The sequence below is a fragment of the Arthrospira sp. PCC 9901 genome, from assembly GCF_059013425.1.
In genome coordinates this window covers 519,043-576,713 of record NZ_CP102296.1, presented here as the reverse complement: position 1 = coordinate 576,713, position 57,671 = coordinate 519,043, and the positions used below count along the sequence as shown (strand labels likewise).

The 57,671-nt window shown below is 44.2% G+C and carries 46 protein-coding genes, 1 other RNA gene and 1 pseudogene (1 of these 48 running past the window's edge); 35 read left to right on the top strand and 13 right to left on the bottom strand.

Annotated features, from left to right (window positions below; all coding sequences use genetic code 11):
• Positions 1-5: 5 nt before the first annotated feature.
• Entirely contained in the window at positions 6-572 is a 567-nt protein-coding gene (locus NLZ44_RS02675) for a 1,2-dihydroxy-3-keto-5-methylthiopentene dioxygenase (RefSeq protein WP_273247508.1), read from the bottom strand.
• A 72-nt stretch (positions 573-644) separates the two neighbouring features.
• On the opposite strand from NLZ44_RS02675, the gene NLZ44_RS02670 reads away from it, so the two are divergent.
• Positions 645-848 (top strand): hypothetical protein, encoded by a 204-nt coding sequence (locus NLZ44_RS02670; protein ID WP_006623454.1) that lies wholly within the window; start codon positions 645-647, stop codon positions 846-848.
• Between the two features lie 48 nt (positions 849-896).
• Here NLZ44_RS02670 and rnpB read toward each other — a convergent pair.
• An RNA gene (gene rnpB, locus NLZ44_RS02665) (RNase P RNA component class A) lies at positions 897-1,279 on the bottom strand.
• Between the two features lie 113 nt (positions 1,280-1,392).
• On the opposite strand from rnpB, the gene NLZ44_RS02660 reads away from it, so the two are divergent.
• On the top strand, positions 1,393-3,327 hold the full coding sequence (locus tag NLZ44_RS02660; protein WP_493751772.1) for a CHASE2 domain-containing protein: 1,935 nt from the start codon (positions 1,393-1,395) through the stop codon (positions 3,325-3,327).
• On the opposite strand, the gene NLZ44_RS02655 is transcribed toward NLZ44_RS02660, so the two are convergent.
• Both NLZ44_RS02655 and NLZ44_RS02650 read right to left on the bottom strand, forming a co-directional pair.
• The gene (locus tag NLZ44_RS02655; protein WP_008054861.1) at positions 3,318-3,767 is read right to left on the bottom strand and encodes a response regulator; all 450 of its coding nucleotides are present in this window, start codon (positions 3,765-3,767) and stop codon (positions 3,318-3,320) included. The two genes, NLZ44_RS02660 and NLZ44_RS02655, sit on opposite strands and share 10 nt — an antisense overlap.
• A gap of 374 nt (positions 3,768-4,141) precedes the next feature.
• Positions 4,142-4,852, bottom strand: coding sequence for a response regulator (locus NLZ44_RS02650; RefSeq protein WP_493751771.1), 711 nt, complete (start codon positions 4,850-4,852; stop codon positions 4,142-4,144).
• Positions 4,853-5,155: 303 nt separating this feature from the next.
• On the opposite strand from NLZ44_RS02650, the gene NLZ44_RS02645 reads away from it, so the two are divergent.
• Positions 5,156-6,274 carry an ATP-binding response regulator gene (locus NLZ44_RS02645; RefSeq protein WP_493751770.1) on the top strand — a complete coding sequence of 373 codons (1,119 nt, stop codon included), beginning with the start codon at positions 5,156-5,158 and terminating at the stop codon, positions 6,272-6,274.
• A gap of 87 nt (positions 6,275-6,361) precedes the next feature.
• Positions 6,362-8,155: an aspartate--tRNA ligase gene (gene aspS / locus NLZ44_RS02640; RefSeq protein WP_493751769.1), complete on the top strand. Its 1,794-nt coding sequence runs from the start codon at positions 6,362-6,364 to the stop codon at positions 8,153-8,155.
• A gap of 17 nt (positions 8,156-8,172) precedes the next feature.
• Here the strand turns inward: aspS and NLZ44_RS02635 are convergent, their stop codons facing one another.
• Complete coding sequence (locus tag NLZ44_RS02635) at positions 8,173-8,565, bottom strand: Fur family transcriptional regulator (RefSeq protein WP_493751768.1); 393 nt, start codon at positions 8,563-8,565, stop codon at positions 8,173-8,175.
• Positions 8,566-8,650: 85 nt separating this feature from the next.
• Here NLZ44_RS02635 and NLZ44_RS02630 point away from each other — a divergent pair, with 85 nt between their 5' ends.
• From NLZ44_RS02630 to NLZ44_RS02515, 24 genes and pseudogenes are all read left to right on the top strand, one after another.
• Positions 8,651-8,923: a DUF4007 family protein gene (locus NLZ44_RS02630; RefSeq protein WP_008054236.1), complete on the top strand. Its 273-nt coding sequence runs from the start codon at positions 8,651-8,653 to the stop codon at positions 8,921-8,923.
• Positions 8,924-9,204: 281 nt separating this feature from the next.
• Positions 9,205-9,459 (top strand): hypothetical protein, encoded by a 255-nt coding sequence (locus tag NLZ44_RS02625; protein WP_006618799.1) that lies wholly within the window; start codon positions 9,205-9,207, stop codon positions 9,457-9,459.
• Positions 9,456-9,608, top strand: a complete 153-nt coding sequence (locus NLZ44_RS02620; RefSeq protein ID WP_006623462.1) for a hypothetical protein — start codon at positions 9,456-9,458, stop codon at positions 9,606-9,608. The genes NLZ44_RS02625 and NLZ44_RS02620 overlap by 4 nt, the downstream gene beginning before the upstream one ends.
• 321 nt (positions 9,609-9,929) lie before the next feature.
• A complete protein-coding gene (locus NLZ44_RS02615; RefSeq protein ID WP_006623463.1) occupies positions 9,930-10,856 on the top strand; it encodes a DUF4007 family protein in 927 nt (308 codons plus the stop codon).
• 4 nt (positions 10,857-10,860) lie between these two features.
• Complete coding sequence (locus tag NLZ44_RS02610) at positions 10,861-14,376, top strand: hypothetical protein (RefSeq protein WP_493751767.1); 3,516 nt, start codon at positions 10,861-10,863, stop codon at positions 14,374-14,376.
• A gap of 23 nt (positions 14,377-14,399) precedes the next feature.
• Positions 14,400-15,008, top strand: coding sequence for a Uma2 family endonuclease (locus NLZ44_RS02605; protein ID WP_315639340.1), 609 nt, complete (start codon positions 14,400-14,402; stop codon positions 15,006-15,008).
• Between the two features lie 67 nt (positions 15,009-15,075).
• Complete coding sequence (locus NLZ44_RS02600) at positions 15,076-15,399, top strand: phosphoadenosine phosphosulfate reductase family protein (RefSeq protein WP_493751766.1); 324 nt, start codon at positions 15,076-15,078, stop codon at positions 15,397-15,399.
• Positions 15,400-15,456: 57 nt separating this feature from the next.
• Positions 15,457-16,584, top strand: a complete 1,128-nt coding sequence (locus NLZ44_RS02595; protein WP_493751765.1) for an HNH endonuclease domain-containing protein — start codon at positions 15,457-15,459, stop codon at positions 16,582-16,584.
• Between the two features lie 179 nt (positions 16,585-16,763).
• A complete protein-coding gene (locus NLZ44_RS02590; RefSeq protein ID WP_493751764.1) occupies positions 16,764-18,095 on the top strand; it encodes a DNA sulfur modification protein DndB in 1,332 nt (443 codons plus the stop codon).
• Between the two features lie 110 nt (positions 18,096-18,205).
• Entirely contained in the window at positions 18,206-18,532 is a 327-nt protein-coding gene (locus NLZ44_RS02585; protein WP_493751763.1) for a DUF433 domain-containing protein, read from the top strand.
• A gap of 167 nt (positions 18,533-18,699) precedes the next feature.
• Complete coding sequence (locus tag NLZ44_RS02580) at positions 18,700-18,939, top strand: DUF2281 domain-containing protein (protein WP_493751762.1); 240 nt, start codon at positions 18,700-18,702, stop codon at positions 18,937-18,939.
• 29 nt (positions 18,940-18,968) lie between these two features.
• A complete protein-coding gene (locus NLZ44_RS02575; protein ID WP_321195562.1) occupies positions 18,969-19,355 on the top strand; it encodes a PIN domain-containing protein in 387 nt (128 codons plus the stop codon).
• Positions 19,356-19,631: 276 nt separating this feature from the next.
• Positions 19,632-19,910 carry a hypothetical protein gene (locus NLZ44_RS02570; RefSeq protein WP_006623473.1) on the top strand — a complete coding sequence of 93 codons (279 nt, stop codon included), beginning with the start codon at positions 19,632-19,634 and terminating at the stop codon, positions 19,908-19,910.
• A gap of 122 nt (positions 19,911-20,032) precedes the next feature.
• A complete protein-coding gene (locus NLZ44_RS02565) occupies positions 20,033-20,230 on the top strand; it encodes a DUF2283 domain-containing protein (protein ID WP_006623474.1) in 198 nt (65 codons plus the stop codon).
• Positions 20,231-20,310: 80 nt separating this feature from the next.
• Entirely contained in the window at positions 20,311-20,586 is a 276-nt protein-coding gene (locus NLZ44_RS02560; RefSeq protein WP_228116406.1) for a hypothetical protein, read from the top strand.
• A gap of 157 nt (positions 20,587-20,743) precedes the next feature.
• Positions 20,744-21,370 carry a type II toxin-antitoxin system toxin DNA ADP-ribosyl transferase DarT gene (gene darT / locus NLZ44_RS02555; protein ID WP_493751761.1) on the top strand — a complete coding sequence of 209 codons (627 nt, stop codon included), beginning with the start codon at positions 20,744-20,746 and terminating at the stop codon, positions 21,368-21,370.
• Positions 21,371-21,405: 35 nt separating this feature from the next.
• Positions 21,406-22,461 (top strand): type II toxin-antitoxin system antitoxin DNA ADP-ribosyl glycohydrolase DarG, encoded by a 1,056-nt coding sequence (gene darG / locus NLZ44_RS02550; RefSeq protein WP_008055033.1) that lies wholly within the window; start codon positions 21,406-21,408, stop codon positions 22,459-22,461.
• Positions 22,462-22,641: 180 nt separating this feature from the next.
• Entirely contained in the window at positions 22,642-22,983 is a 342-nt protein-coding gene (locus NLZ44_RS02545) for a DUF433 domain-containing protein (RefSeq protein WP_493751760.1), read from the top strand.
• Positions 22,973-23,335, top strand: a complete 363-nt coding sequence (locus NLZ44_RS02540) for a DUF5615 family PIN-like protein (protein ID WP_493751759.1) — start codon at positions 22,973-22,975, stop codon at positions 23,333-23,335. Before NLZ44_RS02545 ends, NLZ44_RS02540 begins: the two co-directional genes overlap by 11 nt.
• Positions 23,336-23,355: 20 nt before the next feature.
• Positions 23,356-23,487, top strand: a pseudogene (locus tag NLZ44_RS02535) (aminotransferase); the annotation flags it as partial.
• A gap of 116 nt (positions 23,488-23,603) precedes the next feature.
• Complete coding sequence (locus tag NLZ44_RS02530; protein ID WP_006623482.1) at positions 23,604-23,954, top strand: hypothetical protein; 351 nt, start codon at positions 23,604-23,606, stop codon at positions 23,952-23,954.
• On the top strand, positions 23,947-24,360 hold the full coding sequence (locus NLZ44_RS02525) for an HNH endonuclease (protein ID WP_493751758.1): 414 nt from the start codon (positions 23,947-23,949) through the stop codon (positions 24,358-24,360). Before NLZ44_RS02530 ends, NLZ44_RS02525 begins: the two co-directional genes overlap by 8 nt.
• A 10-nt stretch (positions 24,361-24,370) precedes the next feature.
• Positions 24,371-25,537: a cysteine desulfurase family protein gene (locus NLZ44_RS02520; protein ID WP_493751757.1), complete on the top strand. Its 1,167-nt coding sequence runs from the start codon at positions 24,371-24,373 to the stop codon at positions 25,535-25,537.
• 399 nt (positions 25,538-25,936) lie between these two features.
• The gene (locus tag NLZ44_RS02515) at positions 25,937-30,064 is read left to right on the top strand and encodes a PAS domain-containing protein (protein WP_493751756.1); all 4,128 of its coding nucleotides are present in this window, start codon (positions 25,937-25,939) and stop codon (positions 30,062-30,064) included.
• A gap of 159 nt (positions 30,065-30,223) precedes the next feature.
• Here the strand turns inward: NLZ44_RS02515 and NLZ44_RS02510 are convergent, their stop codons facing one another.
• Positions 30,224-30,748 carry a hypothetical protein gene (locus tag NLZ44_RS02510; RefSeq protein WP_493751755.1) on the bottom strand — a complete coding sequence of 175 codons (525 nt, stop codon included), beginning with the start codon at positions 30,746-30,748 and terminating at the stop codon, positions 30,224-30,226.
• A gap of 279 nt (positions 30,749-31,027) precedes the next feature.
• Between NLZ44_RS02510 and queC the strand changes: the two genes are divergently transcribed.
• Positions 31,028-31,708: a 7-cyano-7-deazaguanine synthase QueC gene (gene queC / locus NLZ44_RS02505; RefSeq protein WP_006623486.1), complete on the top strand. Its 681-nt coding sequence runs from the start codon at positions 31,028-31,030 to the stop codon at positions 31,706-31,708.
• A 428-nt stretch (positions 31,709-32,136) separates the two neighbouring features.
• Complete coding sequence (gene tatC / locus NLZ44_RS02500) at positions 32,137-32,898, top strand: twin-arginine translocase subunit TatC (protein ID WP_493752937.1); 762 nt, start codon at positions 32,137-32,139, stop codon at positions 32,896-32,898.
• Here the strand turns inward: tatC and NLZ44_RS02495 are convergent.
• Complete coding sequence (locus NLZ44_RS02495; RefSeq protein ID WP_006623488.1) at positions 32,854-34,044, bottom strand: glycoside hydrolase family 10-like protein; 1,191 nt, start codon at positions 34,042-34,044, stop codon at positions 32,854-32,856. The genes tatC and NLZ44_RS02495 overlap by 45 nt on opposite strands.
• Before the next feature lie 176 nt (positions 34,045-34,220).
• On the opposite strand from NLZ44_RS02495, the gene NLZ44_RS02490 reads away from it, so the two are divergent.
• Positions 34,221-35,810 carry a calcium-binding protein gene (locus tag NLZ44_RS02490; protein WP_493751754.1) on the top strand — a complete coding sequence of 530 codons (1,590 nt, stop codon included), beginning with the start codon at positions 34,221-34,223 and terminating at the stop codon, positions 35,808-35,810.
• A 431-nt stretch (positions 35,811-36,241) separates the two neighbouring features.
• Here the strand turns inward: NLZ44_RS02490 and ftsH3 are convergent, their stop codons facing one another.
• Together ftsH3 and NLZ44_RS02480 are read right to left on the bottom strand one after the other, a co-directional pair.
• Positions 36,242-38,044: an ATP-dependent zinc metalloprotease FtsH3 gene (gene ftsH3, locus NLZ44_RS02485; protein WP_493752936.1), complete on the bottom strand. Its 1,803-nt coding sequence runs from the start codon at positions 38,042-38,044 to the stop codon at positions 36,242-36,244.
• Positions 38,045-38,292: 248 nt separating this feature from the next.
• Positions 38,293-39,678, bottom strand: coding sequence for a hypothetical protein (locus NLZ44_RS02480; RefSeq protein ID WP_315662530.1), 1,386 nt, complete (start codon positions 39,676-39,678; stop codon positions 38,293-38,295).
• A 207-nt stretch (positions 39,679-39,885) separates the two neighbouring features.
• Between NLZ44_RS02480 and NLZ44_RS02475 the strand changes: the two genes are divergently transcribed.
• The gene (locus NLZ44_RS02475) at positions 39,886-47,781 is read left to right on the top strand and encodes an FkbM family methyltransferase (RefSeq protein WP_493751753.1); all 7,896 of its coding nucleotides are present in this window, start codon (positions 39,886-39,888) and stop codon (positions 47,779-47,781) included.
• 2 nt (positions 47,782-47,783) lie between these two features.
• Here the strand turns inward: NLZ44_RS02475 and NLZ44_RS02470 are convergent, their stop codons facing one another.
• The 3 genes from NLZ44_RS02470 to wecB all read right to left on the bottom strand — a co-directional run bounded on the left by NLZ44_RS02470 (position 47,784) and on the right by wecB (position 50,892).
• A complete protein-coding gene (locus NLZ44_RS02470; protein WP_493751752.1) occupies positions 47,784-48,581 on the bottom strand; it encodes an SAM hydrolase/SAM-dependent halogenase family protein in 798 nt (265 codons plus the stop codon).
• Between the two features lie 109 nt (positions 48,582-48,690).
• Complete coding sequence (locus NLZ44_RS02465) at positions 48,691-49,719, bottom strand: DNA cytosine methyltransferase (RefSeq protein ID WP_493751751.1); 1,029 nt, start codon at positions 49,717-49,719, stop codon at positions 48,691-48,693.
• A 54-nt stretch (positions 49,720-49,773) separates the two neighbouring features.
• Entirely contained in the window at positions 49,774-50,892 is a 1,119-nt protein-coding gene (gene wecB / locus NLZ44_RS02460) for a non-hydrolyzing UDP-N-acetylglucosamine 2-epimerase (protein ID WP_493751750.1), read from the bottom strand.
• Between the two features lie 362 nt (positions 50,893-51,254).
• Between wecB and NLZ44_RS02455 the strand changes: the two genes are divergently transcribed.
• Complete coding sequence (locus NLZ44_RS02455) at positions 51,255-54,446, top strand: PAS domain S-box protein (protein WP_493751749.1); 3,192 nt, start codon at positions 51,255-51,257, stop codon at positions 54,444-54,446.
• Between the two features lie 10 nt (positions 54,447-54,456).
• Positions 54,457-55,038: a pseudouridine synthase gene (locus NLZ44_RS02450; RefSeq protein ID WP_493751748.1), complete on the top strand. Its 582-nt coding sequence runs from the start codon at positions 54,457-54,459 to the stop codon at positions 55,036-55,038.
• Between the two features lie 343 nt (positions 55,039-55,381).
• Here NLZ44_RS02450 and NLZ44_RS02445 read toward each other — a convergent pair whose 3' ends face one another.
• Positions 55,382-55,594, bottom strand: coding sequence for a hypothetical protein (locus NLZ44_RS02445; protein ID WP_493751747.1), 213 nt, complete (start codon positions 55,592-55,594; stop codon positions 55,382-55,384).
• Between the two features lie 1,527 nt (positions 55,595-57,121).
• On the opposite strand from NLZ44_RS02445, the gene NLZ44_RS02440 reads away from it, so the two are divergent.
• Positions 57,122-57,671: the 5' portion of a hypothetical protein gene (locus NLZ44_RS02440; protein ID WP_006623502.1), read on the top strand. The gene runs 14 nt beyond the window's last position; 550 of the gene's 564 nt are visible here — the first part of the coding sequence; its start codon is at positions 57,122-57,124; its stop codon lies off the right edge, out of view.

Sequence of the window (57,671 nt, the reverse complement as noted above, 5' to 3'; positions counted from 1 at the left end):
CGCCATCAACCCAAAACCGCCGCCGCCGAATCCCGGGAAATCCGAATTTTAGTGTTAGTATATTCCGGGGTCCATCCCTCCGTATTACTAAAATAGCGCACCGCCTTAATTCTCTTAGTATCCGTCAAGTGAAACCAGTGTTCCGTCCCTGCTGGAACATTAATATATTCTTCCGCTTCAATGACTAACTCCATTTGACCACCATCAACACCCACAAAACCAAAGACACCTTCCCCTTCAATAATATAGCGCACTTCATCATCAGCGTGGGTGTGGCACTGCTCAAACTTAGCCAGTAAGCCGTCTAAGTTAGGGATATCAGGATGTAAAACGATTAAATCCCTGGACTGATAACCAGCCGTTTCCTGAAGTTCCTTAAAATACCCATCCAGAGATTGTAGCACCTGTTGTTTTTGGTTGTCATCCAAACTCGCCTCACCCAATAGGCGGCGAATTTCTGGATCTTCTCCCACAGGCCATTTATTTAGGTTAACATTCAAAGCGGAAAGTTCTCGCCTAATATCTTCTAGGTCAGTATAGGTAGCCCCATTTTCCAGGTGTAAAATTGCCATGGTTGTCCTTGATAATCAGCGCCCCTGATTATAGCATATTGACATAATAGCCCAACCCAGAAATCATCACTTATGTCCGAAGATACATCAAGCAACCATCAGGAGTTATTAGAAATTTGGCGATCGCAAATTCGCCAAGCCGATATTAATAACGTTTTCTGTCATTGTCGAGACTGTGAAGCCGAATGGGTAAGTTCAGCCTGGGACGAAAACTGCGCCAGTTGTGGAAGCACAAATATCGAGAGGATATCCTGTTGGCAATTTCCCGATGATTAACAATTCCCCGTCGCCGAGAAATCCCCTTTCTTTGTGGGTTGTTAAAAAGGCAAGAGCCAGACATAAGCCGGGTTCTGTTGTCTCAACTGCCAATAGCAATCAAGATAGCAGTTATCTATCTGGGATGTCTGTTACCAGACACCTCTAGCGGTACACCATAAACGGGATCGGTAAAAGACCAACCGTCATCCCTGCGACCTTGCTCCCAACCGGGGTTTACCGAGCCGATACCTCACGATATCGCTGGTGCGCTCTTACCGCACCTTTGCACCCTTACCAGTGAGCCAAATTAGCCCCTTTGGCGGTATGTTTCTGTGGCACTATCCTCACGATCGCTCGCACTGGGCGTTACCCAGCAAGTCTGGTCTTTAGGGAGCCCGGACTTTCCTCAGATCCAAATCAATGAATCCGCAACCGCCTGCGCTAACTCTCGCCCTAGGGCAATTATAACAAATATCGGCATTCCCCGGTTAAATTTCCCCCAGTCTTTGGCTGTTGGGGTAAGAATAATAATGGGAAAGGCTAGACCAAATGGGGATTAACCGTGAGTGGGAAGTGGTTGCAAGTTTTCAAAAACAAACGCGCAGATCTCAAAGAGATTATCGCCTGTGCGATCACTAATGCGATCGTCATCCTGGCAATTTTGCTCCTGAAACAGGCGGGAGGACTCCAAACCCTCGAATTGATAGCCTTTGATATTATGGTGCGGTTGCGCGACGATTTAGAGCCAGATCCGCGATTATTGATAGTTGGTATCACCGAGGAAGATATAGTCGCCTTCAATCGCTGGCCTTTATCTGATGAAGTCATCGCCCAACTTTTAGATCGCCTCTCCCAGCTACAACCTCAAGCGATCGGTTTAGATATCTATCGCGACATTCCCTATGAACCCGGACATCAATCATTAGTCCAACAGCTTGACAACCCCAAAATTATCACCATCAAAGCCCTAGGAGATGCAGAAGTTCAGGGAACCCCCGCCCCTCCCACCGTCCCCCCCAGTCGGGTCGGATTCAATGATTTATTGCTAGACCCTGATGGAGTAGTGCGCCGCAATTTAATGTTAGCCACCATTGAAGACGAAACCTTCTACTCATTTTCCATGCAACTCGCCCTCAGATACTGGCAAAAACAGGGAATAGACCCCACCAATAGCCCCCTTCACCCTGATGGTATTCGTTGGGGGGCGGCGGAATTTTTACCCCTTGACCGCACCAGCGGCGGATATCAGACCATTGATGACCAAGGATATCAAATTCTCCTCGATTACCGTTCCCGTAAACCCTTGGCTAGGGTGGTGAGTGTGAGTCAGGTTCTCTATGGTAACATCCCCTCCTCCTGGGTAGAGGATAAAATCGTGTTAATCGGAACGATCGCACCCAGCGGAAAAGATCTATTTCTGACTCCCTATAGTCCCAGCCGCAGAATTTCCCCGAAAATGCCAGGAGTGTTAATTCACGCCCAAATGGTTAGTCAACTTTTAGATGTGGTGGCGGGAGAACGTTCTCTGTTTGTGTTTTGGCCACCTTGGGCAGAATTTGTCTGGGCTATAGCTTGGGGGGTGGTAGGTGTCATGGTGGTGGTGGTGGTGCGTCATCCCCTGGTGTGGATATTTTGCCCCCTACTAATGTTAGGGGTTTTGTGGATGGGGGGATTTTACCTATTTTTAAACAGTGTCTGGGTTCCCATGGTTACCCCTAGCCTTACTCTCCTGTTTACTTCTGTGATTGTGATTATTTACCTGGGATTTCGCGCCCAGCGACAGCAACAGGTGGTGATGGGATTACTCGGACAAAATGCCTCCCCGGAAATCGCCAAGGCTTTATGGAATAGTCGCGATCGCCTGATGACTAATGGCAAGTTACCCGGTGAGAAACTGGTGGCTACTATGCTATTTACTGATATCCGCAATTTTAGCACAATTTCCGAGCAAATACCCCCAGAACAATTAATCGAATGGCTCAATGAGTATCTGGCTACCTTAACTCAATGTGTCCATAGTCATCGAGGTATTATCAACAAGTTTATGGGAGATGGGATTATGGCTGCTTTTGGGGTTCCTATCGCCCGCACTACGGAGGCAGAAATTGCTCAAGATGCCTATGCGGCGGTGGCTTGTGCTTTGGAAATGGGCGATCGTCTCATCGAGTTAAATAAACTTTGGCAATCCCAAAATCTACCCGTTATTGAAATGAGAGTTGGGATTTTTACTGGACCCTTAGTTGCTGGCAGTTTAGGCAGTCGCGATCGACTAGAATATGGCTTGTTGGGAGATTCCGTTAATATTGCCTCTCGCCTGGAAAGTTGTGAGAAAGATAGACAGTCTGAACCCTGTCGCATCCTCATTGCTTATCAAACTTTAGTCTATCTTCCTGATGTTTTTGAGGTGGAATCTTGGGGATTTATTCCTCTCAAAGGCAAACAGCAACTTATTGATGTTTACCGGATTGTAGGCTGGCAATCTCCACCTCAACCATAGGAACCCAGACAATATTCATTTCTAGGCTTTTTTGTCTTCTTTAACAACCCCTCCACTTGAGACAATAATAAATCCAAATCAATGGGTTTGTAAATGATACCATCCACATCAATCTGTGCCTGTTCTCTTTCTTCCAAATAGCCACAAGCCGTCATAATCAAGACCGGAATAAACGGGATGGTTGGTTGACACCTCAAGATTTTTATCACCTCATAACCGCTCATTTTTGGCATCATCAAATCCAAGATAATTAAGTCCGGCGGTGATGACTCAACCATCTGCAATGCCACATGACCACTCTCGGCTGTTTGCACGTTGTAGCCAGCATCTTGCAGCAGAATTTCTACTAATAATCTGCCATCTATGGAGTCATCTACTATCAGGATATTCGCCGAATTTGGTGGGATTAAATTATCGTAAATTTTCATGGTAATCATCATAACTGACTGTTGACAACATCCAACCAGATTTTCCTAACTTTCCCCCAAAAATCTAGGGCGAAAACTCTCAACTTTGATAACAGAATTAATCCTGATATCTGGGTTATTAGTATCATCGAGATGGCACGGAATTTGATGGTAGCCGATTTACAGTTACCCCTTCCATACTCAATAACTTATAATATACAATACCCCCATCTATCCTCTATCTAGGGAAGTATAAAAATACCTATGTCAAGATTTGATGTCAACGCACCTAAAAAGCGGCTGATTAACATAAATCAACCGATAGTGTCAACAGGGTAAAACCCATTTGATTAAAGAGGAGACAATCGCAGAAAGCCAGAGGGGGTGGGGAATAGGAATTAAGGCAATTATTCAATCCAGCCGGAACGTAAAGCCCTCACCGCCGCCTGAGTGCGATCGTCAGCACATAACTTATTTAAGATACTGCGAACATGAGTCTTAACTGTACCCACAGTGATATATAACTTTTCAGCTATTTCGGCATTACTGCGTCCGCCGACAATCAATTCTAAGACCTCCAATTCCCGTTCAGTTAGGGGACAGGTAGATAAAAATTCTTTATACTCTGGTTCAACGGCATTTATAGTAACAGTAGCAGCCTGTTTATTTTTACCTGGTAGATTTTGAGCCTGTTGTAAGACAGTGCGAGCAATCACGGGGTCAATCCAGGAATTTCCTTCACTGGTGACTTGGATAGCTTCCATTAAGCGATCGATACTCACATCTTTAACACTATAAGAATCTGCACCCGCCGCAAAAGCACCCATGACAGCATCTTTATTATCGTGCATAGTCAGAATCAAAACCTTGGTATTTTGCCCCCCTTGGGTACTGATATATTCTTTAAACTGTTGAGTTAATTCAATGCCATCTATATCAGGTAAGCCAATATCAACAATTGCCACATCAGGTCGAGTCAATTTCAACACTTGTAAACCCTGGCGACCGTTGGAGGCTTCCCCCACAACTTCCACCTGTTCACTCTGTTGTAAGGCTGTTTTTAAACCCACACGAGTTAAATCGTGATCTTCAATTAAAACCACCCGAATTTTTTTCATTATTTTACCTCCAGAAAATTTTATCAATACCAGTAAATCAATCTTAGGGGAGTTGTAACTGCTTTGTCGGAAAACAGCACTAGGCAAAATCTGCCATAATGTGCTGGTAGGAGGCTGACCCTGAGTTATTGTCAGCCACGAAACAATGATTGTATCATTAATAGGAGATGGGTCATCATCTCAGAGACAAGGCCGGAGTATCTCAACCCGATTTGACCCATTAACTGTTAAGGTGGTCTAAACGGACTCGATAGTGTGGCAAACTTTAGCTTTTTGGATAATTTCTGACAAAATACAATAACTATGTATTCTTCTGCTGTACCCTCAACACACTCCCGCCCAAATATCTTAGCGGTTGATGACTCCCCAGAAAATCTATTTCTGATTGAAGCCATGTTAGCTGAGGAAGGATACACGGTCTATTGTCAACCGGACGGGGAGTCAGCCCTAAAAACGATATTAGAAAACCCCCCCCAACTGGTATTATTGGATGTGATGATGCCGGGAATTGATGGCTATGAAGTGACGCGCCGTATCCGCAATAATCCTAATCTGCCATTTATCCCGATTTTATTGATTACAGCCCATGATCAGTCTAGTGTAGTGGAAGGACTGGACGCGGGGGCGGACGATTTTATCCGTAAACCAGTAGAGGTTGACGAACTCCTGGCTAGAGTGCGATCGCTACTCAGACTTAAACATAGTATCGATGAACAGGCGCAAATGGCACGCCAACGGGAAGATTTTGTCTCTCGTCTCACCCACGACCTACGGACCCCCCTGGTGGCGGCGGATAGAATGTTAAAACTATTCCAGCAGGGTGCATTAGGACAAGTGACCCCAACAATGTCAGAGGCGATCGCTACTATGATTAGCAGTAACCAAAATCTGCTACAGATGGTAAATACCCTACTGGAAGTATATCGCTATGAAGCCGATCGCAAAACTATTGCCTTCTCTAGCCTAGACTTGAGTGCATTAGTCAAAGAGGTAGTGGAAGAATTGACCCCCCTGGCTATGGAAAAAGGCTTAACCATAGATATAGACCAGGTGGAAGCGGGGATATCAATGGTGGGAGACCCCTTAGAATTGCGGCGGGTGGTGATGAATTTGTTGGGAAATGCGGTGAAATTTACAGATATGGGCAAAATTACCGTCCTTCTAAAGGTAGCAGCCACGCCGACCCATGGCACACCTGAGATAATTTTACAAGTTGAGGATACCGGAGAGGGAATGTCTGATGGCGATCGCGCCATTATTTTTGATCGGTTTCGTCAAGGAAACCATAAGCGATCGGGAAGTGGCTTAGGACTGCATTTGGTATCCCGAATTGTCGCCGCCCATCATGGCAGTATTGATGTGAAATCCCAAAAGGGTCAGGGTAGCTGTTTTACGGTCAAATTACCTAAAAAGTTGGCCTAAAAAATTAGTGCGAGTTTTCAGCATAATCTCGTATACTGGTACACTGCGAGACTAAAATTTTCAATTGAGAACCTACCCGCGATAACCATGAGAACCTACTACTGCGGACACCTAAGAAGTGTTAATATTGGAGAAACAGTCACCCTCTGCGGCTGGGTCGATCGCTATCGCGATCATGGGGGGGTGGTATTTCTGGATCTGCGCGATCGCAGTGGTCTGGTACAAATTATCAGCGATCCTGAACGCACCCCTAATTCCTACAGCCTTTCTACTTCTGTCCGTAATGAATACGTTTTACGCATCACTGGTCGGGTTTCACAGCGTCCCGAAGAGTCCATCAACCCCAAAATACCTGGGGGGGATATAGAAGTATATGCTGATGAAATCGAGATCCTCAACGGACTAGGAAAGCCTCTACCATTCCTGGTATCTAGTAATGATACCGAATCGGTCCGCGAAGAATTACGCCTCAAGTATAGATATTTGGACCTGCGACGGGAACGCATGACCCGTAACCTACAATTGCGCCATGAGGTGATTAAGGCTATGCGGCGCTTCCTGGAAGATCAAGAACATTTTATTGAGGTGGAAACCCCAATTTTGACGCGATCGACTCCCGAAGGCGCACGGGATTATTTAGTTCCCAGTCGGGTTAACCCCGGGGAGTGGTTCGCCCTTCCTCAGTCTCCCCAATTGTTTAAACAAATGCTGATGGTCTCCGGGTTCGATCGCTATTATCAGATCGCCCGCTGTTTCCGGGATGAAGATCTACGGGCTGACCGACAACCGGAATTTACTCAATTAGACATGGAGATGAGTTTCATGTCTCAGGAGGAAGTTCTCGCCTTAAATGAGAACCTGGTTTGTCATATTTTTAAGACTGTCAAAAATATTGATTTACCCCGCCCATTCCCGCGCATGACCTATAGTGAGGCGATGGAACGCTATGGGAGTGATAAGCCAGATACCCGCTTTGGCTTAGAACTGGCTGATGTTTCTGACCTGCTGAAAGATTCCGGTTTTAAAGTATTTTCCGCCGCCATAAAATCGGGGGGGATTGTGAAAATCCTGCCGATTCCTGGGGGAAATGATTTGATTTCTAATGTGCAAATTAAACCCGGTGGGGATTTGTTTAAAGAAGCCACCGAAGCCGGGGCGAAAGGATTGGCTTATATTAGGGTGAAAGCCGATGGACAAATCGATACTATCGGCGCGATTAAAGATAACCTGAGTGATGACCAAAAAGCGGAAATTCTGCGGCGCACTAATGCTAAAGCGGGGGATTTATTACTGTTTGGTGCGGGGGATGTAGCCACGGTTAATAAAACCTTGGATAGACTGCGATTAGTGATTGGTCACAGGTTGGGATTGATTGACCCGAACCAAATTAATCTGCTGTGGGTGACGGATTTTCCTATGTTTGAGTGGAACCAGGATGAAAAACGCCTGGAAGCTATCCATCACCCCTTTACTTCTCCCCATCCTGATGATATTAATGATTTGAAAACGGCGAGGGCTCAGGCTTACGATTTGGTGCTAAATGGTACGGAAATTGGCGGCGGTAGTCTCAGGATTTATCAGCGGGAAATTCAAGAGAAGGTGTTTGATGCGATCGGTTTATCTACGGAGGAAGCCTACAATAAATTTGGCTTTTTATTAGAAGCCTTTGAATATGGAACACCCCCCCATGGCGGTATTGCTTACGGTTTAGACCGCTTAGTGATGCTATTAGCTGGGGAAGATTCTATCCGAGATGTGATTGCATTTCCTAAGACACAACAAGCCCGTTGTTTGCTTACCAATGCACCGTCTGGGGTTGATCAAAAACAGTTAAAAGAACTACAGGTGGCTTCTACCTATAAGCCGAAAAAATCCGAGTGATTTGGTGGTGGAGACCATCACGATTGGCTGTTCTTAGCACAGCGATCGCATAAACCAAAAAATTCCAGGGTATGATAGTAAATCTTAAAATGGTGGGATTCTTGTAAGGTGGTTTCTAAATGATGCACTGGACACTCATCAATCACAATTGAGTAACCACACTCAACACAGGTCAGATAGTGTTCATCCTCCTGTACCAGACCATAAACAGATTCCCCAGTCCCTAATAGCCGCACATGAACCAAACCCTCCTTTTTCAGTGCATCAAGGGAACGGTAAATTGTGGCTAGTCCCATAGCCTGGTCATTTTTACGCATTTCCATATACAGATCCTGAGCCGAAAGCGATCGCCTCAGGGTTTTAAGTTTGTTCAAAATTCGTTCTTGACTACGAGTCCGACGAGTGTTCATTACTTCCCATTACCATTGCTCAATTTGGCGCTTATCTATAGGCTATCATTAATGATAACAATAGCAACCGCTGTCTACAACTATTATGATTCAAAGCCCTTCAAGTATCCAGTCCCCCAATCCGGTTTTCGCCCGTCACGAGACGTTTCACCCTCGGTTTGGCTGGCTAAAAAAGGGGTTTGATCAAGCCGAAAAAGATGATCGTATTTTTTTGGCGGAAGATGCGCCAGTGCGTCTCGGTGTGGGGAAAAATATGGTGCGATCGCTTCGTTATTGGTGTCAAGCCTTTAAGATTTTAGAAGGCGATCGCTCCTTAGACCCAATCAGACTTACACCGTTGTTATCCCTCAATTTTTAGTCCAAGGCAGAGAAAAAAACTTAGATTTTTGAACCTGTGAACAGGGGGATATGCACTGTGGGGAAACACTCCGAGATATGCGGTTGATTGTGATTGACCAATGGAAAAAAACTGTCTTCAGTGACGTTTAATCCTCCATTAAGGCGATCGCACGTTGAGGGTTAAGTAGTGGGAAGACCTGGCGGGTGATCAAACCTCCAGCGTACCCCTGGTGCAAAAGGTCACATAAAACTTGGCTATAATTTGTTCAAAATCTATCAATTGAACAGGCAAAATATACGATGGAAATTATCAAACTCAAAATCCGGGCGGATGGGGAAGGAAAAGTTATTTTACAAGTTCCTCAAGATTTAGCGAATCAAGAGTTAGAGATAGCTGTTATCTATCAATCCGCTTCTCCACCTTCCGCCACTCAAACCCCAGACGAATTAGGCTGGCCTCCGGGATTTTTTGAACAAACCGCAGGCTGTTTAGCCGATGAACCGTTGGTCAGATATGACCCAGGGGAATATCAGGTGAGGGAAGAAATCGAGTGATTTATTTACTGGATACAAATGTCTGTATTCTGTACCTAAATCGTCAGGATGAGAAGCCATGGCAGGAGAAATTTTTCCCCACCAAGGGCGATCGCCTCGGGAAAACCCGGTTGATCCGCCAACAGATTGAAGCGATCGCCCTGGTGTGAACTCTACCGCTTCTGGAATAGGAGGACGATGGCAGGGTCTCTATAGCCGCCGGTAGGTTGACTTTTTGCTCCAGCGCGGTACTATGGACGATGGACATATAGCGTTTCTCATGTCCATAAGGAATACGCCCTCACCCCAAACCCCTCTCCCAGAAAGGGAGAGGGGCTTTGAAAAGTACATAATGAGTCCACCGAACCGCTATAACAAGCTGATCCAGTCCCTGAGTTAAGAATGTAAAATTTTATTGCTCAGGCCGATCGCCCAGGCACAGACTGGGTAACAATAAGGGTTTTGTTTACCAGACGTCACCGGAAACCATCGTGATTCAAACCAGCCTCAATCGTCATATCATCGATCCACCCCAAAGCGTGAATCCGGTTTTTGCCCGTCACGAGACCTTTCACCCTCGGTTTGGCTGGCTGAAAAAGGGTTTTGATAAAGCTAAGGAAGATCCTGGGGTATTTTTGGCGGAAGATGCGCCAGTGCGTCTCGGTGTGGGGAAAAATATGGTGCGATCGCTTCGTTATTGGTGTCAAGCCTTTAAGATTTTAGAAGGCGATCGCCCTACAGTATTCGGCGAAAATCTTTTAAAAGATGACGGCTGGGATCCGTTTTTGGAAGATCCAGCTTCTCTGTGGTTGCTACACTGGAATTTGCTCAAACCCCCCTGCGACGCGGCAGCATGGCATTACACTTTTAATCAGTTTCGGCGGGTGGAATTTTCCCAAAATGATTTGTTCTTGGCGGTGTCCGACTATGGGAAAACTCTCAAAAAAAATCTGGCTGATTCTTCAATTAATAAAGATGTTAGCTGTCTGCTAAGGATGTACGTTAAACAAAGCCGAAATCATCAAGTGAGTGAGGATTCGATTGATTGTCCTTTTGCCGAATTGGGTTTAATTACTAGGGCTGGCGACTCTAAATATTACACCTTCCGAGTCAACCAGAAGCGGAATTTACCCCCGGAAATTGTAGTAGCAGCCTGCTTAGAATACGCTGAATTTGTGGGGCGTGAACAACGCACGATCGCCCTGTCTCGGCTGCTTTATGATATCGGTAGCCCCGGTATGGTATTTAAGTTGCCAGAAAGTGCCGTCTGTGATGCCATTGAACGGGTGGCGCGGGGGTGGGATGCGATCGGTTTATCGGAAGCCGCCGGATTAATTCAGTTTTACTTTACCCAAAATCCCCAAGAATTAGCGGATCATCTGCTGGGAATGTATTACAATAAAAGGAGAGTTGATTAATCCAATGCCTAAACTTTTATCAGATTATTTTAGCCTCAATCGTCGCTATTCTCGGTCTATCAATATCGAGCGGGATTTTGACAATGTGGAAGCCTTAGCCGGATATATTCTAACAGAGCGATCGCTAGATGCACTGCGGCGAATTTTGACCGGATTTACTAACCCCCAAGCTAACCGCGCCTGGACGCTAACCGGAGTCTATGGAACCGGAAAATCATCCTTTGCTCAATTCTTAATTGCCGCCTGTGGCGACGAAAAAAATTCCGCCCACCAGGAAGCCTTAGCACTAATTGAAACTACCCTTGGTAGCGACAGTAAAGAGTATTTATCATTAACTAAAACTATCCCCAAAGCAGGTTTTTTTAGGGCGATTGTCACCGCACAAAGGGAACCTTTAAGCCATACAATTATTAGGGCTTTATATCGTGGCTGTGAAAGTTTTTGGGCTGACAAAAACCCACAGAAAAGACCCCAAGTATACCGAGACTTAGTAGATTTAAATGCAGAAATTGACCACCAAAACTCTGTCAATAGTAAAGATGTTGTCACCCTAGTTAAAGAAATTAGTAAAGCCGCCGCAACTCCCCTGTTAATTATCATTGATGAGTTAGGGAAAAACCTAGAATTTGTCGCCCAAAATCAAGGGGCAGAAGATTTATATCTGTTGCAACAATTAGCAGAACTTCCTCGTGATAGCAATTCTCCCATTTATTTAATTGGTTTGCTACATCAAGCCTTTGCAGACTATGGGGAAAGATTGAGTTCTGTTCAACGCAACGAATGGGCGAAAATTCAAGGCAGGTTTGAAGATATCCCCTTTAAAGATTCCTCCCCTCAAATGCTTCGATTGGTGGGTAAGGCGATCGATGCTTCAAATGCCAAAACCTATACAGGCGCGATTAATGACAGGGCTAGACAATGGTTTGATTCACTACCTGTCGCACTTACCTCAGACATCACTACTGAGGTGCTGGGTGCAACCTATCCCCTGCATCCGTTGGCGGCGTTAGTATTACCTGAATTATGCACCCAATACGCCCAAAACGATCGCTCCTTATTTACATTCCTCACCAGTGCCGAACCCTATTCCTTTAGGCGCTATTTAGAAGAGACGATCGCAGATGATACGAAACTGCCGACCTTGAAACTCGACCGTGTTTACGACTATTTTATCGAAGCCGTGGGGATGGGTATCACCTCCCGCCCGAAACTGCAACGATGGATAGAAGTGCAGGGCTTAATTAACGATGTTTCCAAAACCTTGGATCCTGACAGTTTACGGGTGCTGAAAACTATCGGAACCTTAAATATTGTCACCACCACCGGGGGGCTGAAAGCTACACGATCGCTTGTGGCTTTGGCAATGTGTGACGGTGTGGACGAGTCCCAGGAGTGGGAAAAAGCGATCGAGAACCTGCTGCAAAAAGGAATCGTTACCTATCGGCGACAAGTTGATGAGTTGCGGATTTGGGAAGGGTCTGATTTTAATGTAGATAGCGCCGTAGCCGACTATTTGGGAAGCGATCGCACCACCCTAGTCGAACTTCTGTCGGAAATTCGCCCTTTGGAACCCCTAGTCGCCCAACGACACAGTTATGTTACAGGAACCCTGCGCTATTTTGAACGGCGCTATCTTGATAATCCTATACATCTCTCCGCTCTTTCTTGTACCCTGAAAGATGCCGACGGTGCGATCGCTTATTGGGTGGGGGAACAATTGCCCAATGTTATGCCAGAAATGACCACCGACGGCAAACCTTTAATCGTGGTTGGTGTCGCCAAATTGGAAACCTTGCGGATACAGGCGCGGGAATTGGCTGCATTGCGACACATTGAAAATAATGCTCCCGAATTGCAAAGCGACGGGGTGGCGCGGCGAGAAGTGCGTTACCGTTTAGTGCAAGCCGAGGAGTTATTTGATGATAGCCTTAGTCAGGCTTTTGACCTCGCGGAAAATCCCAACCAATGCTGGATTTTGGGAAAACAAGAAACCCTCAACCACATTACCCATTTTCACGCCCAACTGTCGCGGGTGTGCGATCAGGTTTATCCTCAAACCCCGATTTTGTGGAATGAACTAATCAATCGGCGCGACCTCACCTCCCAAGGCGCTAAGGCGAGACTGGAGTTGATTTCGGCAATGTTGCAATACGGCGATCGCCAACGGTTAGAATTGACAGGATACGGCCCGGAAGTGAGTATCTATTACTCCCTTTTGTCGGAAACCAAAATCCATCGCTGCGAGGATGACCAGTGGGGATTTTACCCGCCGCCGGAAGATGCGGGGATTTTCAACGTTTGGAAGGCGATTGAAACCTTTTGTCTGGAAGCGAAAGAACAACAGCAAACCTTAGATTTGCTTTATCAGCGCCTGCAAGCGCCTCCCTACGGCATGAAACAAGGGGCGATCGCCATATTGTTAGCGGCGGTGCTGCTTTACCTTATCGACGACGTGGGGGTTTATAAAGATGGCTCCTTTATCCCCGTGTTGGGATTGGAACATTTCGAGATATTGGTGAGGTATCCCGATCGCTTTTCCGTGAAATACTTTGAAGTCCTCGGAGTGCGATCGCAAGTCTTTAAAGAATTGGAGGCAATTTGGGGGAAACGCAAACCCCTCAATAAACCGGGGCTTCGTAATATCACCCTGTTAACAGTCGTTAAACCCTTGTTTCAATTCGCCAAAGCATTACCCCCCTACACCACTCAAACTAAGCGCCTCAGCGCCCAAGCAGTGGGGGTGTTGCAGGCGTTGCAGCGAGACCAGGAACCCGACGAACTGGTGTTTACATCTTTACCGCAAGCCTGTGGTTTGCCGGCAATTACCAGCCAAGAGGGAGAGGATACCAATATTGCCAAAACCCTCCGCACCAAGCTAGTAGAAGCCCTGCGAGAGATTCAGACGGCTTATGATTGCTTGCTCAACGACTGTCAGACGCGCTTATACGAGGCGTTTGGCATCAGAAGCCCCGAAACTCGCCTGCGGGAAGATTTGCGAGTGCGTGCGAGTTATATTAGCGGTCAATCTCTGGAACGTCGCCTAACCAGTTTTGCTCAGGCGGCAGCAGATGAGAATAAAAGCGATCGCCAGTGGTTAGAAGCACTGGTGATGATAGTTGCCGATAAACCTGCGGAGTCCTGGACTGATGAAGATGCCACCGGATTCGAGATTAAACTCAGCGACATCGCCAGAAGGTTTAAGAACCTGGAAGCGTTGCAGAAAGAAGTCGCCGCCAAAGGAGAGGGATTTGAGGCGCGGCGGATTACCGTTACCCGTCCCGACGGCAAGGAAACCCACGGCATAGTCTGGAGCGATCGCGAATCCCAAGGTAAAATCGAGGCGTTGGTTGAAGAAATATTGCAAAAACCGATTTTGCGAGATAATCCTCAACTCCAGCAAGCCTTTGTTGCTAAACTAACCGAAAGAGTTTTGGCAGCAACCTCCCCCGAGAATATTCCTCAAATGCAGGGAAAGCGTGAAACCCTGAAGCCTGAAGCCGATCAAATCAGTGTGAATTAATCGCCAAATCCAGCAGGTTTACCATGAATCCGACGAAAACTCCTCAGACTATGGAAAATCATCCGGTGGTGTTGCATCTCCATCCGGCGATCGAGTTAACCCCAGAGCAATTTTTAGAAATTTGTCAACTCAATCGAGACTTACGCCTTGAACGCACAGCCACAGGAGAATTAGTGATTATGCCCCCCACTGGCAGCGAAACGGGTGGACGCAATTTTAGACTACTCGGCCAGCTTTATAACTGGACTGAAGGAGACGAGACGGGAATTGGGTTTGATTCGGGTACGGGTTTTACTTTACCGAATGGAGCGCAAATTTCTCCCGATGCTGCTTGGGTGAAGTTGGAACGATGGAACGCCCTTACAGCAGAAGAACAGGAACAATTTGCTCCCCTTGCGCCGGATTTTGTGGTGGAATTGCGATCGCTATCTGACCCCTTAAAACTACTCCAAGACAAAATGCAACAGTACATCGATAATGGGGTGCAACTGGGATGGCTGATAGACTGCAAACAGCGTCGAGTTTACATATATCGTCCCGGAAATGCGGTAGAATGCCTCAATAGTCCGGCTACAGTTAGTGGCGAGCCAATCTTGCCTGGGTTTGTTCTGGATTTAAGCAAAATTTGGTAAAAAAGCCCTCGAAAAACTTGCTAAAGTTAGGGTGAGCAGCCCGAAATGTGGGAAAATTACAGGAGATATGAGCAACAAACCCCTTCGACATATCCTCGGTTTATCCGGTGGCAAGGACAGCACGGCCCTCGCCGTACTCCTGCACAAACAGGTGCCGCAGATGGAATACTTCTTCTGCGACACTCATAAGGAGTTGCCCGAAACTTACGAGTATCTCGATCGCATCAAAGCTCGCTTAGGGATTAAAATCCACTATCTGAGCCCCAAACGCGGATTTGACCATTGGCTCGACATTCATGGCGGGTTACTCCCCTCTCCCAAAAAGCGGTGGTGTACAGTGATGATGAAAATCAAGCCGTTAGATATGAAGATGATGATTTCCCCTGTTTAGCTTGTCATTTGTAATCAAATTTTTATCTAATCTTACAAATCGGTTGTTAACCCCAAAATGAATGCCTCCGATCTCCCCAATTCTGAAAAACTGAATATTTCAGCGTTATCCGGGTTATTTGTACATACCACAAATTCTTACAAATATCTTTTTTTCTTGTCACTTTTAGATATTCTAGTTCGCAAAAATTTTCAAAAATTAATATCGATTAGTTTCCGCGAAATCATCATTGAGATGCTGGCAAATGCTTGGTATCCGCACAATTATTTTAAATTATCCTTTGGTTCCCAAGATAAAATAGCAGACAAATTGGATGCTCTTGAATTAGAGGTGGGTGAACCCATATTAAAATTTAGGGACCCTGATAAAAAACTCCTGCGAACAACAATAGGTGTTCAAGACTTAGAGGATATTGTTAACTATATCAGTCGATATGTTCCATTCCGGCTGCTTATGCCTTTTATGAGGAAACAGTTAAAAGGTGTAGACATCGATCATGGAGTAGATCGCGAAATGCCGAAGGTTACCCAACGTTACTTTGATATCTGCAAACCCTTGTATTGTTTTGATTCAACGGTAAAGCAAGAGTGCCGTGGGATTATTTTACATTCGGAATGGGTTTCTTATTTGAAAGAAAACTATGCGATCGTTCGCGGTTGGGTGTGTTGGGAATGGCTCAAATATATGCAAAAGTGCAATCCCAATGTTCCAGCCGTTGCCAATAAACTATTCCCGCCACAAAAACGAGATTCCCTGTCATCTCAGACGAAGTATTGGAAATTGGTTTTAGAGCATAGCGAGGTCAGGTGTATTTATTCAGGAACCATTTTAACCCCTAATAATATTTCTATCGACCACTATTTACCCTGGTCGTATGTCGCGCACGATCGCCTTTGGAATTTAGTTCCAACTCTTCCAGAAATTAATTCCTCGAAATCTAATAAGTTACCCAATCGAGTATATTTTAATAATTTTGTGTTGCAGCAACACCAAGGATTAACCGTTTGCTATCAAATTCTGGGATTGCACAACTGGTTAAAACAAGTAGAATCGTATTTAATGGATCTCAAAATTTCTAATTCATTAGATTTACTTAAAATCGACAGGCTGAGATCTGCTTATGAATCTACGATTCTTCCTTTAACGGAAATTGCTGCGAGGCAAGGGTTTGAGGATTGGATCTGATAAAATTAACAAGAACTCTCGCCTAGCGATAAATGGGTGAGTTAAATGTAAAGATTATGTACAACAGGAGGAAAACGTGTTGTCACACTGCCTGGAACACACCAATACCTTAAAGAGAAAAACTCTGAGCTAAAGCATTCGATTAATTAATTTTTGTTAAACGGAAGATAGGAGATAAAATGGCAGATTATGTTCCAGCCTTAAAAGCAAAAATGGGTGATTGGCAATATTATGTAACCGTGATGAAGCTTGGGAAAATAGCAAGAGAATGTCAAACCACTGAAGAAATTCGCCCGAACAAAGAATTGAATGAGTTGATTCAAAGAGAAATTACCGGGTGTGTTAGCAAAGAGATGGTTCCATATTTAGTGAATGAAAAACAGAGGTTTTATGGGGCGTTGGTGGTTGCTGTCTATGGGGGTGAACCTGAATTTTCGCAAATGACAGTTGATGACCATCCCTTGATAGATGATAATGACGAGCGACATAGCTATGGTTTTGGTTTATTGCGCTTCGATGGAAGCCAAATCTACTATGCTCTTGATGGTCAACACCGGCTACGGTCTATCCAAGAAGCAATAAAAATCAATCCCGATCTTGCGAAAGAAGAAATTAGCATTATTATTCTGAAACATGAAGAAACGCAAGAGGGTCTACAGCGAACTCGCCGGTTGTTTTCTACTCTCAACCGCCGAGCTAAACCTACGACTGCTGGACAAAATATAGCCATTGATGAAGATGACGCTATAGCTATTGTTACTCGTCAGCTTGTGAAAGAAAATGAAATTATTAAAAATTTAGTGTCAATTAAACTAGGGACTAAACAAATCCACCAAAATAAAAATGATTATCCTTATATAACAACCCTTGCCGCTTTTTATGAAACTAATGAAATTCTCCTGGGTTGCTATGATGGGGGATTGGAAATAGACCAAGGATTCAAGCAATTTAGACCTTCAAATGATGAATTAGAAAGCTACTACACATTTTTAGAACAGATATGGATATTGATGCTAAATAAATGCCCTGGATTTGAACCTGTGGTTAATGGCAAAAAGAAGCCAGGAGATCTTAGGAGATATATCAATGATGATGGGTCTATACCCTTTAATGAAAAAGGTAAACCTATTGCTGGAGGAAATGTTTTTGCAAGACCGATTGGACAATACATAGTTGCTGAAGTAATAAAACAAGCAGGAATTCAAGGAAAGTCTATAGAAAATGCAATCGATGCAATTATGACTAATGTACCTATGGACATTAATCTAGCTCCCTGGAGAAATCTGGTTTGGAATCCATCTACACAAAGAATTGTAGGAAGTAAGAGTGAGAGAGCTTTAATTGTTTCGCTAATTAGTCATGCTTTAGGACTAAAAGTTAATGTGAAAATACGGGAGCTTAAGCAAAAATATCGTGACGCGATAGACGACCAAAAAGCATCTTTATTGCCTCAAATTAATTGGTCGGGCAACTCTCATGCCAACGAAGTAGATGATGATGAAAATGAATGAGAGAAAATGAGAGTTAGCGATCGCCCACTCTAAGACGGGTCAGGCAGACTTCTAGAAAGGCGATCGCCGGTCCTCCGTTTCTCAGATGAAAGAGTACCACCCTTTAAAATATGTCCCTAAAAGAACTAGAAACCCAACTCCTAGCCTTAACGCCAGAAGAAAAAGCCCAAGCGATTCAAATTCTCGCCCAAAGTTTAAGTAACAGTTGGAAAGGGATTGAAAAAAACCCTGGAGTCTGTGGCGGCGATGCTAGAATCACCAATACACGCATCCCCGTTTGGTCTCTCGTCAACTATCGTCGATTAGGGGCGTCTGATGGTCGTATTTTACAGGATTTTCCTCAACTCAGCGCCGAGGATTTAGTCAATGCTTGGAACTATTCCCAGGCACACCCAGAGGAAATGGAAGCGGCAATTCAAAGAAATGAGGAAGATTGAAACCGGGCGCGTCTTGATGCCGATGAAAATTTCCCGATTCCAATTGTCGAATTCCTGCGTTTAGCGGGTCACGATGTCCACCCAGCGATCGCGATTCTATTCCTGGATGGGTCACAATCACTTTCAACCTGATATAATACTGAATAAACTAGAAATGGAGATCCCCCATGAGCCTTGTTCAGACCATTGTGGAAAAATTGGAAAATTTACCTCCTGAAAAACAGCAGGAAGTGCTTAATTTCGTAGAATTGTTACACTTAAAAATTGGACCCGATACAGATCTCTCTCAAGAAGATGAAACTGCCGAATCAGTTCTCACTAAAGCGGCACAATTTATTGGCTGTGTGGAAGGACCAGCGGATCTCTCAACAAACAAAAATTATCTTGAGGGATACGGCAGGTCATGAGACGGGGAATCATCATCGATACGGGGCCATTGGTTGCGTTACTTAATAAACGCGATAGTTGGCATGAGTGGGTAAAACAGGAAGTGGCTCAAGTTAAACCGCCTTTATTGACTTGTGAATCGGTAATTTCAGAGGCTTGTTTTCTTTTAAAAAACCTACATAACGGTCAAGAGTCAGTTATTTATTTACTAAATAACGGCACGATTCAAATCTCTTTTCGCTTGAATGAAGAAGCCGCTTCCATACAAGAACTGTCGAGGCGCTACCAGTCGGTGCCGATGTCCCTTGCAGATGCCTGTATCGTTAGGATGGCTGAGTTATATCCTCAAAGTATGGTGTTAACCCTCGACAGCGATTTTACGATTTACCGCAAAAACCGAAATCAAGAAATTCCTCTCATTATGCCTCCCAGCTAAGTAGGTCGGCGGAATTAACCCGAAGTTGAGCAACCGGCATAACCCTGGCAGCAAAAGGGTTTTAGGCAAAACGAATCTGGAAATATTTTCGCCTACCTACTTAGTCCTGACTTTGTTTAGGGAGTGTTCGCTGGAAAGTTCCTCTTATATTTCTCTTGATCTACAGAGCGTATTCAGGGGGTTAAATTTCAGGGTGATGGCAGATGCTTTAAACCTTTCCCTTCTATCTCGACCACCTCTCTCTCTGCCAAGCAACGATTTGATTGGAGGTTCGATATGCCTAGAATTACCATTGATGTGCCGGATGAACTTTCGGGACAACTGACACAAATAAGCGAGATTCAGCCCAACTATAGAACCCAGTCTATCGATACTGATATCAATGCTGAACTCCATCAGTTTAAATTGTGGCGATCGCTCCCTTTATGGAAAAAAGCAGAGATAGTCAGCGGTTGGACAAACGGGGTTTGGCAAATGTCTCTCATGGCGATTCAAAACCACTTCTCCAGAGATAATTCAAGACACAATCCGAGCGCCAGACAAAGTAGAGTCTAGGGGAGGAGAAAAATACATCGCTCAAAAAAGATTAAATGAGACTTTAGTTCTCAGAGTCGTTTACAGAGAATATGCCGATCGCATTTTAGTCATTACCCACTACCCAGGAAGGAGGTCGCGATATGAAACGGATTCGATATAGTCCAGATGTGGATGCTTTGCTGATTGAACTATCAGAGGAACCCATTGCCTATGCTGAAGATGAAGGCTCCCTAATTCTTCACTATTCTTCCAGTGGAGAGGTAGTGACAATCGAGGTTTTAGATGTCAAAGAATTTATGGCTAAAAACTCCACTGCTGAAGTGAGTTGTGAAAATTGACCTTTAGCTTGATGTGCCCACTTTAAATGCGTTAGTTAAACCTAACCATTTCCCATACCTTGTACCACCAAATTACCAAATTGGCAGAAAGAGACAATATCTCCCTTGACCAATGGGTGGCGATCGCCTTTTCGGCTCAAGTTTCCCCTTGGATGACTCAAGATTATGTCGTGGAGCCAGCAAAACGGGGGAATTGGGAACAATTTAAACAGGTTTTGAGCAAGGTTCCCTTAGTTCCGCCGGAGGAAGTAGTTGTCAGATTTCTGAAGTGGCGATCGCTACACTGTCAACTAGAAATGCGATCGCAGCTTTCCCGAATCCCCAATTGCTATAATCGACAGGGTAAGCCCATCTAATTCGGTATTAAATTTAATTGACAAAAAAGTTAGCTTACAGTATGTGGAAATGAAACGGGCGGGAATGAGTGATGAGTACATGATGCTTACCCTCAAATCCTGCTGTCACGCCTGATTGAGATCTGCTTACCCTCCTCCGTCCCCCTATGATTGTCAGATGACCACCTATATCTACCATATTACCCATCTTAAAAATTTACCCTCTATTTTGCGTTCTGAGGGCCTCCTTGCTAACAATCGCTTAAAATCTCAGCGGATCAATTATGTAGATATTGCTCACGAAACCATCCAGAATAAACGCGCTCAAATTAATATTCCTTGTTCCAGGGGCGGCACTCTTCATGATTACGTTCCTTGGTATTTTGCGCCTCGTTCTCCGATGCTTTATGCCATCTCCAGAGGCAACGTTCAAGGATATGAACAGGGGCAAAGTCCGGTGATTCACTTAGTGGCAACAGCGGAGGATATCGCAGCAGCAAGTCTTCCTTTTGCATTTACGGACGGTCACGCAATTGTTAGGTATTCAGAATTTTATGACAATCTCGACTCTCTCAATGCGATTGATTGGGAGATTATGAATGCACGGTATTGGGCAGATACTCCAGAGGATGGAGACCGAAAGCGCCGCAGACAAGCGGAATTCTTGGTTTATGAGTTCTTCCCTTGGACACTCGTGCGAGAAATCGGGGTGATAGATGCCGGAAGAAAAGCCGAGGTTGAAGAAATATTACAAAACTTTACGATTTCGACACCTGTAAAGGTTTTTCGGGAATGGTACTATTAAAATTAAGGCATTGACCAAAAGAGCAACTCCCGGCAATGATTCACTTTAAGCAAGGCAACCTATTGACAGAAAAGGCTGATGCCCTGGTGAACACCGTTAACTGTGTCGGTGTCATGGGGAAGGGGATTGCTTTGCAATTTAAGCAGGCGTTCCCGGAAAATTTCCGAGCCTATAAAACAGCTTGTGATGCTAAGAGAATCCATCCGGGGCAGATGTTTGTAGTTGCTACGGATAAGCTATTCCCCAAATACATCATTAATTTCCCCACTAAGCGCCACTGGAAGGGAAAATCTAAAATAGAAGATATCAAAGCGGGATTAATTGCACTGGTTGAGGAAGTCAAACGGTTAGAAATTACCTCGATCGCAATTCCTCCTCTGGGATGCGGAAATGGGGGCTTAGATTGGGCGGCAGTTAAGCCTCTCATCGTTCAATCTTTTGCGGAAGTTCCCGATATTGAGGTGATGATTTTTGAACCGACTGGCGCACCGGTGGCGGACCAAATACCGGTGGCTACCTCTACCCCTAAAATGACCATCGGGCGTGCTTTATTGATTCGCTTGCTGGAATTGTACGGGATTCCTGGGTATCGCTTAACTAAGCTGGAAATTCAAAAACTCGCCTATTTTTTGCAAGTAGCTGGCGAACCGTTAAGACTGCGCTACGTCAAACATCAATTCGGACCTTATGCAGACAATCTTAATCATGTTTTGCAAAAGATTGAAGGTCATTACATTCGCGGATATGGCGATCGCACTGAAACTTCGGCAATGTATGTCTTAGAAAAGGGTCGTGACGCTGCCGATCGCTTTTTATCAGCACATCCCGATACGGGCGCGCGCCTGCAACGAGTCAGCGATTTAATTGAAGGATTTGAGACCCCTTACGGGCTGGAAATGTTGGCAACCCTTCACTGGGTGGCCACGGAAGATCCGCAAGCTGCCATCGATTGCGATCGCGCTATTGAAAAAGTACAGGAATGGAGCGATCGCAAGCGCCATCTATTTAAACCTAACCATCTGCGAATAGCTTGGGAACGCCTTCACACTCAGAACTGGTTTAATATCAATAGCGATGCCGAAACCCCATAATGTTCATGACCCCAAAAAAATGAGCCAAGGATAAGTATTGATCGCCGAATACGGCAGGTAATGACACGGCAAATCATCAATGCTATGACTTGGATGCCAAAACCTGAAAATTATTTTCATCTTTTAACCTCTAAGTGTTAGCCTTTCAGCTATAATAGCAGAAAACTGAGTTAAGACAAAATGCAAATTCAGGATTACTTTGACATTCTCTCCTCTGATGAAATTCGCATCAAAGGCACCCGAATCGGTATTGAAACGATTCTCTATGAGTACATCTATCGCCGTTGCACGGCTGAGGAAATCGCGAAAACTTATCCTTCGCTGACTCTAGAGCAAGTTTATGCCACAATTCTGTACTATCTTCACCATCGAGACATCGTAAGCAATTACATGGGCAACTGGTTGGAATATTGCCTAAAATCTGAGCGCGAACAGGATAATAATCCTCCGCCGCCTGTGGTCAGACTCTTAAATTTAAAAGCAGAAGGAGGGATAAAAAAGCCAGTTTTCCATGAACATTAAATACTTAATTGATGAAAACTTACCTCCTCTCTATCAAGAGCAAATTTTACGTCGTACCCGGGATTTAACCGTTTGGATGGTGGGGGACCCAGGAATTCCACCCAGAGGGACTCAAGATCCAGAAATATTGTTGTGGTGCGAACTCAACAAGTTTGTTCTGGTGACGAACAATCGCCGGTCAATGCCAGTACATTTGGCGGAACATCTAACCCAAGGTCACCACATACCGGGAATTTTTGTTTTGCGTCCAAAAGCAGAAGTTGGGGTCGTTATTCAAGAGTTGATTTTTATTGCGATCGCAGCAGAGGAAAATGAATTTCAAGACCTAATCATTCACATCCCACTGAAGTAATCTCAAACCGTTGATATCTGATGACTGACTCTCCCCCTATCTATCTCGACTACCATGCCACGACTCCAGTTGACCCGAGAGTGGCCGAGAAAATGCTGCATTATATGACGACAGAATTTGGTAATGCCAGCAGTATCGACCATTGTTATGGCGATCGCGAAACTCTTACTCAGGATGAGTTGTTACAAAAAAGCGATCGCACCCGGCAGTTTTCCGTTAAGGTGAAGTTATCCCCTCTGCCAAGCAACGATTTGATTGGAGGTTCGATATGCCTAGAATTACCATTGAAGTCCCAGATGAACTTTCAGGACAGTTAACACAAATGGGCGATCGCCTGCCCGAACTTCTGGTCCAATTTCTCCAACAACCGGCACTCCCGGTCCATATTTATCGCTATATCCTCAATTTTCTCGCCAGCGCACCCACTCCCGAAGAAATTGCCGCCTTTAAACCCACACCTGAAATGCAGGAACGCTTACAAACGTTGCTATCTCGTAGCAAAACGGGGCAACTGACACCCGCCGAACAGCAAGAATTGGATGAGTACGAACAAATCGAACATCTAATTATTATGCTGAAAGCTGGCAATCTTCATTATTTAAACCGGGTAAATGAGTGAAAACTATATCAGCGCATCACTTCGCCGTTTCGTTGAAGAACGAGCCAATTATCGCTGTGAATATTGCTTGCTTCCAGCAAATGTTGCATTTTTTTCTCACGAAATCGACCATATTATCGCCCAAAAACACGGCGGTATCACCGAGGCGAATAACCTGGCTTTGACCTGCTGGCGTTGCAATCGCCACAAAGGTAGCGATCTGGGTTCTTTCGATCCAGAAACGGGAGAATTCAGTTTTCTATTCAATCCTAGAACCCAGGAGTGGATAGAACACTTTACTCGGGAACAATTGACAATTTTTGGGGTGACTCCAGAAGGACGCACGACGGTTAAACTGCTTCAAATGAATACCCAGGATCGGCTGACCGAAAGACGGCGATTGTATAATAGTTCAGACTTGATTTGATAGATATTCAATGACTGACTCTTATCCCATCTATCTCGACTACCATGCTACCACTCCAGTTGACCCCAGAGTGGCTGAGAAAATCCTGCATTATATGACGGTAGAATTTGGGAATGCCAGCAGTATCGACCATTGTTATGGCGATCGCACCCAAAAAGCTGTATCCCAAGCGGCGCGACAAGTGGCGGAATTAGTCGGTGCTTCCCCAAGAGAAATCATCTTTACTTCTGGCGCTACTGAAAGCATTAATTTGGCTATTCAAGGTAGCATCATTAATCATCAATCCCCATATTTGCCGAGAATTGCCGTCTCTCCCGTGGAACATCCAGCCGTTTTAGATACCGGTGAGGCTTTAGTTAAACAAGGGTTAATTGATATCACTTATTTGTCCGTTGATAAACAGGGTCAAATCGACTTGGAATCCGTGGATAAGGTGTGCCGGGATGGGGTTTCTCTGTTATGTCTGATGGCTGCTAATAACGAAATTGGGACGATTTATCCCATAGCAGAAATCGGCAAAATTGCCCAAACTCACCAGGTCGCTTTTTTGTGCGATGGCTCCCAAGCTGTGGGTAAAATACCTATCAATTTTGAGGAATGGGGAATCACTTATTTGGCGATTTCTGGTCATAAACTCTACGGACCAAAAGGAGTCGGTGCGTTGGTGGCTAGAAAAGGTTATCCACTCAAGCCGATTATGTTTGGCGGCGGACATCAAGGAGGAATGAGGTCTGGTACTCTCAACGTGCCGGGAATTGTGGGGTTGGGAGAAGCCTGTCGCCTGCGAGGTTTGGAAATGGCAGAAGATGAGGCAAGAATTGCTAATTTGCGCGATAAATTACAGGATTTACTACTTGAAAAAATACCCGGTTTGGTGGTTAATGGAGATATTAATCATCGCTTATCGGGAAATCTGCATATTTCGATTCCAGATGTTCCGAATAGTGCGATTATAGCACGAGTGCGCGATCGCCTGGCGATTTCTACGGGGGCGGCTTGTTCCTCTGGAGTGGAAGCACCATCCCATGTTTTGCGGGCGATCGCTTTATCCCCAAATGCCATGGAAGGAGCCTTGCGAATTGGTATTGGCAAATTTACCACGGAGTCGGAAATTCATCGCGCCGCCGAGATTTTAGCGGGTGCTATTGGTACTATCGGCCAGTTGATGGAAGCCTAGGGCGATCGCTACACTGTCAACTAGAAAAGCGATCGTTTTTGGCTTACCGGGAAACGAAGAGGTCGAATATCTGAACATTTGACGCGCCGAAATATCAAAGGCGATCGCTGAAAAATCCTCAAGTTAATGACTATTACAGTACAGAGCCAGACCTATAGCCCCCGAACCTCCCATCCAGTTAAATTTTTGTAACAATATCATTTTTGGGGAAAGCTGCATTATTAGAATGGATCCCAGGGCTATTTAAGCAGATATTAATTGTAATTAACCTCTGGGATTTGTGATCAAAGCCATTTCCAAGAGTTGTGCGTGATGGTATTAATCAACAGAATAGGGTCTACCTGCCAAATGTAGCCTGTGATCAAACTACGGCTCAGATCAGGAGATCCCCCCTCAGCCATGATAGAACTGAAGAATCACAACCTACAGGGCGATCGCTTCGCCAAATTCTTGCCCCATCTCCCAGGTGTCGTCTATGAGTTGCGACAACACCCAGATGGTCATTTTTCCCTCCCTTATGCCAGTGAAAACCTCTGGAACCTGTATGGTTTGAGCTTAGAGGAGGTTCTCACCGATGCCACCCCCTTCTTCGCAGCCATCCACCCCGAAGACCGCGCAATGGTGTGGGAATCTCTCCAGGAATCCGCCCAATCCCTATCCCCCTGGCACAGCAAGCACCGCGTCTATAATTGTGATGGTGAGTGTATTTGGGTGTCAATGGACGGCACGCCTGAACTCCAACTCCATGGCGGCACTCAATGGTATGGCTACATAGAAAAGGAAAAGGTCACTCCCCCCAATCAAAACCGGAGTGAAACTAAACTGCGGCGCATCATTGACAACCTCGATGAAATCCAACAGGTCAATCAAGAATTTAAACTGCTGGAAAATATTCTCGAAGTAGTTTTGGGTGGGTATTGGGATTGGGATATTCCCAACAATCAAGAATATTTGAGTCCCGGCTTTAAACGGATTTTAGGGTATGCAGATCATGAATTAGCCAATTCTCCCGAAAGTTGGCAAAAGCTGATCTTCCCCGAAGACTTAACCAAAGTCTTCCAAAACTTTGAAAATCATGTTCAGAGTCGGGGGAAAGTGCCTTTTTATAATGAGGTGAGATATCACCACAAAGATGGGTCAACAGTCTGGGTCATTTGCTATGGTCAAGTGATTGAATGGGATGACCATGATAACCCCCTACGGATGATTGGTTGTCATATTGATATTACCCAACAAAAACAAGCCGAACTCGACATTATCGCCCTCAGTCAGCAACTGCAAAAAGCCCAGGAAGTTGCCCACGTAGGTCACTGGTCTTTTTATCCGTCTACCCAAAAAATCACCTGGTCAGAACAAGTCTTTAGGATGTTTAACCACCCCTTAGAGCTAGGAGAACCCAGTTTTGAGGAATATATCGAGAAAGTTCACCCGCACGATCGCTCTTTCGTTTTAGAACGAGTCAGCGCAGCCAATCAAGGCATCCCCCAAAGTTTTGACCATCGGATTCTGAATCCTGACGGGACAATTCGCTACATTGATGCTCGCATTGAACTAGAATTTCAGGATGAACAGGTAGTCCGTATGTTCGGTGTCCTGATGGATATCACCGAGCGGGTAGAGATGGAGCAGGCTAATCGAGAGAATCAGGAGAAATTGCGATCGCTCTTTGAACTCTCCCCCGTAGGCATTATCTTAAATGATATGCAGGGTCAATTCGTTGAAGCCAACCCCGCCATCACTGAAATTACAGGTTATACTGTAGAAGAACTCAAGGGTTTTAGTTATTGGGATTTAACCCCGGCTGAGTATAGGGAAGATGAAGCTCGACAACTGGAGTTACTAAATACCATTGGACGATATGGCCCTTATGAAAAGGAATATATCCACAAACAAGGGCATTGCGTCCCCGTTGAACTGAATGGGATGCTGATCACAGGGAGGGATGGACAGCAATATATTTGGTCGATGATTGCTGATATTAGCGATCGCAAACAAGCCGAAACCGCCCTCAAAGACAGTCAACTCCGACTACAACTCGCCCTAGAATCCTCCAATATTGGGCTGTGGGATTGGAATATCCAGACCAATGAGGTGCTGTTTGATAACCAGTGGAAACGGTTACTCGGTTATGCAGAGCATGAATTTAAGAATCTCGTCAGTGAGTGGGCAAGTCGCGTCCATCCTGAAGATTTAGAAGCTGTAAATGCCGACATGAGGCAACACTTACAGAAACAAACCCCCATTTATGACAATCAACATCGCATCCGTTGCCAAGATAACTCCTATAAGTGGATTGGTGCGAAAGGGCGTGTAGTGGAATGGGACGGGGCGGGGAATCCGGTTCGCTTTATTGGTACGTTTAGTGATATTAGCGATCGCAAACAAGCTGAACTTAACCTGATTGAACTCAGTCAGCAACTGCAAAAAGCCCAGGAAGTTGCCCACGTAGGTCACTGGTCTTTTTATCCGTCTACCCAAAAAATCACCTGGTCAGAAGAAGTCTTTAGGATATTTAACCACCCCTTAGAGCAAGGAGAACCTAGCTTTGAGGAACATCTCAAACAAATTCACCCCGAAGATCGCGCCTACTTCCTAGAGCGAGTGACTGCCGCTAATCAAGGCATTCCCCAAAACTTTGATTTTCGGACGCTGAGACCTGATGGGACGCTCCGCTATATCAACAGTCGCATTGAATTAGAATTTCAGAATCAACAGGTCGTCCGTATGTTCGGTGTGATCATGGACATCACCGATCGCCGAGTGGCGGAACTGGAACTAGAACGCTTCTTTACCATTTCCCTTGACCTCCTTTGTATCGCGGACATTGGGGGTCATTTCCGCCGCCTCAACCAGGCTTGGGAAAATATTTTGGGTTATCCTGTAGGGGAGTTAGAAGGTCGAGCCTTCCTAGATTTCGTCCATCCCGATGATTTAGAATCGACCCTTGCCACTGTTTCCAACCTCGGCGAAGGGCAAACGATTATTAAATTTACCAATCGTTATCGCACTAAATCGGGCAGCTATCGTCATATTGAATGGCTCTCTGTTCCCCAAGGTGATTTGATTTATGCCGCCGCACGGGATATTACCGAGCGGGTGGAAGCCCAGGTACAACTGGAAGTCCTCTTAAATCAGACTCAACTCCTGAATACCCTCAGCCATGAAATTCGTCAATCCCTAGACTTGGATCAGATTATTCAGAGGGCAGTTGAGGGGATTTTTAACCAGCTTGACCTTGATATTTGCGCTTTCACGCGCTACCGAACAAAAGACGGTCATCCTTATGTGGAAATAGTACAAGAAAAGCGCCACTCAAGTGTTCAGAGTTGGTTAGGGATTTATGATGCCACAAAGTTTCCCGACTACCATTATGCTTTACTGACCAATCAAGTGTTTACTTTTAACCTGCAAAATCTACCAGAGGATTACGATCAAGGTATCTATGAGTTCTGTGAGTCCATGGGGGTGAATCTGTACTTGATGCTACCAATTCTCAGTGCTGAGAAAATCGCCTGCTTAGAAATGGGCATCATTGATAGCTCTCGAGAGTGGCGACAAGATGAAATTCAGTTGTTGGAATGTCTGGGGATGCAAATTGCGATCGCCATGCAACAAGCGCACCTCTATCAAACTGCTCACCAGCGCACCCAAGAACTGCAAGTTGCCTATCGGGACTTGCAAGAGGCCCAAGTGCAACTAATTCAAGCCGAAAAGATGTCCAGCTTGGGTCAACTGGTGGCGGGGATTGCCCATGAAATCAACAATCCGGTTAGCTTTATTTATAGCAATCTAGAACCTTTGAGGGAATCGATAGATGGTTTATTGGAAATTACCCAAGCCTACCAAGAAACTTACCCAGAACCGCCTATAGAATTGAGCGAACTCATTGAGGAATTGGATCTTCCCTTCATCGCCGAAGACTTGCCCAAAATGCTGAATTCCATGAGAAACGGAGCCGCTCGGATTCGAGATATTGTTAAGTCCCTGCGAACTTTTTCCCGTTTAGATGAAGCTGATTTGAAGCAGGTCGATATCCATGAGAATCTCGATAGCACCCTAATGATTTTGCAAAATAGGTTAAATGGTCGGGGAGGACAACCGGAAATTACGGTGATTAAAAATTATGGTGATTTGCCTAGTTTTGAATGTTATATTGGCTTACTTAATCAAGTTTTTATGAACTTGCTGCTCAATGCCATTGAATCCATTAAAGAACGGCAAATTACTCAAGTAGATTCAACCTATCAAGGGGTAATTACAATCACAACAACCTTAGAAGAATCTGGGACAATTTTAATCTCAGTTCAGGATAATGGTATGGGGATAATCGATGAAGTTAAAGACAAAATATTTGAACCTTTCTTCACCACAAAACCTGTGGGTTCGGGGACGGGAATGGGTTTACCAACCTGTTATCAAATTGTTAATAAATATCATCAAGGGGAGCTTTATTTTGATTCTAATTTAGGATGTGGAACCAGGTTTTTCATCAGACTACCTCGCTTAAAAATCTCTCAAATAACCTGATATTTTCGGTATCCAGAAAATAATTAATATTCCCAGGACAATGGTGATTACAAAAGAACGCCCGCCGTCATACTAATAAACCATGAAAAAACTAGGCTACAATCCTGATATATTGGCGGGCTATAACCTAGTCAATTCCTAATAGTAATATTAGGGTCATTACTGTTCGATGGTTTCAGCAAAATTATGATTATGATAACACCAAGCTAAAATAGTCCCGGCGGCGAACAGTTTTAAGGATTCCAGACTTAGGTAGCTCAAGTGTAGTTGGTTCATCCCCTCTGGAGTCGATTCAACAGCGTTAAATAGATTCAAATTTACCCCTAGGGCAGTCATTTGGGGGGTGAGGCTGTAGGTGTACAACAGAGCGATCGCCAACAAGATAGAAGATAACACCGTCAGGGTACGAATCCGATTACTGAACCCTTCAGGAAGAGTCATTCCTAAAACCATCATTCCGGTTAAGGCTAAGGCGGCGAAAAGGATTTCAATATGATTAAATGCCGAGAAAACTATTCCGCCTGTCGAGGCAAAACTAGGTTCTTGCATCATACCAGATACATACATCGCTGGCATAATTACCACATCCAAAAGCAGGCTGCCACCGACCCAAAATGCCATGGTGATCAGAACCAGAGTTAGCCAGCGGGAGGGATTGTCTTGAACTTTAGGTATAAATGTCATGAATAATACCTCGTAACTTGTCGTTTACTTATTAACCAGTGTAGCGAATTTTGGGGGAAGTAAATATGAAGTATTTTTGCGATTTTCCGTCGGCAGAGAATTGTTAAGAAGTTTGTAGTAATTTAACTAAAGGCGATCGCCTTCTATCCCCTAGCAGGTGTTGATTTGCTCCCCTCTTAGGGTCATAGCCCATAGATCTAGGTAATTGTTATTAACTTTTGTTACAATTAATTCTATAATTTAAGTAACAAAGATGAAGTTGGGTAAAGGCGAGAAAACGTGAAAGCAGTAATTCTACTCTCTGGTGGACTTGATTCTTCCACAGTGCTGTATCAGGCGAAAGCTGATGGCTGTGAATGCTATGCACTGTCCTTCAACTACCAGCAGCGACACCTACGAGAATTGGAGGCGGCGGCCAAAATTGCCGAGGCGGCGGGGGTAGCAGCTCATCAAGTGGTAGAGTTTGACCTCAAGCGTTGGGGAGGGTCAGCCTTGACCGATCATAACATCGATTTACCTTGCGATCGCACTTTGGCGGAAATGTCCGCAACCATCCCCATTACATACGTCCCCGCCAGAAACACCATTTTTCTGAGTTTGGCGCTGGCTTACGGGGAAACCATCGGAGCCGATCGCATTTATATTGGAGTCAATGCACTAGACTACTCAGGATATCCCGACTGTCGCCCTGATTATATCGCCGCCATGCAGTCCGTGTTCCGTCTGGGAACCAAACAAGGACGCGAAGGTAATGCTATTACCATCAACACTCCCCTAATTGACCTCAAGAAAACAGATATCATCCAATTGGGGAACAGTTTAGGGGTTCCCTGGGAATATACCTGGTCTTGCTATGGGGGAGAAGCCCAAGCCTGTGGGGTATGTGATGCTTGTCGTTTGCGTCTGGCTGCTTTTGAAGCCTTGGGGTTAACTGATCCCATTTCCTATGCTAAAAGATAACATCTAACTAACTCTCTTGTTCATAGCGCCAAACACTCCCTAACAGTTCCCTAACAGTTAATTCTATGGAAGACCAATTTTCACAATCTCCTAATTCTGATGCTTATGAGGCTCTGTGTCAAGAGGCGACTGTTCTGCATCAAAGAATTACCAATCTCAAACAACTTCTCGCAGAAACAGAACGGGAGAATCAGAAACTACGCGCGGAATTGGAGGCGAAAGAGACTGCCAAAACTGAGAACCCCACTCCCCCAAAAACTCCCGTAATTCAACCAGATAGCTTGACTATGGCTGCGACTCCTCAACAGGTTTCCAGACCCGCCGATACTAATGGCAAAAATGGTCAAGCACCCTTGAACGGGAATGGCTCAGTTAATGGTTCCCAACCCGCCACCTCTACTAGGGCTAAAAGTTCATCAACAGCCACTCTGATTAAGCCACCAGAACCTCAAATTTCCCCCGATGATGATGACTACCTCAACCAAATTCCTGATGAGGTAGAAATGTCTCTGTTTGACCACCTGGAAGAATTAAGACAGCGCATTTTTTACTCCTTAATTTCTGTGGTCGTTGGGATAGTTATTTGTTTTATCGCAGTTAAACCAATTGTCCAAATTTTAAAGGTTCCCGCTCAAGGGGTAAAACTTTTACAATTGGCTCCGGGAGAGTATTTCTTTGTCTCCCTGAAAGTGGCTGGATATAGCGGTTTACTGGTGGCGAGTCCGTTTATTATTTTTCAGATTATCCAGTTCGTTTTACCAGGACTTACTCTCCGGGAACGACGATTTTTGGGTCCGGTTTTTCTGGGGTCAACTTTTCTGTTCTTAATCGGATTGGTTTTTGCTTATCTGGCTATCGTTCCGGCGGCTCTGACGTTCTTTATTAATTATGGTTCTGAGGTGGTAGAACAGCTATGGTCAATTGCTGAATACTTTGAGTTTGTCCTGAAATTGTTGTTGGTAACTGCGATCGCATTTCAAGTGCCGATTATTCAGATTTTGTTGGGGATATTAGGTATTGTCTCTTCTCAGAAAATGTTATCTATCTGGCGATATGTGGTGATGGGAGCCGCTATTCTGGGGGCATTTTTAACCCCCTCTACTGACCCATTGACTCAAAGTTTGTTGGGAGGCGCTATTGTCTTCTTATACTTTGGCGGCGTGGGAGCGGTTAAACTCCTGGGAAAATAACTTTTTGAGGCGATTTTCTCGCTCCTCTGGGGGGTCTTCCGCCCAATTCCACAGGCTTTCATAGAAGAAAAAAGATACTCCCGCAAAATGGCGATCGCGTACATTTATCACCTGTTCTTCTATGAGATTGGTCGCAGTGGGACGATTTTTTAAACCGCTTAAAATCCCGATGACAACCGGAATATGATTTTTGGCTAATTCGATTTCTGCTCGTTCTATTTCTCTGATAAAATGAGACATATCAGAACGATAGATTTGCGGCACTAACTGTTCAATCCAACCTTTTCTTTCCCAAGTAAACCAGTCCTGAAGATAAGCCGGAAGCGCAAAATGTAGGGGGTTCGGAGACAGGGAAATCAGACAGTCTTCTTGAATCGCTTTAACTCCATAAAAGACCCTCTCCATGAACTTATTAAGTTGGTCGGCTCGCCATCTCACCCAATAGGTATCTAGGGGATTTTCTGGCGGTGATTGACCGTGTTCATCCTGAAATAGTTGGACGGTAAAGGGGTCGTAACCTAACTCAGCAGGTAAGCCAAAATGATCATCAAATTGAATGCCATCAATATCATAGTTCTTGACAATTTCAGTCACTAGATTTAAAATGAATTGTTGTACTTCCGGATGAAATGGATTTAACCACACCCACTCAGGATTTCCTCCCGGTTTCGTGAAACTACCATCTTGGGTTTGTGTTAACCAGTTCGGGTGAAGTTTGGCTAATTCTGAATCAATGGGAGCCATAAACCCAAACTCGAACCAAGGGATAACTTTTAATCCCAGTTTATGTCCTTCCCGCACCACCTCCGAGAGCATATCTCGTTTTTGTAATCCGGGGTGGGGGTCTAGGGAAATACCAAACACCTCCTCAGCTACACGGCTAGGATATAGGGTATAACCTCCCTGCCACACGGTTGGATAAATAGTGTTAAAATTCAGATTTCGTAGGCGGTCTAAAGCCTGAGTTAAGCCGGATTTTGAAAATAAAATATCACTGTCAACATTAGTTAGCCAAACTCCCCTGATTTCGGTGACAGACCTGGCTGGAATTGGAGAAGTAGAGGAAATGGCGATCGCCACAAAAACACTAACAGCTACCACCAATGAAATCAACAGTTTCCAGAATCTATAGGGTGTTTTGCTCATCTCCGATAATGGGTAGTTGTGTCTGTGGGTGAATCACTCTTAATTATCAACGATGATCGTCAATTATTAAAATTTCGGCTGGGAATCGGTTGCCATCTTCTTGTGGTAGACTCTCGGAGAGAATATGCTATTCTGAAAAAAATGGCTCTAGCAGTATTGATCGTGAGGTAAGTTGGATGAGTGCTTTCGGGTTTGGCACAATGGCACAGGATATAAATATATCACCATTATCTGACCTTACCGATATTATTGATCAGGAATCCATACGCGAGGAAGAAGAAGACCCGGAGATCGGACTCCTTGACAATGGCGATAATGACACCCTCCCCGTTGACAATGGGGACAATGGCGATAATGACACCCTCCCCGTTGACAATGGGGATAATGGGGATAATGGCGATAATGGCGATAATGGCGATAATGGCGATAATGGAGAGGAGGAGGAGGAAATCCCTTTTATCCCAGAACCCGCGCCACCAATTCCTCAACCGACACCTGCACCTTTTGAACCCACACCTCCACCTGTTGCTCAACCGACACCGCCGCCTCCGGTTCCCATTCCGACACCACCACCCACACCGACACCCACACCAGTACCCACACCCACACCTTCTGAACCCACACCCACACCGACACCCACACCGACACCCACACCGACACCGACACCCACACCTTCTGAACCGACTCCTACACCTTCTGAACCCACACCGACACCTTCCGAACCCACACCGACTCCTACACCTTCCGAACCGACACCTTCTGAACCCACACCCACGCCGACTCTACCAAGCGCAGATTATGTGTTTGAGGGTGGCGACGGTAATAGTTTAGTTTTGGGAACAGAAGGAAATGATTTGCTCTATGGTGGGGGTGGTAATAATACCCTCTATGGTTTTACGGGGAATGACACCCTGATCGGAGGTGGGGGTAATGATCTCCTATATGGGGGTCAAAATAACGACTTCTTAGATGGGGGGAATGGTAACAATACACTCTATGGGGGTTTAAATGATGACACCCTATTGGGGGGAATTGGTCGCGATCTGCTATTTGGAGAAGCAGGTAATGATTTCTTAGATGGTGGCGATGGTAATGATACGCTCTATGGCGGCGAGGATAATGATACTTTATTGGGTGGTAATGGTAATGATCTTTTGTTTGGAAATCAGGGAAATGATAGCCTAGATGGGGGTTCGGGTGATGATACTCTCTATGGGGGTAAGGGTGATGATACTCTGTTGGGTAGCCAGGGTAATGATATACTGCTAGGAAATATGGAAAATGATATCCTCTATGGCGGAGATGGGGATGATTGTTTATATGGTGGTCAGGGTAATGATACTCTCTATGGCGGTCGAGGTAGGGATTATTTAAGTGGCGATCGCGGTAATGATTTCCTGGTTGGTGTTGATACTAGCGCTGATTTCCCGGGACTGACAACTATTGACACCCTGGTTGGGGGAGAAGGTTTTGATACTTTTGTATTAGGCAATGAAAACGGACCGTTTTACGATAACGGTAATGATGATATTAATGGTGTGGCTGACTATGCTTTGATTTTGAATTTTAACAGCGCTACTGATGTCATCTTACTGAGCAATGACGATTATTTATTCTCTACTGATATCCCCCAACCACTCCCACAAGGGACTGCTATTTTCCGTCGGACTCCCGGCGAAAATGAGTTGATTGCTATTTTAGAAGGGGTGGTGAATCTTCAATTTGATGGCACTAATCTTGATGATGGACCGATTAGGTTTATCTAGCCAAATAGTAGGGAGTGACTGTATGCACATAATGGCGCTTTTGTCAAGAGGGACAAAAAAAGCGATCGCTTTTTGCCTCAAAACTCGTGCATCGTGAATTTAATATTTTGCTGAGAGAATAATTTATCTGGCGATATAATCGGGGTTGTAGCCTTTATTTTTGCATAAGGACAGAGGAAGCCCTTGGTATCGATTTCTGAGATGATAGCATAACCCCGATAATCTCGTCAACTTTTTGCGAGGGATTTTCAATAAAAATGTATTAATTCTTAACGTTCTTTGGAAATTCAAATCGATGGGGCTGCATAAATTAGTAAAGTTTATGTGATGGTAGGTAGGTTTTGGGGGGGAATGGATTGTCGATGAAAAAAAAGGCTATCCTGAAAGTGGATAGCCTGTGAATGAAGGAAAAATTGGGTTAAAAAGGAGGCTTAGGCGATCGCAGCCATTTTGACATCGCTAGAAGCTAATAACTCCTGCAACTCCTCAGAATCAACGGTTTCTTTCTCAATGAGCATTTTTGCCAAACTATCGAGAACAGGGCGATTTTCTTCGAGGACTTGACGAGCGCGTTTATAAGCCTCATCAACCAAAGCGCGGACTTCTTCATCAATAGCGGATGCGGTTTCCTCGGAGAAATCACGCTCGGACATAATATCACGACCGAGGAAAACATTACCCTGCTGACGACCGAGAGCTACCGGACCAAGGCGATCGCTCATACCAAAGCGGGTAATCATTTGACGGGCTACCCGTGTAACCTGCTGAAGGTCATTAGAAGCACCTGTAGTCACTTCTTCCTCACCAAAGACAATCTCTTCGGCTAAACGACCACCGAGGGCTACAGCCATTTGATTTTGCAGGTAAGAACGACTATATAAACCAGAGTCCATGCGATCTTCACTAGGCATAAACCAGGTTAATCCCCCAGCGCGACCACGAGGAATAATACTGATTTTCTGAACTGGGTCATAGTCAGGCATCAACGCGCCAACTAAGGCGTGACCAGCTTCGTGGTAAGCCACTAGGGTTTTGCGTTTTTCGCTCATCACCCGATCTTTCTTCTCAGGACCTGCTAAGACGCGATCAATAGCATCATTAACCTCATCCATAGAGATTTCGGTGAGGTTGCGGCGGGCGGCTAAAATGGCTGCCTCGTTTAACAGGTTAGATAAATCAGCCCCAGTAAAACCAGGAGTCCGACGGGCAATTTTATCGAGATCTACATCTTTACCAAGGGTTTTACCTCTGGCGTGGACTTGCAGAATTTCGGAGCGACCAGAATAGTCGGGGCGATCAACTACTACTTGGCGATCGAACCTTCCCGGACGCATTAGGGCTGCATCTAGTACATCAGGACGGTTAGTAGCAGCAATAAGGATAATGCCTGTGTTACCTTCAAACCCATCCATTTCGGTCAGTAACTGGTTAAGGGTTTGTTCCCGTTCATCGTTACCACCGCCAAGACCTGCACCCCGTTGGCGACCAACTGCATCAATTTCATCAATAAATACAATACAGGGAGCGTTGGCTTTGGCTTGCTCGAATAAGTCCCGGACGCGGGAAGCACCCACACCGACAAACATCTCCACGAATTCTGAACCGGAAATGCTGAAGAAGGGAACTCCGGCTTCCCCGGCTACGGCTTTGGCGAGGAGGGTTTTTCCGGTTCCCGGAGGTCCTACCAATAGCACGCCTTTGGGAATTTTCGCACCAATGGCGGTGAAGCGATCGGCGTTTTTGAGGAAGTCTACTACTTCGCTCAGTTCCAGCTTGGCTTGCTCAATACCTGCTACATCTCCAAAGGTAACTTGGGTTTGGGGTTCCATTTGGACTCTGGCTTTGGATTTACCAAAGTTCATGGCTTGGCTACCTGGTCCGTTTTGAGCGCGACGTAATAGGAAGAACAAGCCCACTAGGAGCAAAATCGGGAAGAACAGGCTACTTAATGCTCTGAACCAAAGTCCTTCCTCGGTTTGGGGTTGTACCGCAATGTCAACATTGTTTTCACTCAGAATGTTGATCAGGTCTGGATCATTGGGTAGATTTACTAGGATTTTGGAGCCATCCTGGGCTGTAACTAGGGCTTTAGTGCGATCGGCACTAATACTCACTCGTTCAACCCGGTTCTGTTGGACTTCCTGGACAAAGGTACTATATTTCCAGGTTTCCCGGCTTTGGGGTTGTTTGTCAAACAATGTCGTTGCTAAGGCGATGACGACAATAGCCAGCATTGCATATAAGACCGCGTTTCTCCACCGTTTATTCACGGGGGTCTATCCTCCTACTGATTTTTTGTCGATCCCAGATTCTCTGGTATCTTTGATATTATGTTTACCAATCTTAACGTATTTTTCAGAAATACGGGGTCTGGGAACAGGAAACTATTATTCAGGAGGACGGATTCGACAGCAGATCCCCTCCTCTTATGTCCATATAAGCGCTATCCTGGATGTGGACTTGTGGCCAACGGTTCTCAGACTCAATCGAACGGGGGAATTACTGAGGGAACTGACACTAGGCGATCAATCTCTCGAACATCTTGGCGATCTTTCTCTTCATTTCGTTTGAGCTTCATTTGTCTGACTACCTCCAACGATGCAAATTTTAAGCCTTTGTAATAGAAATGATTTTCTGGGTTGAAAATAATTTCATCCCGTGGGTAAGGATGATAGTGGAGTTCACTGTTATGACTAGCAATTTCAGGATGGGGAAATATGATCGGACTGTTGCCAAAATGAATGTAGTCCAAATCTCGGGCTTCTCGGATGCCATAAACTGCTAATATGGAACTGCTGTCAATACAAAAAAAATCTGGATTTAAGTTAGATTTAATCAGGGTATTTTTATATTGATTAAAAAGATAATCAAAATTTTGATAAAATCTGTATCTTGACTGGTTTAAAAACTGGATACTGTTAGCGTTAAATAAGGTTTGAGCAAGTAATATTGTTTCCTCATGAGAGTCGTTGATATGAATAGAATCATTGCCGATATTAAAAATTTCTCGGATTTGATTTTTGGCAATTTTTAGATTTTCTAAACTAGGAGACTCAATCAGAAAAACTCTCACTAAACCTGGTTTTCTAAAACATCCCGATGCTTTTAATAGTGCGCCATAAAAATTATTTTGCCAATGACCTAGCCAAGGTTCGTTAGCATAAATAGTTTTGATTAAATTGATGGCTCCATTGTGATTTAAAGCCACTGACTTTTCATAAACAATTTCTCCCCAATCTTGGAAAATTTTCTTGATTTCACTATCGTAATTTTGAGCAGCAGGAAAAATAGTAGCAATGTAGGTATTGGGTTTTAATTTACAATATTCTAGGGCGATCGCATCTAAATAGGGCTCTGGCATTCCCCTAATCCGAAAAAAATTGTAGTTGTAATTAATGGATATTTTAGATATCCATTCCTGCTTTAATTGTACATATAAAGTTGACAGAGGATAGTCCATAGATAAACAAGTTGCTACCCGATGTGAACCGTCTAAAATAAAGCGACGGTTTAAAACTGGCACGACGGATCTGTTTTCGTCAAAACCTCTGGTTTGAATATCATCTATTAACTGATCAAAGTTTGTTAAGAAATCTTGAAAACTTTGTTTTGTGCCGTCCTCCTCTTGATAATTGTTAAAGGCTTTGATATGTTCCAAGTACAATGATAAAAACCAGCTTGAACGAATGGAAAGCCGTTTAAACTGAACATAAATATACTTAGCGATTACATCAAAACGAGCGGCGGTTATCAGGGTGAGTGGAGACCGCCGTGCGATGTGATTAGTTGTGGAAATTTGAACGAAGTTTAACAGATATGGATTCAGGCTATCAACAATTTCAGGACCGACAATTTTGACAATTTTCATCTGATCTATCTGGTTGGTGTCACATTGGTGTATAATATAGTGGATGCCCATGCTATGGGTCGATATCACCCTCTTGTATTCGGCAACCGGGATGGGGACGGTGAAACTATGACCGCCTCATCCCATTTGACATTATCTCATATTTGGTGAATACAATTCGTGGGAAATTTGTAGATTACTTAAAATTGGGTTTATTCTAAACTAATTATGACTGAATTTACCAACCTAAACCCACAACTTGTCACTCGTATTCAAAATTTTCAAGGAGAACTTGATGAAGCGATCGCACTCAGTTCCGAACTAATTGAGATACAGCGTTACGATCTAGCCGAATTAATTATTAGACAATTTTGGGATATACAACCCCATTCTATCAGCTCTTTGTGCGAGGGATTTCGGGAGTTGCAAAATTGGCAATCCTTGTGGTTTTTGGCGCGGGTTGCCCGCTCAAAAAACCATCTTAATTTGCTGGATATGGCTTGTGCTAATGTGCTTTCTATCAACCCAGATTTTTGGTTTGCGCGAGAATTTCCTAAGCACGCCCGTGGTTACTATTCTCAGTCTGGACAGGAAAAAATTATTGAAGAATTTTTTCGTGATTTTCCACCCAAATATAAGTTTTTTGTAGAGGTGGGAGCCTTTGACGGCTATCACTATAGTAATGTTCGACGCTTGTACGAACAGAAAGGTTGGACGGGAATTTGCATAGAACCTGTTAGAAAAAACTTTGCAAAACTGATCAAATCATATCAAAATACTCCAATTCATTGCATTCAAGCTGCTATCGGTTCAACCCCAGGAATGGCGAATTTGAATGTCGCCACCTACCCCCATTTACCGGACTGGGGAAGTGATGTTTCCTCCCTCTACGACAAGGAAATGGAACGTTGGCAACGATATGGCGCAGTTTGGGAAAAAGAAACTGTTTCAGTTTTGACTTTAACTCAAATACTATGCGATCGCCAAGTTGTTGGCATTGATCTGCTTTCTATTGATACAGAAGGACATGATTTAGAAGTGCTGAAAGGTTTAGATTTTGAAAATTTTAAACCTCGGCTTATTGTCATTGAATACGGATCTCAAAGATCCGACATCATGGATTTCATTAAACCCTGGGGTTATTCGGTTATTTATGATAACGGACAGGATTTATTTTTAGCGGATATCGACGGTGGCTGTCGTCAGTATTTTTCCCAACTTACGGCAACTAAAAACTATACGGGATTGACGGGAAACCCCCCCTACGAAGAAATCCAAACTGCCACTGAAAGACAACTGCATGAATTTCTCAAACGTTCTCCTCAAGAAATTAAAAGAGTCGTCATTGTCGGAGGATATCTCGGCTTTGAAGTTGACCGATTATTGGCAAATTATCCCCACTTGGAAATTCATATTTTTGAAGCAAGTCCGCGCTATTTTAATCAACTACATCATCGATTCTGTAACCATCCCCAGGTATTCTGTCATCATTATGCCGTCAGTGATCACAACGGAACATTAATTTTATACGAAACGACCCTAGATGGTTGCGGTTCTTTATTTCCTATCAAAACCACCCAAGACCATCGCACCTGGATCGCACCACAAGCAAAGCCAGCCGAGGAATATACAGTTACGGCTATTCGGTTAGATGACTTTCAACCTCTCCAGGGAAAAGAAATTGATCTGCTATGGTGTGACGTTCAAGGTGCCGAAATAAATGTTCTCAGGGGTGGTGAAAAAATCTTAGAACGCTGTCATAGTTTATTTTTGGAAGTTTGGATGTATCAAACCATGTATGAAGGACAGTGTCAGATTTCTGATCTGCAACCTTATTTGAATGATCGACAATTTTACTTGCAAGGTATTGGACTTGATTCGGGAGGAAATGGGACTGGTAATTCCTTCTGGTTGAAAGTTACAGAAGGGGTCAATATCGCATTTAATCAACCTAAAATAGTCGGTTTAGTCCCCGCGAAAAATGCCGAAAAAATCATTGAGCAATGTCTGAGATCACTATCTTATTATACTGATGCGATTGTATTTTTAGATGATGCTTCTCAAGACAATACCCTGCCAATTGTCCAGGCGATCGCCGGAGAATGCCAAGTTAAAAAAATTCTGACCAAAACTGAATGGTATCGAGACGAACCAGGCGATCGCAACGCTTTGTTGCAAGCCGGACGGCAAATTGGCGGCACTCATTTCATCGTTTTAGATGCTGATGAAATGCTAACTGCTAACTGCTACAATCAGGGAAAATTAAGGGAAATTATTTTAAGTCTGAACCCGGGAGATAAACTTAAATTAAACTGGATTCAGTTGTGGCGCAGTGTGAATCAATATCGCTACGATCACTCAGTTTGGACTGATAACTATAAGGATTTTATCTTTTGTGACGATGGAAATTGTGCTTACAATTCCGGCTTTATTCATACATCAAGAACACCCCATAACCTCTCCGGTGACACCTATCAAGTTGATGAAGACTATATTTATGGAGTGCTGCACTTTCAATTTGTTAACTGGCGAAATATGCTCGTCAAACAAGCTTGGTATCGATGTCTCGAACTAATTCGCAATCCTCGCAAACCGATCGCACAAATTAACGCTCTTTATCGTCCAAGTAAAGATGAAACAGAACTGGGATTAAAAGATGCACCCAAATACTGGTTTTCGGATTATCCCTTTTTTGATGAAACGGCTTATAGTGAACCAGAACAATGGCGAGAAAAACAGGTCATGGAGTGGTTTGATGAATATGGAAAAGCTTTTTTTGAGGGACTCGATATTTGGGATATCAATTGGGGAGAAGGGTTGGTAATGCGATCGCCAGTATTCGTGCCCAAAGTTTCCGCTATTATTTCCACCTATAACTCCGCCAATTTTCTCAGGGGATGTTTGCAGGATTTGGTTAATCAAACATTATACGATAAACAGCAACTAGAAATTATTGTTATTGATAGCAACTCCCAGGAAAACGAAGCAGAAATAGTAGCAGATTTTCAAGCTAAATATACCCAAATTATCTACCATCGCACCGAACACCGAGAAACCCTTTATGCCGCATGGAATCGAGCCATAGAACTCGCCAAAGGGGAATATATAACTAATGCTAACACTGATGATAGACACCGTTTTGATGCTTTAGAATTAATGGCTAATTATTTAGACCAGCATTCTGATGTGGCGGTAGTATATGGCGATCAACTTATCACCCACAACCCCAACGAAACCTTTGAGAATACCCAAGCTAACCAACGCTGGAACTGGCCAGAGTTTAGTTATCAAGAATTAGAACGCCGCTGCTGTCTCGGTTCTCAACCTATGTGGCGGAAATCTCTCCATCAAAAATATGGCAATTTTAACCCAGAATTTAAAGTAGCGGGAGATTATGAGTTTTGGCTGAGAATTGGTAAAACTGAAAATATCGCTAAAATACCAGAAATTTTGGGGTTATATTTTCAGAACGATCGCGGTTTAGAAAATGCCGATCGCACTGCTGAATTGGAACTCAATCAAATTTTAAATCAATATGGTATTACTCAGCGAGTTATCCAGCGTCAAACTTCTATACCCGTTTCTTACAGTCATGGTCTGAACTCAGACGAACCCCTGGTTTCTATAATCATCCCTTGCTATAACCAGGGTCAATATTTGGATGAAGCGATCGCCAGTGTTGTGGCTCAAACTTATTCTAATTGGGAATGTTGGATCATCAATGATGGTAGTCAAGATCAGACAAGTTCCGTAGTTAAACGGTGGCTGGAAAAATATGGCGATCGTCAATTGAACTTAATAGAAACCCCAAATAGAGGAGTTGTCAGCGCCAGAAATCTGGGATTTTCCAAAAGTCGGGGAGAATTGATTTTATGTGTAGACGCAGATGATAAAATTCATCCCGAATTTATAGCAGAAGCCTGTCAAATTTTGTCTAAATATCCTCAAGTTGGCTTTGTCTATAGCGACATTCAACACTTTGGGGAAAATCACGAAACCGTCAGCCATGGAGATTTTGACCTGCGCTCATTCTTGCAGCAAAATCAAGCACCAGTAACCTCTTTATTTAGAGCCGAAATTTATCGGAACATCGGAGGCTTTAAAACCGTCATGGAGGCGGGATGGGAAGATTGGGAATTTTGGATTTCCGCTTGTGAAATTGGATGGTTGGGATACCGTTTACCGAAACCCTATCTTTTCTACCGTCAGCATTCTTCTGGTTCGCGACTACAAACCCTCAGCAGCGATCGCACAACTTTAGCTATCCAGAAAGCTAGAATTATTCAACTACACCCAAAATTGTATAATGTTGATGCGTTCATTTGGTCTTATAATATTCTGAGTCAATTGGAATCTGTCGGTAACCCAGTATCTCCAATGAAATTCCCTAAATTTCCATCCATTCCTCCGGTTTCTAACTCCATAAATCGTCCTCTGTGGTCGATTATGATTCCCACTTATAACGGCGATACCTATTTGGAAGAAACCCTCAATAGTATTTTAGAACAGGATCTAGATCCGCAGACTACCGAAATCGAAGTTGTTGACGACTGTTCCACCGCCGGAGACACAGAAGCGATCGTCAAAACTGTGGGTCGAGGTCGCGTTAAATTTTACCGCCAACCCCACAACTTGGGATTAGTTGAAAACTGGAATGCTTGCATTAATAGGAGTCGCGGTCATTGGGTGCATATTCTGCACCAAGATGACCGAGTATTACCAGGATTTTACCGCCAGATTCAACAGGTTTTTGAGGCTTTCCCCGAAGTCGGTGCTGTGTTCTGTCGCCATTATTATATTGACAACAGCGGCAAGTTTAAATTACTCTCTAATTTAGAACAGGAAAACCCCGGTATTTTGAATAATTGGCTGGAACGAATTGCCGTCCGCCAGGAAATTCAATTTCCCTCTATTGTCGTCCGACGCAGCGTTTACGAACACCTGGGGGGGTTTTATCCTCCGGTGGGTTATGCTGCGGACTGGGAAATGTGGAAACGCATCGCCAGTTACTACCCTGTTGGTTATCAACCAACCCCCTTGGCTTGCTGGCGAATGCACAGTTTGTCAGCAAGTAGTCGCTCTATTAAACAAGCAAAAGATATGGCTGATATGCAACATTCAATTGAAATTTCTGCCGAGTATTTACCACCAGATAAAACGGCACATCTTTCCCGTCAAGCTCAAGAAAATTATAGTTTATACGCGCTGCAAACTGCCCGAAAATTTTTAGAATCAGGTCAAGCCACTGAGGCGATCGCACAAATTAAAGCTGGATTGAAGTTGAGCCAATCTCCCCAAGTAAGAGATGGGGTAATCGCACTATTTATAGAATCTGAAGTTGATGCAGTTCAAGATACCCAAAAACTGGCAAGAGAGGTCGATTTAGCTGTTCAAAAATACCAAAATAATCCCCAGGACTCCGACGGTTTAAATAAATTGCGATCGCTCCGTCATCACCTAGCAGAATTATGGTTAAAATTAGAAACCGAACAACTCCCCAAGGCTTATCAGGAGAATTTAGGTCAAGCACATAAGTCGCTACTAAACTCTGGTATCAAAAACGAGATTTTCCGTGATGATGAACGCCTGTATTTTCAGGAAATTAAATCCTATTTGAGTCAAGGATTTAAGCAGCCGAAAACTTTTCAGTATTTACTCGCTGGGATGTTATATGGTCGTGCCGATCAGCTAATGCTTACCTTTGAAGAGTCTTTGATTCCCACTTGGCTGGCTGAGGACTATTTTAGATTTTTATTTGATGTCCCCCCCCTATTCCAAGAAATTGGAGACGCAGATAATTACTCCCGCTATCGGATACGGTTATTAGATTTTGTTCGGGAACGTCTCCAGCAGCAGCCAGACTATCCCCTATGGCAAAAGTTAACAACTATGTTGCTAGAAAGGGGTAATTTTATCCCTAACTATTTCGCGGATTTTAACTTAAAACCTCTGTTTTGTAGTCGCGCTGAGTTGTTTCATCTATTCCTACAAAGCCGCGATTTTCATTTGGATTACTCCTTCCCAGAACCTCCGAGCGATCGCCAAAAAATTCGCCTAGGAATTCTTAACGACCATCTCAACCCCCAAACCGAAACTTACTTAACATTACCAGCTTTTGAATATCTCAATCGGGAACAATTCGAGATTATTTTATATGTTACCCAAGCCAACAATCATCCCCTAGAGCAATACTGTAGATCCCGCGCTGACCGTTTAGTTAGACTACCTGATGATAAGTTGGAACAAGCAGCCACTATTCGCGCTGATAACCTCGATATTTTGCTATTCGGAACTAATGTAACCGCCATTACTAAACCCGTCACCTTGTTAGCATTACACCGACTGGCGCGAGTACAAGCTACCCTATTTTCATCACCTGTTACTACCGGAATGAGATATATTGATTATTATATTTCTGGTCATCTTTCCGAGGGTGCAGAGGCTCCTAATTTCTATCGAGAAAATTTAGCGGTTCTCAACGGAACTGGCTTTTGTTTTAACTATTATGCGATCGCACCTCAACCCGCCACCGTTAAGCCTCACCGCAGCCAATGGGGAGCCAATGACCAAACAATTGTCTTTATGTCCGGCGCAAATTTCTATAAAATTATCCCAGAACAAGGGGAAACCTGGGTGAAAATTCTCGCTCAAGTTCCTAATTCGATTTTAGTGCTTTATCCCTTTGCTCCTAGTTGGAGTAGTAACTATGCTAGTTCACAATTTATCCGCCGAATGCACGCCACCTTGAGCAAATACGGAGTTGAAGAAAAACGCTTAGTTTTGATTAAGTCCCTTCCCAGTCGTACCGACGTTAAAGCCTGTTTAGAACAGGGGGATATTTATTTAGACTCCTACCCCCATTCTGGCTCAAACTCCTTAGTAGATCCCCTAGAAGTGGGATTACCTGTAGTAGTTAGAGACGGAGATACTTTGCGTTCTAAACATGGTGCCGCTATGATGCGATCGCTTGGTATTCCTGATTTAATTACCGACGATGAATCATCCTATATTAGTTTGGCTGTTACCCTCGCAAATACCCCTGAATTGCTACAGTTAAAACGCCAAGCCATTCAACAGAAAATGGCGGCTAATCCTGAATTTTTGGATAGTCGCGCCTATGGTGCGAAAATGGGAGCTTTGTTAACTCAAATCTTCCAAAATTACCAATCTCAACAGCAAGTGATAGATCTAGATAATCCCCAAAAACGACAGCAGTTTTTAGCGGAATTGGTGGATCAAGTTAATCTCTATGAACTTGACCCCACTAATACTATCGTGGTAAATAAATTACAAAAAATTCGTCGTGGTATGGTAGAATATTGGTTGAGACAACCACCAGAGCGATTAGAAAATCTTTATCAACAACAAATAGGTAAAGGTTATCAAGTTTTGCTCAATAGAGGTATTCAACAACAACCCTTAAATGATGAGGAAAAAGCATTAGTTAACAATTGGACTAAGACTGCTATGGGACTGACTGAACCCCATGCAATTAATTGTTTGATGGCGGTGATGTTGTATTCTCAACCTGGTAAAATGTTGGTACGAGATGCGGTTAATCGTTTACCCGCTTGGTTGCTTCCTGATTATCAGCGGGTGTTTGAAAATGCCGATGCGATCGCTCAAATTAAACAAACCTTAGCTACCACTAAAACTCAGTCAACTCCTGTTAATTCTCCCCAGGTAACACCAACTGTCACTGCTGTAGATGTCTCAACTTTTGTCAATCGATTAATTGGGTGTGTCAAGTTATTTAAGATCGACCCCACAGATACTAATATCACCGTAGAATTGCGACAACTGCGGTGGCAATTTGCACAGTTTTGGCTGAATTTACCTGAACAAAAGTTAGAGGATATGTATCAGAGTCCCCTCGGTGATGGCTATCGCAGTTTGTTAAATAGTCGCCTGCAAAATGAAATGTTAACCCAACATGAATGGGATTTTCTACAACAAGTAGGAACCTATCTCCGACAAGGTTTAGATACACCGCGATCGCTTAATTATCTCATAGTGGCTATGCTATATTATCGGCCGGAAAAACTACAAATTCAAGACCTCTCTCGCCTTCCTAGTTATCTGCAACGGGATTATCAAAATTGGCAAAATCCCTTGAGTAGTTGATTTTAATAGTTGATAATAACTGTCGCACCCCAGTCTATTTGTAAACGAGATTTGGCACTATCTCCGTTAGCCGCAATTTCTATCCAACCGTGGGAACCAATGAGGGTTAAAAGATGACCTGGTTGCACTTCTCCATAGGTTCTATGGCTGCTAATTGTAGGACTTGGGGTGCATTCAGGAAAGCTAACATTCCAGGATTTATCTGCTACCATATCTCCCGGAATATTAGTAATTAAATTCCCAAAGCGATCGATATATTGAATACTGCCTTTAATGCTGGTTTCTGTGATTTCCAAGTTCGGCATTGACAGGGACATTAGGGTGTCAGAATTAATCGCAGTACCTAAATCCGTAATTTGCACACCAGAGGCGAGGTAAGCAGCCACAGGACTAAAGATATCTCGACCATGAAAAGTAGTGCTGGGTTGGGAATTTCTCCAGTATTGATGATTAGTTAATTCTACTGCTGTAATTACACCATACTGCTTAATTAAACCCCCGAATAAGCCGTTATCAGGTCCGACAACATATCCGTTAGGAAGTTGTAGTGCGATCGCCTTCCGTTCAGTTCCCACCCCCGGATCGACTACCGCAATGTGAACAGTACCTTGGGGAAAGTAGGGGTAAGCATTCATCAAACAAAACCTCGCCGCCATAAGATTTTGAGGCGGAATTTCATGGGTTAAGTCAATGACAGTTAGGTGGGGGTTAATTTGGGATAATACCCCTTTCATTACTCCCACATAAACATCACTTGAACCAAAGTCTGTTAATAGTGTAATTATACCAGATACAGACATATTTAGCACTCCTAGTCTCGGAATATTTAGGGTTTCTTGGGCTTGATACTTATGGTAGTATTTAGGACTATTCTTAGGTGGCGGCTTGTCTGGATTTTTATTAGGTAGTTCAGTTTAAACCCGTTGACCAATAAGGAGAAAAATAATCTGTGGGTGGAGATGGTTTATTCTCCAGTGTCATTTTCACAGATTTAGCGATCGCTTTGGCTAACAAAGGTGGTACAGCATTACCAATTTGATTAAACTGAGAATTTTCTGAACCCACCAACTCAAACCAATCGGGAAAACTTTGTAATCTCGCAGCTTCCCTAACTGTTAAACGTCTCCGGCGGCCATCTGGTAATAACAATCGCAACATATCACTGGTTGCGCCTGATAGGTTTCTACAGGTCAGAGTTCGGCAAGGAATATCAAGGTAAATATCCCTAGGTTTAACACATTTAGATTTTGCTTCATATCTGCCAATATATTCTAGCATACTAGGCGTGAGAAATTTTGCCCCTATAGGAATGGTAGAAGCCGTATCATAAATAGCATCTCCAGCCGTATAAGGCATAGCTAAGGTTTCAGCTTCTGGCCAATGCCATGCTGTTTGATAAGCCACAACAAACAGGCGTTCTCGTTTTTGTGGAACACCATAATTAACAGCATTGATAAGTTTGATGTCAACCCGATAATTCAGTCTCTCAAGTTCGGCAACTATTTTCTCTAAATACTGACGATTTTTATAAAGCATTCCTCGCACATTTTCAAAGATTGCTATTGCTGGCCGATATCGTTCGATCGCATCTAGAAAAATCGGAAAGCCATCCCTAGAGTCTCTAGGACCTTTTTGTAATCCACCTACACTAAACGGTTGACAGGGAGGACCTCCTATAATCACATCAGGATGATTGCATAAATCTTGACCAATTTCTAAAGTTTGACAATAACATATATCCTGAAGATTACGAGTATACGTGGCGGCAGCATCCGCTAACATCTCATAACCGATTGTTTCAAAGCCTGCGGCTTTAAATCCTAGAGAAAAACCACCACAACCCGCAAATAAATCAAGAACAACTAACTGAGATTGTATATCTTCATTCAGTTTTAATTCTTGGTTTAAATATTCCCAATAACTCAGTCTGTTTGACATGGTATTTTTCGATTATTTACTGCCTATTCAAAACTTGTTTAAAGCCAACTCAACCTAAGCTGACTTGAAATACTCATCGATATGTTGAATAATGCGTGAGGCGGCGTGACCGTCTCCAAAGGGGTTAATAGCGGTTGCCATTTTTTGGTAAGCCTCTGGGTCCCCCAGGAGTTCGCTAGTGGCTCTGAGGATATCTTGAGGGTCAGTTCCTATTAGTTTAGCCGTTCCAGCCGCGATCGCTTCTGGACGTTCCGTAGTTTTTCGTAACACTAACACAGGCTTCCCTAAACTCGGTGCTTCTTCCTGGAGTCCACCCGAGTCCGTCAACACTAAATAAGCATCAGCGATCGCTGCTACCAGTTGACTATAATCTAGGGGTTCCGTGAGAATTACCCGGGGATGTCCTCCTAGCATTGTCTGTAGGGGTTCCCTCACTGTCGGGTTACGGTGTAGGGGTAGCAGTATCATTGTGTCAGCATACTGATCAAGAGTTTTTAAAAATCCTTCCGCAATTCCCTCTAGGGGTTCTCCCCAATTTTCTCGACGGTGAACTGTCGCTAAAATTAGTCGATGTTTTTCTAAGTTAAGATTGGGAATATCTAATTTTGGTTGGGTTTTAGCGACAGATAATAAAGCATCAATCACCGTATTTCCAGTTTGATAAATTTTCCCGACTACCCCAGCTTTTATCAGGTTTTCAACCGCTTTCTCCGTAGGTGCAAAGTGTAATTTAGTTAGTTGAGAAATTAGACGGCGGTTCGCTTCTTCAGGATAGGGATTAAATAAGTCATTAGTTCGGAGTCCTGCCTCTACATGGCCAATGGGAATTTTTTGATAAAAGGCCGCTAAAGCCGCAGCAAAGGCTGTTGTGGTATCCCCCTGGACTAAAACCATATCAGGTTTGATTTGCTCAAAAATATTTCCTAACCCTTGTAAGCTACGATAGGTAATGTCCGTCAGGGTTTGCTGGTGCTGCATGATTTCCAGATTGTGATCCGCCTTGATCTCGAAAAGCTGCATCACTTGCTGGACCATCTCCCGATGTTGACCTGTTAAAATCACTCGGGTTTCATAATTACAATTTTGTTGAAACTTTTGGACCAGTGGGGCCATCTTAATGGCTTCTGGTCTCGTGCCAAATACTATACCAATTCGATACTTTGATGTTGACATTTCTGATTAAATAGAGTTACAATAAAAGTATAAACCAATACAAAAAAATATCAAGTCCGGTTATAAAATTAAAGTGACTAATATAGGCTATGTCCCTAAAAATGCTTGATCCCCAATGCTTAAATCAACCCTTAGCCTCAATTCTTATCACTGGATTCTCCCCCCATAACCTAGAACTTTATCGGTGTATAACCGGGAGCTATGTTGATATACAAATTTTTTCGACAATGTTTAATCATCCGTGATATTTTAGCATAAAATTGTTGAGATTGTCGTACAGGCAAGTACAGAATTTGGATTAAATATCATAGTAAAATGTTCCGAATGACAATTTAATCTAATGGCTTATGATCAACGTAAAAATGAGTGATTTTAGTCGTTTCCATGATCAAGACAACTTAGACTCTGAACACCATTATCATTTTGATGGTAACTTGCACCGATTGGCAACAGCAATTGAACAAGAGAGAAAAAGGTTTGCGGGGCTATCTGAACCTACACCTGTGCTAATCTGGGCTTGTAATGCGGAAGGATCCTATACATTTTTTAATGAAGACTGGTTAAAGTTTACCGGACGTTCCTTAGAAATGGAACGGGGAGAGGGCTGGTTCCGGGGGGTACATCCTGAAGATCGCCAAAATTGTTTAATCACCTATTGGCAAGCATTCGGCGATCGCAAACCCTTCCAACATGAATATCGGCTGCGAAGGTTTGATCATCAGTATCGTTGGATATTTAATACCGGAGTTCCCCAATGGACAGCTAACGGTAAGTTTTTAGGTTATACAGGTTCTGCCATTGATATTACCGAACGCCGCCGAGCATCAGAAGAACTCTTACATCTGTGTTACCATCTGCAAGACATCCTAGATGACCGGACAACTCAACTGACCGCCACCAATGACAAACTCCAGCAAGAAATTCAGGAACGCCTGAAAGCAGAAGCAGCCCTGGAGCGATCGCAACAGATGCTACAGCTAGTGATGGATAATATCCCAAAAGCGATTTTTTGGAAAGATCGCAACTCCGTTTATTTAGGTTGTAACCGCCGAGGGGCCTTAGAGGCTGGCGTGATTAGTTCCGAAGCCATTGTCGGGTTAACCGATGAAGACTTACCCGCCACCCGGGAGATGGCTGATTATTTACGAAAATGCGATCGCACTGTCATTGAAACCAATATCCCTCAATATCGGCACGTCGAAACCCGAACCCGCCCAGATGGTAAAATAGTCTACCTAGAAACCAATCGTATTCCCCTTCATGACAGCAACGGCAATATAGTTGCCATTTTAGTCACCTCTGAAGATATCACCGATCGCAAACAAGCCGAAGAAACCCTATTAAGAATTCGTAAAGCCGTCGATAGTACCACCGATGCGATCGCCATTATGGACGCAACCGGAGTCCAAATTTATCAAAACCGAGCCTTTTGTGATTTATTTGAATACGAAACCGTCGAACAATTTAACCAACATGGAGGTCACAGAAGCCTTTATGTTGATCCCGCCGTCGGCGAAGCCGTCATGAGCCATATTTTAGGCGGGTATTCCTGGCAAGGAGAAGTCCACAAGCTAACCCGCAGCCGCAGAGTAATTCCGGTTCACATGAGAGCAGATGCCATCCGAGACCCACAGGGTCATTTAGTCGGGTTTATCTGTGTCAATACTAATATTAGCGATCGCCTTTCTACACAAGAAAAAATTTTCCAAACCGCTCAACAGTTAACCAGTGTCATCGAAACCGTCGGAGAAGGCATTACCCTCAGTAGTCAGACCGGAAAGTTTTGGATCTATAACTCCAAGATGGAGGAAATTACTGGCTATACCCTGGCCGAAGTAGAAAGTTCTCAGGATTTCTTGTCCCTTCTGTATCCTGACCCCCAAGCTCATCAAGATGCTCTGATTGGATTATATGAGATTTTAGAACGGCCAGGCGTGCGAGATGTCGAAACTACCATAGTCACTAAGTCAGGAGAACATAAAACTCTGTTAGTGTCTACCTCTATTGTCCAAAATCAGGATGATAGGCTGTTTTTGAGTGCTTATCGAGATATTACTGAACGCAAACAAGCCTTAGAATCCTTGCAAAAAGCTGAATATCAATATCGTAGTCTGTTTGAAAATGCGATCGAGGGTATTTTTCAGACCACCTGGGACGGTCACTATATTAATGTTAATCCAGCCTTAGCCAAAATCTATGGCTACGACTCACCACAGGATATGATGGCGCAACTGACCGACATTAGCCACCAGTTGTATGTTGATCCTGGTCGTCGCGCTGAGTTTATTCACCAATTGCAGGAGTCCGATTCCATTACTAATTTTGAATCTCAGGTCTATCGTGCTGATCATCAGATTATTTGGATTTCTGAGAAAGCTAGGGCTGTCCGGGACGGCTTAGGACAACTACTCTATTATGAGGGTATGGTCGAGGATATTACTGAACGCAAGCAGGCTGAAGAAAATCTCCAACAGCAAGCCGAACGTCAACGGTTGATGCTTGTAATTACTCAACGCATTCGGCGATCGCTCAAATTGGATAAAATTTTACAGACTACTGTTAGTCAGGTTCGAGAGTTTCTCAATACTGACCGAGTCGTGATTTACCGATTTCACGATGATGGTAATGGCGTGATGGTAGTCGAATCAGTCGCCCCGGGGTGGAAGTCTGTAGTCGGAACTATTGTTACTGAAGATTGCTGGACTCCCCACTATCTCGCTGAGTTCAGCCAGGGTCAAGTCCAAGCTATGGCTGATATCTCCACTCAAGACTTCAGCCAGTGCGATATTCGTTTGTTATCAGAGTTTCAAGTACAGGCTAATTTGGTCGTTCCTATTTTGACCCGAAGGCGCAGTGATACTTCTGCCGAGTTGGGGTTTGTTGCTTCTGAACCTTACAATCGCCTCTGGGGGTTGCTCATGGTCCAGCATTGTTCTAGTCCCCGTCAATGGGAGTCAACTGCAGTCGATTTTATTAAGCAGTTAGCCGTACAGTTGGGAATTGCCATTCAACAAGCTGAACTTTATCAACAGCTTGAACGTCTGGCTACTCTTGATGGCTTAACTCAGGTTCCTAATCGCCGACAGTTTGATACCTATTTGATGACCGAGTGGCGCAGGTGTATCCGCGAATTTACCCCCATATCCTTAATTTTGTGTGATGTTGACTTTTTTAAGCACTACAATGACACTTATGGACACCAAGAGGGCGATCGCTGTTTACAAGAGGTAGCCCAGGCTTTGACTCGCTCCATTAGACGACCTGGGGATTTGGTCGCTCGCTATGGCGGCGAGGAGTTTGCTATAATTCTTCCCAATACTGATGCTGAGGGTATGTGTAATGTGGCTGGCACAATTCGTGAGCAAATCCTACAATTACAGAGAATTCATGAAACCTCCCCTATTAGTGAATATATTAGTGTCAGTATGGGCGGCGTGAGTGTTTTGCCTAATAGCAATATTCAGCTTGAACATCTCATTGCTATGGCTGATACTGCTTTATATCAAGCTAAGGCTCAAGGACGCGATCGCTTTGTTATGCACACTATGTCCTAGACTTTTCTGTATGGCTTATCGATATATCTTGTTCTATAAACCCTATAATGTCCTCAGTCAGTTTACTGATCGTGATTCTCATACTCCGTCTCGACAAACTTTGAAGGATTACATCCCTATTCCTTCCGTCTACTCAGTCGGACGATTAGACCTTGATAGTGAAGGGTTACTTTTACTGACTGATGATCGCAAACTTAAATATCGACTTGGCCAGCCAGAATTTGCTCATCCTCGTACTTACTGGGTTCAGGTGGAAAGAATACCCACTACACCAGCCTTAGAACAACTGCGACGGGGAATCACCATTCAAAATTATCGCACCCGAACAGCGAGGGTTCAACTACTATTAACTGAACCACTTCTTCCCCCTCGTATCCCTCCCATTAGATTTCGCCAAAATGTCCCTACCGCTTGGCTCGAAATTACTTTAACTGAAGGACGCAACCGTCAGGTTCGACGCATGACCGCCGCCGTCGGCTTCCCTACTTTGCGACTGGTTCGTGTCGCGATCGCTCATTTGACTCTCAATTCACTTCAACCTGGCGACTGGCGAGATTTGCACCCCCACGAAATTCAGCCGTTTTTCAGTTGATTTATTTTTTCAAAAAAAAAATAGCCCAGCCCGTCACCGCTCCAGGGGGTTGACAAGCCGAGCGAATGGGGATATGATAGATTCATATCCTACATAATGGGAGGCATGACTTAAATAAAAAAATTACCCATATCCCATTATATAATATAGTAGCAGAAGCGCCGCCCAAAAGCAAGGGTTTCCCCAAAAAAAGTGGCGCGGGGGCCCCCAGATAATTTTTTTTTTATTTTTCGGGATAAAATTAGTTGTAGGGGCGGGTTCCGCAGTCAGCCATAATTCCCACAAGTCAGCTTGATAAACCCGCCCCCAGGGTGCGCGATCGGCCACGGGAAAAACCAGCCAACTATATACACCCGCCCCAGGGTGCTGTAGGGGCGGGTTCCGCAGTCAGCCATAATTCCCACAAGTCAGCTTGATAAACCCGCCCCCAGGGTTCCGCAGTCAGCCATAATTCCCACAAGTCAGCTTGATAAACCCGCCCCCAGGGTTCCGCAGTCAGCCATAATTCCCACAAGTCAGCTTGATAAACCCGCCCCCAGGGTGCGCGATCGGCCACGGGAAAAACCAGCCAACTATATACACCCGCCCCAGGGTGCGTAGGGGCGGGTTCCGCAGTCAGTCATAATTCCCACAAGTAGGCTTTGTAAACCCGCCCCCAGGGTTCCGCAGTCAGCCATAATTCCCACAAGTCAGCTTGATAAACCCGCCCCCAGGGTGCGCGATCGGCCACGCACCCCACAAGCCAACTTTCGCTCGCCCCCCTGGCTGTGCGTAGGGTGCGTCACATCCGATCAGCCACTGGGAAAACGAAAAACTTGCGCTATGTGACGCACCTTCTGAGGCCATAAAACACACCGGGAACTATATACACCCGCCCCCACGCCATAAAACACACCGGGAACTATCTACACCCGCCCCCACGCCATAAAACACACCGGGAACTATCTACACCCGCCCCTACGCCATCAATTCCCAACATAACTCCCGAAAGCGATCGCCACTGATTAATGTTTATTTTTTCAAAAAAAAAAATAGCCCAGCCCGTCACCGCTCCAGGGGGTTGACAAGCCGAGCGAATGGGGATATGATAGATTCATATCCTACATAATGGGAGGCATAACTTAAATAAAAAAATTACGCATATCCCATTATATAATATAGTAGCAGAAGCGCCGCCCAAAAGCAAGGGTTTCCCCAAAAAAAGTGGCGCGGGGGCCCCCAGATAATTTTTTTATTTTTCGGGATAAAATTAGTTGTAGGGGCGGGTTCCGCAGTCAGCCATAATTCCCACAAGTCAGCTTTATAAACCCGCCCCCAGGGTGCGCGATCGGCCACGGGAAAAACCAGCCAACTATATACACCCGCCCCTAGCGATAAAACACACCGGGAACTATATACACCCGCCCCTAGGGTTCTGCATTGTAGTGTTACCTGGGTTCAAATTGAATTTGGGCTGTTAGACATCCTTGGGAAACAACAACTAAAATTTGGATGGTATCCAGACCGAAGCCTGCCATTTTGGTGGAATACGCCACCCGGAGCAGAATGGCGAGGTTATTGCTCTATCCTTAAATTTGACGACTAACTAACATAGACTAACCCCCAACCAAGAAGCGATCGCTCAAGAGGTAAGCGATCGACCCTTAAACTCAAAAACCGCCCCGGTGCATTTCTTTTGTAAAGTGCAACTACTTGCAGTTATTTTGGTTCGCTAGGTAGCTATCAGCGAACTCAGTTAAAACCCTCCGCAGTTCTCGCTTAGGTATAACCGCAAGTTTGTCTTTTAAATCCTGGGCTACTCTAATGCCAAACAGTATATTCGCGGGTTGAGATCCTTCCTGTTTCAGCTTACTTGGATTCTTGTCTGTGAAAAAGTTGGGATTGCCAACTCGATCATAAACGCCTCTTCTGCCTCTTTTCATTTTTTTACCCTCTGTAAAGTTTTGTAAACAATTGCACGTTTTCGGTACTATTGTGTATAATCTTATCAGAGGGATAAGGAAAGAGCCGTTGCAGCGGCTCTGACCCATCAAATCTCTCAAAACGGTTAAGAACCAATTAACTCATCAGTTGAGGATTCTATATGCATACTACCACACAGAGCAAATCTTTGGCAAGTATCTTGTACAGCAAAGCCGCCGTCGCGCGGATTTGTGGTTGCTCTCACCAAATTATTGCCAGGGTTGAAATTTGGTGGAAAGTAATTTTTGTTGTTTTCAAAAAGGGTCACGGGTTGAGACCCAAGTTTGTCAGTAAAAAATCTTTTCATCAAAACTTCCAAACCTTCAGGAAACGCAACACCGGGAAGCTAGAAATATACCCCCACAATCAACCCTATAAATTTGCTGTTGTTAATCCCCAAGGAGACACCTATGAAGTGTCCATCGAAGAAGAGGAAATAACTTGCACTTGCCAGGATTTTGATTTCCAGAGTAAAAACCGTGATGTACTTACCCTAGAAACCGGAACGCGCTGGATTCCCAAGTGTAAGCATATTCACAAAGTATTAGAACTTGGCGATAGGGAGGAGCTTAGAGATTTGATCAACTCTGAAGGGGGTGTTGAGTTTGACGCAGACGACAACTGGTTAATCAGTGATGATTGGGTCAGTGATTATGAATACTCCCAAGTGC

Coding starts and splice junctions, on each gene's coding strand:
- NLZ44_RS02450 (WP_493751748.1), top strand. CDS start 54,457: ATGGCTTATCGATATATCTTGTTCTATAAACCCTATAATGTCCTCAGT.
- NLZ44_RS02655 (WP_008054861.1), bottom strand. CDS start 3,767: ATGATGATTACCATGAAAATTTACGATAATTTAATCCCACCAAATTCG.
- NLZ44_RS02605 (WP_315639340.1), top strand. CDS start 14,400: ATGAATCCGACGAAAACTCCTCAGACTATGGAAAATCATCCGGTGGTG.
- NLZ44_RS02645 (WP_493751770.1), top strand. CDS start 5,156: ATGTATTCTTCTGCTGTACCCTCAACACACTCCCGCCCAAATATCTTA.
- aspS (WP_493751769.1), top strand. CDS start 6,362: ATGAGAACCTACTACTGCGGACACCTAAGAAGTGTTAATATTGGAGAA.
- wecB (WP_493751750.1), bottom strand. CDS start 50,892: ATGTCAACATCAAAGTATCGAATTGGTATAGTATTTGGCACGAGACCA.
- NLZ44_RS02525 (WP_493751758.1), top strand. CDS start 23,947: ATGAGTGAAAACTATATCAGCGCATCACTTCGCCGTTTCGTTGAAGAA.
- NLZ44_RS02580 (WP_493751762.1), top strand. CDS start 18,700: ATGAGCCTTGTTCAGACCATTGTGGAAAAATTGGAAAATTTACCTCCT.
- NLZ44_RS02470 (WP_493751752.1), bottom strand. CDS start 48,581: ATGTCTGTATCTGGTATAATTACACTATTAACAGACTTTGGTTCAAGT.
- NLZ44_RS02590 (WP_493751764.1), top strand. CDS start 16,764: ATGGCAGATTATGTTCCAGCCTTAAAAGCAAAAATGGGTGATTGGCAA.
- NLZ44_RS02545 (WP_493751760.1), top strand. CDS start 22,642: ATGCAAATTCAGGATTACTTTGACATTCTCTCCTCTGATGAAATTCGC.
- NLZ44_RS02635 (WP_493751768.1), bottom strand. CDS start 8,565: ATGAACACTCGTCGGACTCGTAGTCAAGAACGAATTTTGAACAAACTT.
- NLZ44_RS02570 (WP_006623473.1), top strand. CDS start 19,632: ATGCCTAGAATTACCATTGATGTGCCGGATGAACTTTCGGGACAACTG.
- NLZ44_RS02465 (WP_493751751.1), bottom strand. CDS start 49,719: ATGTCAAACAGACTGAGTTATTGGGAATATTTAAACCAAGAATTAAAA.
- NLZ44_RS02585 (WP_493751763.1), top strand. CDS start 18,206: ATGTCCCTAAAAGAACTAGAAACCCAACTCCTAGCCTTAACGCCAGAA.
- NLZ44_RS02625 (WP_006618799.1), top strand. CDS start 9,205: ATGGAAATTATCAAACTCAAAATCCGGGCGGATGGGGAAGGAAAAGTT.
- NLZ44_RS02600 (WP_493751766.1), top strand. CDS start 15,076: ATGAGCAACAAACCCCTTCGACATATCCTCGGTTTATCCGGTGGCAAG.
- NLZ44_RS02675 (WP_273247508.1), bottom strand. CDS start 572: ATGGCAATTTTACACCTGGAAAATGGGGCTACCTATACTGACCTAGAA.
- NLZ44_RS02670 (WP_006623454.1), top strand. CDS start 645: ATGTCCGAAGATACATCAAGCAACCATCAGGAGTTATTAGAAATTTGG.
- NLZ44_RS02480 (WP_315662530.1), bottom strand. CDS start 39,678: ATGAAAATTGTCAAAATTGTCGGTCCTGAAATTGTTGATAGCCTGAAT.
- NLZ44_RS02510 (WP_493751755.1), bottom strand. CDS start 30,748: ATGACATTTATACCTAAAGTTCAAGACAATCCCTCCCGCTGGCTAACT.
- NLZ44_RS02540 (WP_493751759.1), top strand. CDS start 22,973: ATGAACATTAAATACTTAATTGATGAAAACTTACCTCCTCTCTATCAA.
- NLZ44_RS02490 (WP_493751754.1), top strand. CDS start 34,221: ATGAGTGCTTTCGGGTTTGGCACAATGGCACAGGATATAAATATATCA.
- NLZ44_RS02495 (WP_006623488.1), bottom strand. CDS start 34,044: ATGAGCAAAACACCCTATAGATTCTGGAAACTGTTGATTTCATTGGTG.
- NLZ44_RS02530 (WP_006623482.1), top strand. CDS start 23,604: ATGCCTAGAATTACCATTGAAGTCCCAGATGAACTTTCAGGACAGTTA.
- NLZ44_RS02650 (WP_493751771.1), bottom strand. CDS start 4,852: ATGAAAAAAATTCGGGTGGTTTTAATTGAAGATCACGATTTAACTCGT.
- ftsH3 (WP_493752936.1), bottom strand. CDS start 38,044: ATGCTGGCTATTGTCGTCATCGCCTTAGCAACGACATTGTTTGACAAA.
- NLZ44_RS02455 (WP_493751749.1), top strand. CDS start 51,255: ATGAGTGATTTTAGTCGTTTCCATGATCAAGACAACTTAGACTCTGAA.
- NLZ44_RS02475 (WP_493751753.1), top strand. CDS start 39,886: ATGACTGAATTTACCAACCTAAACCCACAACTTGTCACTCGTATTCAA.
- NLZ44_RS02610 (WP_493751767.1), top strand. CDS start 10,861: ATGCCTAAACTTTTATCAGATTATTTTAGCCTCAATCGTCGCTATTCT.
- NLZ44_RS02595 (WP_493751765.1), top strand. CDS start 15,457: ATGAATGCCTCCGATCTCCCCAATTCTGAAAAACTGAATATTTCAGCG.
- NLZ44_RS02515 (WP_493751756.1), top strand. CDS start 25,937: ATGATAGAACTGAAGAATCACAACCTACAGGGCGATCGCTTCGCCAAA.
- NLZ44_RS02520 (WP_493751757.1), top strand. CDS start 24,371: ATGACTGACTCTTATCCCATCTATCTCGACTACCATGCTACCACTCCA.
- NLZ44_RS02630 (WP_008054236.1), top strand. CDS start 8,651: ATGATTCAAAGCCCTTCAAGTATCCAGTCCCCCAATCCGGTTTTCGCC.
- darT (WP_493751761.1), top strand. CDS start 20,744: ATGACCACCTATATCTACCATATTACCCATCTTAAAAATTTACCCTCT.
- darG (WP_008055033.1), top strand. CDS start 21,406: ATGATTCACTTTAAGCAAGGCAACCTATTGACAGAAAAGGCTGATGCC.
- NLZ44_RS02565 (WP_006623474.1), top strand. CDS start 20,033: ATGAAACGGATTCGATATAGTCCAGATGTGGATGCTTTGCTGATTGAA.